Genomic DNA, 56,152 nt, shown 5'->3' with positions numbered 1-56,152 from the left:
GTGATCCAGCCGTAGGACAGCGTGCCGAGCAGCCCGCCGACGGCACCCACCGTCGTGACCAGGCCGAAGCCGACCGCGCCCAGCCCCAGCCGCTCGGTGGCGTAGAGCACCAGCACCGACCAGGCGGCGCCGAAGGTGACGTTGAAGGCGAAGATGGTCAGCACGAGGGTGCGCACGGCCGCGTGGTGGCGCACCCACCGGAAGCCCTCGCCCACCTCCGCCCGCAGCCGCCGGTCGGCGCGCGGCACGTCGGTCGGCGCCGGCCGGTGCGGCAGCACGAGGCGCGAGAGCAGCAGGGCCCCGAGGGCCACGAGCACCGCCTGCGCGGCGAACGGCCACGCCGCGCCCGCCGCGAAGAGCGCGGCGCCCAGCGGCGGGCCCGCGAGCTGGTTGACGGTGATGAAGCCGGTCTGCAGCCGGGCGTTGCCGACCGCGAGGTCGTCGCGGTCGACCAGCATCGGCAGGATCGTGCTCGAGGCGTTGTCGGCGAACATCTCCGCCGTGCCGAGCAGGAAGAGCGCGACGAGGACGAGACCGATCGAGACGGCGCCGGTGAGGACCGCCGTGGTCAGCAGGGCCAGGACGCCGCAGCGCACGAGGTCGACGGCGATCACCAGCCGCCGGCGGTCGACGCGGTCGGTCAGCGCCCCGGCGTAGAGACCGAGCAGCAGCGGCGGCAGCCACTGCACCAGCGCCGCCAGCGCGACCAGGAACTCCTGGTCGGTCTGCGAGGCGACCAGGAGCGGCCCGGCGGCCAGCACGATCCCGTCGCCCAGGTTGCTGGTCCACGAGGAGGCCAGGAGCCACCGGTAGCCCGGGCCCAGCCGACGGGGCACGACGATCTCGACCAGGCTGCTCACGGGGTCAGGACGCTAGCGCTCCGCCCCGCGGTCGGCACGCGGGTTTCCGGCCGGCGTGCGCCGACCGGTGCGGCGGGTCAGGCCGGCTGCATCTCCTGGGTGTGCGCGGCGTCGAGGATCTCGGCGGCGCGCGAGGCGACCAGGCGGTCGTTCTCCTCGCTGAGGCGGACGACGAGCGACTCCAGCTCGGCCACCCGCGCGCGCAGTCGCGCGTTGTCGGAGGCGAGGCGCGGGTCGCGCAGGTCGCTGCTCATGTAGCCGATCAGCGCCTTGGCCATGGCTTACCTTCCGGAGGTGGGTCTGGGTGCGTGCGATACGACCCTGAGAGGGCCGTCTACAAGAGTCCCACCGGTGCCCCGCAGGGTCAATCCGAGCGCACAGGCGGGCCCGGTCGGGCCTGGTCGGGTCGGGGTCGAGCTCAGTCGGGGGCGGGCAGCGCCGGCCCGGCGAGCGGCCCCGGCGCCCGCCGACGCCGCGGCGCCGGCTGGCAGACGGGGCAGAAGAACGAGGAGCGGTTGGTGAACGCCACGCGTCGGATCGGCGTGCCGCACCGCTCGCACGGCTCGCCCTCGCGTCCGTAGGCGTGCAGCGAGCGGTCGAAGTAGCCCGACTCGCCGTTGACGTTGACGTAGAGGGCGTCGAACGACGTGCCTCCCTGCGCGAGGGCGTCGCCCATGACCTCGCGGGCGTGCGCGAGCAGCTCGACGACCTGGCCGCGCGTGAGCCGCTCCCCCGGCCGCTCGCCGTGGATGCGCGCCCGCCACAGCGACTCGTCGGCGTAGATGTTGCCCACCCCGGAGACCAGCCCCTGGTCGAGCAGCAGCCGCTTGACCGCCGAGCGGCGGCGGCGCACCGCGGCGACGAAGGCGTCGTCGTCGAAGGCCGGGTCGAGCGGGTCGCGCGCGATGTGGGAGATCTCGGGCGGGAGGACGGCGCCGCCGACCGAGATCGACAGCCCGCCGAACATGCGCTGGTCGACGAAGCGCAGCTCACGGCCCTCGTCGGCCCCCGCGAGCCGCAGCCGCACGCGCAGGTGCCGCTCGGCCGGGGCCTGCGGCGGCTGCACCAGCATCTGGCCGCTCATGCCGAGGTGCGCCACCAGGGCGTCACCGGTGTCGGCGTCGTCGAGGGGGAGCCACAGGTACTTGCCGCGTCGGCGGGCGCCGACGATGCGGCGGCCGGTCAGGTCGGCGGCGAAGCCCGCGGGGCCGGCCGCGTGCCGGCGCACCGGGCGCGGGTGGAGCACCTCGACGTCGGTGACGGTGGCGCCCACGACGTGGCGCTCGAGGCCCGCGCGGACGACCTCGACCTCGGGCAGCTCCGGCACGGGTCAGGCGTCGGCGTCGGCGTCGGTGGGCGCGACGACCTCGCCGACGGCCTCGGTGACGGCGACGGTCGTGGGGTCGACGACGCCGAGGGCACTGGCGATCTCGCCGTACGCCGTCTCGGCGGCCGCCTGCTCGGCCTCCTTCTTCGACCGGCCGTTGCCGTTGCCGTAGAGCCGGTCGGCGACGCGCACCTGGGCGGTGAAGGTCTTCATGTGGTCGGGGCCGTCGTCCTCGATGACGTACTCCGGCACGCCGAGGGTGTGCTCGGCGGCGAGCTCCTGCAGCGAGGTCTTCCAGTCCAGCCCGGCACCCATCGCCGACGCCGCCTCGATGAGCGGGTCGAAGAGACGGTGCACGACGCGCGCCGAGGTCTCGAAGCCCCCGGGTGACATGTGCACCGCGCCGATGACCGCCTCGACGGTGTCGGAGAGGATCGAGGCCTTGTCGCGACCGCCGGTCGACTCCTCGCCCCGACCGAGCTTGACGTGCTCGCCCAGCCCGATCGCGCGCCCGACCTCGGCCAGGGCGCGTGCGTTGACCACCGCGGCCCGGAGCTTGGCCAGACGGCCCTCCGAGAGGTCGGGGTGGGTGACGTAGAGCTGCTCGGTCACGACCACGCCGAGCACCGAGTCGCCCAGGAACTCCAGGCGCTCGTTGGTCGGCAGGCCGCCGTTCTCGTACGCGTAGGACCGGTGGGTCAGGGCACGCTCGAGCAGCTCGGGGGCCAGCTCAGGGTCCCCGAGCGCTGCTCGGAGCTCGGCGTAGTCGTTCAGATCAGAGGACCTGACGACGCTCGGCGCGCGCGCCGTACTGACCGCAGGTGGCGCAGGCGCGGTGGGGCAGGTGCTTGGCACCGCAGGCCGGGTTGGCGCAGGTCACCAGGGTGGGGGCGACGGCCTTCCAGGCCGAGCGACGGTGACGCGTGTTGCTGCGCGACATCTTCCGCTTCGGGACAGCCACAGTTCTCTCCTCTACCAGGGCCGGCAGGTCCGGCTCGCTGTGGAGCACCCGGGATGGGCGCTCCGGTCGTTCGGTGGGTGGTGCGGGGTTGGTGCACGATCGGTGCACCGTACTGCCTCGGCGCCGGGTCAGTCGCCCCGGGGAGCCTCGTCCTGCTGGAGCGCGGCCAGGCCGGCCCAGCGGGGGTCGATCGGTTCCTCGTGCGAGTGGTCCGGATCGTCGGCGAGGCGGGCACCGCACTCGGTGCACAGCCCCGGACAGTCGTCGCGGCACAGCGGCTGGAACGGCAGTGCGAGCACCACCGCGTCCCTCAGCTGGGGCTCCAGGTCGACCAGGTCGTCCTCGAGCCGACTGACCTCGTCGTCCTCGTCGTGCGGGGTCTGGTGCTGCTCGTAGACGTACAGCTCCTGGAACGTCACCTCGATCTCGTCGGAGATCGGCTCCAGGCACCGCGCGCACTCGCCCTCGAGCGTGGCTCGCGCCTCGCCCGTCACCAGGACCCCCTCCATGACCGACTCGAGGCGCAGGTCGAGGTCGACCGGCGCACCCTCGGGGACATGGAGGACTTCGATGCCGAGATCTGCTGGGGCTGGGACCTGACGGGACACCTGACGCTGGGACCCCGGGCGGCGGCCGAGCTCGCGGGTGTCGAGCACGAGCGGCGCTCTCGGGTCCAGGCTCTTCAGGGTGTCACTTCCGGTTCCAGGCACAACAGATCGTCGGGAATCGTAACCGCCGCGGGGGTGGCGGACCAAAACGCAGCTCCGGCCCTCCCCCGCAGGTCACCAGGCAGGTCACCGGGCAGCGGCGTTCTCCGCGATCCGGGCCCGCAGCCGCTCGTCGACGAAGGCCGGCACCAGCGTGGAGACGTCGCCGCCGAAGGTCGCGACCTCCTTCACCAGGCTCGAGGCCAGGAAGGAGAACTCGGGGCTGGTCGGCACGAAGACGGTCTCGACGTCGCTGAGGGAGGCGTTCATCTGGGCCATCTGCAGCTCGTAGTCGAAGTCGCTCACCGCGCGCAGTCCCTTGACGATGGCGTGGACCCCGTGCTCGGAGCAGAAGGTCGTCAGCAGCCCGCTGAAGCCGTCGACGCGCACGTTGGGCCAGGGCGCGCAGGCCTCGCGCAGCATGTCCATGCGCTCCTCGGCGGTGAACATCCGGTTCTTCGAGGCGTTGACGCCGACGGCCACGACGACCTCGTCGAAGAGCGACGCGGCACGCCCCACGATGTCGAGATGGCCCAGGGTGACGGGGTCGAAGGATCCGGGACAGACGGCTCGGCGCACGCGCCACTCCTCGGGTCGGGGGTCGGGTCGTGGGGTCAGTCCGGCTCGGGGGCGTGGGCCGTCCACACGGTGGTCTCACCGTACGTGCGGCGCCGCACGTCGTCGAAGCCGTCGGGCCACGTCGGCTCGGGGCTGCGCGAGGAGCGCTCCACGAGCACGAGCGCGCCGGGCACCAGCCAGTCGTGCTCGACCAGCGCGGCCAGGTCGGCGGCCACGGCCTCGTCGGGCAGCGGGTAGGGCGGGTCGGCGAAGACCAGGTCGTAGGGCGCCACCGCGGGGCGGGCCAGCACGCTGGCCACGGGGGCGGCCCGCACGTCGGCGCGGGGGAATCCCAGCGTGCGCGCGTTGGCCGTCACCAGGGCCGCCGTGCGGCGGTCGGACTCGACCAGCGTGACGAAGCCGGCGCCGCGCGACCACGCCTCGAGCCCGACCGCGCCGGAGCCGGCGTAGAGGTCGAGGAAGCGCAGGCCGTGCAACGAGCCGCACCACGACTCCATGACCGAGAAGAGCGCCTCGCGGACCCGGTCGCTGGTGGGGCGGGTGGCGGCGCCGCGGGGCGTGGCCAGGCGACGACCACCCGCGCTGCCCCCGATGATCCGGGTCACGAGCGCTCCATCCAGTCGGCGCGCACCGAGTCCTCGAGCGCTCGCACGGCCGCGGCCACCTGCGGCACCCCGTTGAGGTCGGGGTCGTCGTCGAGCAGGCTCCCGGCCGCCGCGCGCGCGGCGACGATCGTCTCCTCGTCGCGCAGCACCCGCAGCGTCTCGAGGCTGGAGCGGCCACCCGACTGCGAGCGGCCCAGCACGTCGCCCTCGCGTCGGGTCTCCAGGTCGACCTGGCTCAGCTCGAAGCCGTCGGTGGTGGCGGCGACCGCGTCGAGCCGCTCGCGCGCCGGTCCGGGCAGCGTGTGGGTGACCAGCAGGCACAGCCCGGGCAGGCCGCCGCGCCCGACGCGCCCGCGCAGCTGGTGGAGCTGGGAGACCCCGAACCGGTCGGCGTCGAGCAGCACCATGGTGGTGGCGTTGGCGACGTCGACGCCGACCTCGATCACCGTCGTGGCGACGAGCACGTCGACCTCGCCGGCCGCGAAGGCCGTCATGGTGCGGTCCTTGTCCTCCGGGGTCATCCGGCCGTGCAGCGGCTCGACGCGCACGTCGGCGAGCGGCCCGGCCCGCAGCTCGGCCAGCACCTCCTCGACCGCGCTGAGCGACGGCGGGCGGGCCAGGGGCTGACCGTCCTCGTCGAGGTCGACGGCGTCGTGGCCGCCCTGCTCCACGACGTCGCCGCTGATGCGCGGGCACACGACGTAGACCTGGTGGCCGGCGGCGACCTCCTCGCGCACGCGCTGCCAGACCCGGTCGACCCAGTGGGGGGCCTCGGCCACCGGCACGACCGTGGTCTGGATGGCCGCGCGCCCGGCCGGCAGCTCGGCGAGCGTCGAGACCTCCAGGTCACCGAAGACGGTCATCGCCACGGTGCGCGGGATGGGGGTCGCGGTCATCACGAGCACGTGCGGCGGGCTGCCGGCCTTGTCGGTGAGCGCCGCGCGCTGCTCGACGCCGAAGCGGTGCTGCTCGTCGACGACGACGAGCCCGAGGTCGGCGAGCTGCACGGTGTCCTCGAGCAGTGCGTGGGTGCCGATGACGATGCCGCTCTCGCCGCTGGCCAGCCGCGAGAGCGGGGCGGTGCGCTGCCGCTTGGTCATCGAGCCGGTGAGCAGCTCGACGCCGGTGGCCTCGGCGGCACCGCCGAGCATGCCGCCGCCGGCGAGGTCGCCGAGCAGCGCGGTGATCGAGCGGTGGTGCTGCTGGGCCAGCACCTCGGTGGGCGCGAGCAGCGCCGCCTGGCCGCCGGAGTCGACCACCCGCAGCATCGCCCGCAGCGCGACCAGGGTCTTGCCCGAGCCGACCTCGCCCTGCAGGAGGCGGTGCATCGGCACGGGACGGGCCAGGTCGGCCTCCACCTCCGCACCCACGGCGCGCTGGCCCTCGGTGAGGGTGAAGGGGAGGCGGGCGTCGAAGGCGGCGAGCAGCCCTCCTCCACCGGCACGGACCTGCGCCCCCTGCGCCTGCAGCGCCCGGCGGCGACGGCCGAGCACCAGCTGGGTGACCAGGGCCTCCTCGAAGCGCAGGCGGTGCTGGGCGCGCGTGACCTGCCCCCAGTCGTCGGGCAGGTGGATCCAGCGCAGGGCGGTGGCGCGGTCCAGCACGCCGTGCTCCGCGCGCAACGGCTCGGGCAGCGCGTCGGGCGGGTCGTCGAGCACCGAGAGGGCGAAGGTGATCGCGCGCTGGAGGTCCCAGGAGTCCACGCCCTTGATCGCGGGGTAGAGCGGGTAGAGGGCACGCAGCGCCTCGAGCTCGAGGGGCTGGCGACCCTCCTGGCGCTTCCGCTCGAGGTCGCGCCCCTCCTCCTCGCTGAAGAGCACCATCTGCGGGTTGGTCAGCTGCCACTGCCGGTTGAAGATCGTGGCCTTGCCCTGGAAGATCCCCCGCCGTCCCACCTCGAGGCGATCGGCGTGCCACTGGGCGACGCCCTTGCGCTTGGAGAAGAACGTCATGCGCAGCGGCGGCCCGTCGGTCTCGACCGTCACCTCGACGCGGAAGGCCGGCTTGCCGGTGCGGCGGTCCTCGTAGGGGATGACCCTCGTGGCGACGACCCGGCCCACGACGACGAGCACCTGGCCCTCCTCGACGTCCTCGACGAGGGTGAGCTCGGCCGTGCGGAGGTAGCGCCGCGGCAGGTGGTGCACGAGGTCGCCGACGGTGCGCAGGCCCAGCTTGTCCACGACGAGGTCGCGCTTGGCCTTGTCGGCGTTGCCGAGCACCGTCTCGACCGGGGAGTCAGGACCGATCACGAGAACAGCCTCCTCGCCCTCACTCGACCGACACCAGGAGGGGGTAGCGGTCCTGGCCGCCGTCGTAGACGACGACCTCGACGGTGGGGTGCTGCTCCTCGAGCCACCCGGCCACCCGCGTGGCCAGGGATCCCTCGGGGTCGTCGACCCCCGCCACCACCGTGACCAGCTCGCCGCCGCTGGCCAGCAGCCGGTCGAGCACCTGCGTGGCGACGTCGAAGGCGTCGGAGCCGACGACCACGAAGTCGCCCGCGACGACGCCCAGCACGTCGCCGGGCTCGCAGGGCCCGGCCATGGTCATGGCCTGGCGCGCCGCCACCGTGACCGCACCCTGGCGCACGTGGCGCGCGGTCGCGGTCATCTCGCGCACGTCGCGGTCGAAGCCGCGCCCGGGCTCGTGGACCGCCAGGGCGGCCAGCCCCTCGACCTGGGCGATCGTGGGCACCACGGCGACCCGCAGACCGAGGTCCTGGGCGGCGGTGGAGGCCGCCACCTCGGCCACCCGCACCGACGCCTCGTCGTTGGGCAGCAGCACGACCTCGGCGGCGCCGCTGGCCTCGATCGCGGCGAGCACCTCGCCGGTGGAGGGCCGACGACCGGGCCCCCCGGCCACGACGACGGCCCCGGCCTCCTCGAAGAGCCGCGTCAGGCCCGCACCGGCCGAGACGGTCACGACCCGCCTGCCGCTGCGCGAGGCCGCGCCGACGGGGGTGGTCGCCGCGCCCGCGCGCTGCTCGGCGAAGTGGGTGACCCGGATCCGGTGGGGGCGACCGGCGTCGATGCCCGCCTCGATCGCCGCGCCGACGTCGTCGACGTGCACGTGGACGTTCCACAGGGGGTCGCCGCCCACGACGACCAGGGAGTCGCCCAGCCCGCCCAGCCGCGCCCGCAGCTCCGGCACACGCTCGGCCGTGGTCTCCAGGAGGTACATCACCTCGTAGGACGGCCCGTCGGCGGCCAGCGCGTGACCGCCCGGACCGAGGTGGGGCACCGGGATGGTGCGGGCGGCCCCCAGACCGCTCGCGACCGGCACCGGGCGCCGGCCGGTGAGGACGGTCTCGGCGGCGTCGAGCACGACGCTCAGACCACGACCGCCCGCGTCGACCACACCCGCCTCGCGCAGCAGCGGCAGCTGGTCGGGCGTGGCGGCCAGCGCTGCACGCGCCGCCGCCGCGGCCGCGGCGAAGACGTCGCGGGCACGGGCGCGGGGCTCCTCGGCCCGGAGCACCGCGGCGTCACCGGCGGCACGGGCGACGGTGAGCATCGTGCCCTCCACGGGCTCCCCCACGGCGGCGTAGCTCGCGGCCGCCGCACGGCGCAGGGCGTCGGCGACGACGCGGGCGTTGGTCTCCTCGGAGGTCGCGGCGAGCAGGCGCTCGACGATCGCGCGCAGCATCTCGCTGAGGATGACGCCCGAGTTGCCGCGGGCCCCCAGCAGCGCGCCGCGCCGCAGCGCCTCGAGGGCCTCCACCACGTCGGCGTCGGACCGGTCGGCCACCGCCTGCCGCACCGCCTCGCGCGCCGCGGAGACGGTGAGGTGCATGTTGGTGCCGGTGTCGCCGTCGGGCACGGGATAGACGTTGAGCGCGTCGACCTCCTCGCGCGCGGCCGCGAGGGCGTCGACCGCGACGTCGACGAAGCGCAGCACGACGGCCAGCTGCACGTGGCCGCTGCCGGGGACTTCCATCGACTCACCTCGGGTCGGGCTGCCGGGGCAGCGGACGGGGCACCCGGACCGGATCGTCGCCCGGGGGGTGCGGGGCTTAGGCTAGATCAACGCACCGACGCCGCTCGCGCGGCTCGGTCGGCTCGATTCGCCCGTGCCCGGAGACGTCGGATACTCTGGTGCGGTTGCCCGCTCGACCGGGCCCCTCGAACGTCGTTCGAACCTCATCTCTAGCAATCGATCTACAGGAGTTCACGGTGGCTGCCGTCTGCGACATCTGCGCCAAGAAGCCTGGCTTCGGCAACAACCGGCCGTGGTCGCGCAAGATCACGAAGCGACGCTTCGACCCCAACATCCAGCGCGTCCGTGCCAAGGTCAACGGCACCCCGAAGCGCCTCAACGTCTGCACCGGGTGCCTCAAGGCCGGCAAGGTCTCCCGCTGACCCAGCGCAGCACCCACGCCTCGACAGGGGCCGTCACCTCGCGGTGACGGCCCCTTCGTCGTTCACCGGGGCCTCAGAGGACCGGGGCCTCAGAAGTGGGTCCACCCGGTCGGCCCGTCGTAGGCGGCGCCATCGAGGGTGACGCCGGAGCCCTCCCCCACCGTGCCGATGGGCGTGAAGCCCTCCGGCAGGTCCGCCCCCGCCGGGAAGGTCGCCAGCAGCGCGTGGTCGTCACCGCCGCCGAGCACGAAGGAGAGCGGGTCGGCGCCCAGCGCGGCACCGACGGCCTGGAGCGGCTCGGCCAGGTCGAGCGCGGCGCGCTGCACGTCGACGGCCACCCCGGAGGCCCGGGCCAGGTGCCCGGCCTCGGCCAGCAGGCCGTCGGAGACGTCGATCATCGCCGTCGCCCCGGCGTCGGCGGCGGCCGGACCGGCGTCGTAGGGCGGCTCGGGGCGGCGGTAGGCCTCCACGAGCACCCGCGGCGAGCGGAAGCCGCGACCCAGCACCGCCAGGCCCCCCGCGGCCCAGCCCTGGCGTCCCGCGAGCGCCAGGACGTCGCCGGGACGGGCGCCGGAGCGCAGCACCGGCGCGACCGTGCAGACCCCCATGACGGTGACCGCCACGACGACCTGGTCGGCGCGGGTCAGGTCGCCGCCCACGACGCTGGCCCCGACCAGCGCGCACTCGTCGGCGAAGCCCTGGGCGAAGTCGAGCGCCCAGGCGACCTCCAGGTCGGCCGGGGCCGCCAGGCCGATCGTGAGCGAGGTGACGCGCCCGCCCATGGCGTTGACGTCGGAGATGTTCTGCGCCGCGGCGCGGTGGCCGATGTCGGCGGCCGAGGCCCACTCGCGGCGGAAGTGGCGCCCCTCGACCATGAGGTCGGTCGAGACCACGACGTGCCCGGTGCGCACCCGCAGCACGGCGGCGTCGTCGCCCGGGCCCACCAGGACGTGCTCGCCCTGCGGGAAGCGGCGTACGAGCTCCTCGATCAGGCCGAACTCGCCCGCGTCGGCCAGCGTGGCCCCGGGCGGGAACGACGGCTGGGACGACGGGCCGGACGGGGGGAGGGACGACGGGGGTGTCATGGCCCCATCCCAGCAGACGCGGGGACCGTGGCGCGGACCGGTGACGGTCGGGTACCCGGCGCGGCGGTGGGGGCGGTAGGTTGACCGCGAATCGTCTGCGTGAGCAGATCCACCGACCAGCAGAGTCGCTGTAGAGGGAGAACCACCATGGTCGTCCAGGCGTACATCCTCATCCAGACCGACGTCGGCAAGGCCGCCGAGGTGGCCACGGCCATCGCGCAGGTCAAGGGTGTGACCCTCGCCGAGGACGTCACCGGGCCCTACGACGTCATCGTCCGCGCCGAGGCGCGCAACGTCGACGAGCTCGGCAAGCTCGTGGTGGCCAAGGTGCAGACCCTCGAGGGGATCACCCGCACCCTCACCTGCCCCGTCGTGCACATCTGAGGCAGCCGCCTCCCGCCCCGCACCGACGGGGCACCGACCGCACGACCGACGCCCCGCGCCCCCGACGGCACGGGGCGTCCGTCGTGTCCGGGACGGCGGCACCCGCCGCCGGCGACCGGACGGTGTGGGACCCTCGTGCCATGAGCGAGGACTTCCCGGGCCCCGTCGCCGTCATCGCCGGCGGCCTCAGCCACGAGCGCGACGTCTCCCTGGCCAGCGGCCGCAACCTGGTGCGCGAGCTGCGCGCCCAGGGCGTCGAGGCGCACGCCTACGACTTCGACCGCAACCTGATGCACGCCCTGGAGCGCGACAAGGTCGCGGTCGCCTTCCCCGTGCTCCACGGGCAGTTCGGGGAGGACGGGGAGATCCAGACGCTGCTGGAGCTCCTCGGCCTGCCCTACGTCGGATCGTCCAGCAACGCCTGCCGCGTGGCCTGGGACAAGGGCACCGCCCGCGAGCTGATGCGCCGGGCCGGCATCCCGGTGCCGCAGAGCGTCGGCCTCTCGGCCCAGACCTTCCGCGACATCGGCGCCAACGCGCTCATGGAGCACGTCATGACCCGCCTCGGCGACCGTGTGGTGGTCAAGCCCACCCGCTGCGGCAGCGCGCTCGGCGTCACCGGCGTCGACGGCATGGGGGCGCTGCCCTCGGCCCTCGTGGGCAGCTACGCCTACTGCGACGACGCGCTCATCGAGCGCTTCCACCACGGCGTCGACGTGAGCGTCGTCTGCGTGGAGCGCCCCGGCGGTCTCGAGGCGCTCATGCCGGTGTGGGTGGAGTACGAGAAGGGCCACGAGTTCGACTTCAGCGCCCGCTACACCGCGGAGTACGTCTCGCTCTCCCGCGCGCCCTTCACCGACGAGCAGGTCGCCGAGATCGGCCGCACCGCCGTGGAGGCCCACCGCGTGCTCGGCCTCAGCGGCGTCTCCCGCTCCGACTTCATCGTCGAGCCCGACGGCTCCTTCGTCGTGCTCGAGACCGCGATCACCCCCGGCATGACCGAGACCTCGGTGATGCCCTACGCCTGCACCCACAGCGGCACCTCGCTGGGCGAGGTCGCCCGCGACCTGCTGCGCGGCGTCGTCGCGGGCTGAGCCCGGACGCCGGGCTCGAGCCTTGAGCCCCTGACGCCCGGGCCGGGCCTCAGCGCAGGCCGACCGGGCGCTCGAGGGCGAGCTGGATGAGCTCCCCGACGAGGTCGGTGTAGGCCAGGCCCGAGGCCTCCCACATCTTGGAGTACATCGAGATGGGGGTGAAGCCGGGCATCGTGTTGATCTCGTTGATCACGATGTCGCCGTCGGGGGCCACGAAGACGTCGACGCGCGAGAGCCCCTCGCCCCCGATGGCCTCGAAGGCCTGCACGGCCAGGGCGCGCACCCTCTCGGCGACGTCGTCGGGCAGGTCGGCCGGGGCCTGGGTGCGGGCCTGGGAGTCGGAGAGGTACTTGGCCTCGAAGTCGTAGAAGTCGGCGGCGTCGTGGTCGACCACGATCTCCCCCGGCACCGACGCGCGGGTCGGGCCCCCGGCGCGTCCGCCGAGCACCGCGCACTCGATCTCGCGACCGGCGAGCGCCTGCTCGACCAGGACCTTGGGGTCGTGGGCGCGCGCCTCCTCGATGGCGTCGGCCAGCCCGGTCAGGTCCTCGACGCGCGTCACGCCGAGCGAGGAGCCGGCCCGGGCGGGCTTGACGTAGACCGGGAACCGCAGCTCGGCCTGCACCCGGTCGACCACCGCGGAGGGGTCCTGCTCCCAGGCACGCGGCAGCACCACGACGTAGGGCCCCACGGGCAGGCCGTGGCCGGCAAAGACCAGCTTCATGTAGTGCTTGTCCATGCCCACCGCGGAGGCCAGCACACCGGCTCCGACGTAGCGCACGCCGGCGAGCTCGAGCAGGCCCTGGATGGTGCCGTCCTCGCCGTAGGGCCCGTGCAGCAGCGGGAACACCACGTCGACCGGGCCGGCCTCGCCGAGGCTGGCCAGCGCGGGCCCGGCGTCGGTGGTGACCTCGGGCAGCCGGTCGGCGGCCAGCTCCCAGCGGGCGGGGTCGTCGGGGGCCAGCACCCACTGCCCCTCGCGGGTGATCCCGACGGGCAGCACGTCGTAGGTGTCGCGGTCGATCGCCCTCATCACCCCGGCGGCGGTGGCCGCCGAGATCGCGTGCTCGCCGGAGCGGCCGCCGAAGACGAGGGCCACCCGGACCTTCCGGGAAGGGGTCTCGGTCATGGTCCGCGACCCTACTGAAGGCTCGCGGCCACCTCGTCGAGGCGCGCCCCGCGGGAGGCCTTGAGGAGAACGGCGTCACCTTCCGCGACGTGCTCGCGCAGCCACGCGACGGCCGCGGCGTTGTCGGGCAGCAGCACCGCGCGCTGCCCGGCGCCGGCGGCGATGCCCTGCGCGGCGGCACCCACCACGACCACGACGTCGACGCCGCGCTGCGCGGCGTAGGAGCCGACGGCGCGGTGCTCCTCGGGCGCGGCCTCCCCCAGCTCGCGCATCTCGCCCAGCACCGCGACGGTGCGCCGCACGGCCGGGTCGGCGCCGAGGGAGACCAGGGCGTCGACGGCGGCCCGCATCGACTCGGGGTTGGCGTTGTAGGAGTCGTTGAGCACCACGACGCCGTCGGCGCGCTCGGTGAGCTCCATGCGCCACTGCGAGAGGGCCTCGACGGCGTCGAGGGCCTCGCCGACCTGGGCGGGGGTGACGCCGGCCGCGAGCGCGGCCGCGGCCGCGGCGGCGGCGTTGAGCGCCTGGTGGGCGCCGACGAGCCGCAGCGTGACGGGCACGTCGCCCTGCGCGGTGGCCAGGGTGAAGGAGGGCCGGCCGAGACGGTCGAGCCGCAGCCCCCCGACCCGTACGTCGGCGCCCTCGGCCTCGCCGAAGCTCACCACCGCGCCCCGCGTGCGGGAGGCCATCGCGGCGACGCGGTGGTCGTCGGCGTTGAGCACGGCGGTGCCCTCGGCGGTGAGGGCCTCGGCCAGCTCGCCCTTGGCCTCGGCGATGGCCTCGCGCGAGCCGAACTCGCCGAGGTGGGCCTGGCCGACGTTGAGCACGACGGCGACGTCGGGGCGCACCAGGGCGGTGAGCTCGGCGATGTGGCCGCGCCCGCGGGCGCCGAGCTCGAGCACCAGGTAGCGGGTGTCGGGCTCGACGCGCAGCGCGGTGAGGGGCATGCCGAGCTCGTTGTTGAAGGACCCGCGCGTGGCCACCGTCGGGGCGGCGTGGGCCAGCACGGCGCCGAGCAGGTCCTTGGTCGAGGTCTTGCCCTGCGAGCCGGTGATGCCGACGACGGTGAGACCGCCCGCGCGGCGGACCTGCTCCACGACGTGGGAGGCGAGGCGCTGCAGCGCCGCGCGCGCATCGGGCACGACCACGGTCGGCAGCGGGGTCGGACGGCTGCCCAGCACCGCCACGGCGCCGGCCTCGCCGGCCTGCGCGGCGTGGTCGTGGCCGTCGGAGCGCTCGCCCACGAAGGCGACGAAGAGGCTGCCCGGACCGGCCTCGCGCCCGTCGATGACCACGGGGCCGGTCACGGTGGTCCCCGCCCCGGCCACCGCCCCCGGCTCGGCGCCGGTCGTGCCGCCGGCGCCGGCGGGGAGCACGACCTCCCCGCCGACCACCGCGGCCACCTCGGCCAGCGACAGGGCGATCACAGGGCTGCTCCGGGCGCGGTCCCGACCTTCGACGTCATGTCGCGTGACCCTAGTCTGGACGTCATGGCCGACCACCCCCAGCCCGCCGAGCTCCGCCCCTCCACCGTCGCCGTGACGGCCGGTCGCCCGCCGCGGGAGGCCGACCAGCCGCTCAACACCCCGATCACGATGGCGTCGACCTTCGTCGCCGGCGGGGACCGGGAGTACGGCCGCTGGGGCAACCCGACCTGGCAGGCCTTCGAGGAGGCCCTGGGCGCGCTCGAGGGCGGCCGGGCGCTGTCGTTCTCCTCGGGCCTGGCCGCGGTCGCCACCGTGCTCGACCTGGTCGGGCAGGGCGCGAAGGTCGTGGCCCCCCGCACCGCCTACAACGGCACGATCCTCCAGCTGGCCGACCTCGAGGCGCGCGGTCGCGTGGTCACCGACCTGGTCGCCGTCACCGACACCGCGGCCTGCGTGGCCGCCTGCGACGACGCGGCACTGGTGTGGCTGGAGTCGCCGACCAACCCCTCGCTCGAGGTCGCCGACATCGAGACGATCGCCGCAGCGGCCCACGAGGCCGGCGCCTACGTCGTCGTCGACAACACCTTCGCCACTCCTCTGCTGCAGCGGCCGCTGAGCCTGGGCGCCGACCTGGTGGTCCACTCGGCGACCAAGTACCTCGCCGGGCACAGCGACGCGCTCATGGGGGCGATCGTCACCGCCGACGACGAGCTCCTCAGCGTGCTCAAGGGCCGTCGCGACCTGCTCGGCGCCGTGCCCGGCACCCTCGAGGCCTACCTCGCTCTGCGCGGCCTGCGCACCCTGCACCTGCGCGTGGAGCGGGCCCAGGCCAACGCCGGGGAGCTGGCTCGACGGCTGCGCGAGCACCCCGCGGTCGGCGAGGTGCGCTACCCCGGCTTCGGCGGCATCGTGTCCATCGTGCTCGCCCAGGGAGCCCTCGCCGCCGACCTGCTGACCCGCAAGACCTCGCTGTGGGTCCACACCACCAGCCTCGGCGGTGTGGAGTCGACCTTCGAGCGCCGTCGTCGCTGGAAGTCGGAGCCCGCCAGCGTGCCCGACGCCCTGGTGCGGCTCTCCGTCGGCATCGAGGACGTCGATGACCTCTGGGCCGACCTGCGCCGGGCCCTGGACGACCTGGGCTGAGACCTGGCCAGGGCCGGGGACCGGGCCAGGACCGCCCGCGACGGGCGGGTCAGTCGGTCTCGGCCTTGGTGTCGCGGGCGATGAAGGAGTTCATCATCTCCTGCGTGGTCAGCCGGCCGGCCACGACGTCGTCGACGTGCTCGGCGATCGGGGCGTCGACGCCGTGGCTGGCCGCCAGCGCGCGCAGCGAGGAGCAGGACTTCGCGCCCTCGGCGACCTGGCGGGTGGAGGCGTAGATCTCCTCCACCGTCATGCCCTGGCCGAGCTTCTCCCCGAAGGTGCGGTTGCGCGAGAGCGGCGAGGAGCAGGTGGCGACGAGGTCGCCCAGGCCGGCCAGCCCCATGAGCGTGAGCGGGTTGGCGCCCAGGCGCGTGGCCAGGCGCGCGGTCTCGGCCAGCCCGCGCGTGATGAGGGACGCCGTGGTGTTGTCGCCGAAGCCCAGGCCGACCGCCATCCCGACGGCCAGGCCGATCACGTTCTTGTAGGCCCCGCCCAGCTCGCAGCCGACGACGTCGACCGAGGTGTAGGGGCGGAAGGCCGGTGAGTGGCAGCGCTGCTGCAGCCGCTTGGCCACCGACTCGTCGGCGCAGGCCACCACGGAGGCGGCCGGCTCGCGCCGCGCGATCTCCTTGGCCAGGTTGGGCCCGCTGATCACCGCGATCCGCTCGGGGCCGGCGCCGGTCTCCTGCGCGATCACCTCGCTCATCCGGTTGAGGGTGCCGAGCTCGACGCCCTTCATCAGCGACACCAGCACCGCGTCGTCCTCGACGTAGGGCGCCCAGGTCGCGAGGTTGGCCCGCAGGGTCTGCGAGGGCGTGGCCAGCACGACCACGTCCGCGCCGTGCAGCGCCTTCTCGACGTCGTGGGTCGCGCCGATGCCCGCGGGCAGCTCCACACCAGGGAGGTAGTCGACGTTCTCCCGGCTCTCGTTGATCGACTCCGCGACCTCCTCGCGACGCGCCCACACCGTCACGTCGTTGCCGGCGTCGGCGAGGACGATGGAGAACGACGTGCCCCACGAGCCGGCGCCGAGCACGGCGACCTTGCCGGAGCTGGAGCCGAGGGTCATGCGGAGTCCTTCCGGTGGGGGTGGTCCGCGCGGGCGCGGCGCAGGTCGAACCGTACGTCGGGGGCCCGCTCGCCGCGGACCTCCTCCACGAGGTGGGTGAGGGCGTCCATGATCCGCTCGGTCGCGCGGGCGACGGCCTCGGGGGTCGCGCCCTGGGCGACGAGGTCGGCGAGGTCGACCGGCTCCCCCACGAGCATCGTGACCCGCTTGCGCGGCACGAGGTGGGGCCGGTGGGAGTAGGGCGCCAGGATCTCCTGGGCCCCCCACTGGCCCACGGGCACGACCGGGCACCCGGTGGCCAGCGCGATCCGGGCCGCGCCGGTCTTGCCGGTCATCGGCCACAGCCCGGGGTCGCGGGTGATCGTGCCCTCGGGGTAGACGACCACGACCTCGCCCTGCTCGACCGCGCGCACGGCCGCGGCGTAGGCGCCGACGGCCTCCCGGCTGAGCCGCTCGACGGGGATCTGGCCCGTGGCCCGCATGATCCGACCCACGAAGCGGACGCGGAACAGGCCCGACTTGGCGAGGTAGCGCGGGACCCGGCCGTGGTCGTGCACCAGGTGGGCCGCGGTCAGCGGGTCGACGTGGGAGATGTGGTTGAGCACCAGCAGGCAGCCGCCCTCGGCGGGGATCCGCTCACCGCCGCGCCAGTCGCGGCGGGTCGTGGCGAGCAGGGCCGGCTTCACGACGGCCACCGCGAACCTCCAGGCTCCCCCCGGCGGACGGGCGTGCTTGCGGACGACACTCACAGGCGCACATTACTCGCCGGTGACCTCGGCCACACCGCAGGTGGGCCCCGGACGCGCCGTGGCTGCTGGGAGGATGGGGGCGATGTCCGTCCCTCCTGCGGTCCACGCCGTCCTGCTGCCCGTGAAGCCCCCGGCCGTGGGCAAGTCGCGCCTGCTCGGCGTCAGCGACGAGGGCCGCCGCGAGCTGGCGGAGGCCTTCGCGCTCGACACCGCCCGCGCGTGCGTGGCGGCGGCGCGGGTCGCGAGGGTGCTCGTGGCCACCGACGACGTCCGGCTCTCCCACGCGCTGGCGCGGTTGGGCTGCGCGGCGATCCCCGACGGCACCACCAGCGACCTCAACGCCACGCTGCGCCTCACGGCGGCCGAGGCGCGCCGTCGCTGGCCCGACCTCGAGCCCGTGGCGCTGTGTGCCGACCTGCCCGCCCTGCGACCCGGCGACCTCGACGCCGCGCTGGGAGCGCTCGTGCCCGGCGGGGCGTCGTTCGTGGCCGACGCCGACGGCGTCGGCACCACCCTCTACACCGCCCCCCACGCCGACTTCGCCCCGTCCTACGGCGAGGGGTCGCGCGAGGCCCACCTCGCGGCGGGCGCGCTGGCGGTGGGCGGCGACCTGGTCACCCTGCGCCGCGACGTCGACGACCTCGACGACCTCGCCGTCGCGCTCGGCCTCGGCGTCGGCCCGGCGACCTCGGTCGCGGCCCACCGGTGGGGCCTCGCCGCCGGCTGAGCCGCGCGGCCGCCGTCGGCGCCCGCGACGACGGCCCTCCCGCGGCTGCGGGAGGGCCGTCGTGGTGCGGGCAGGCTCAGCGGGCCAGGAAGTCCAGCACGGCCTTGTTGAACTCGGCGGCGTGGCTGACGTTGAAGCCGTGCGGGGCGTCGTCGACGACGACCAGCTCGGCGCCGTCGACGGCCTCGGCGGTGCGCTTGCCGGAGACCTCGAAGGGCACGGTGGCGTCACCGGAGCCGTGGATGACCAGGGTCGGCACCTTCACCTTGGCCAGGTCGGCGCGGAAATCGGTGCGGCCGAAGGCGCCGATGCAGTCGACCAGCGCCTTGTCCTCGGCCTTGGTCTCGAGGGCGAGCGCCTCCTGGCGCTGCTCCTCGGTCACCTTGAGGGTGCCGTCGACGGAGAAGAAGTCGGTGGTGAAGCCGTCGAGGAAGTTCTCCCGGTCGTCGCGGGCCCCCTGCTGCATCTCCTGCACGGCCTCCTCGGGCAGGCCGCCGTCGGGGTTGTCGTCGGTCTTGAGCAGGTAGGGCGGGACCGCGGCGGCGAAGACGGCCGAGTGGACGCGCTCGTCGCCGTAGGTGCCGAGGTAGCGGGCGATCTCGCCGCCGCCCATCGAGAAGCCGACGAGGGTGACGTCGGAGAGGTCGAGGCCGTCGAGCAGGCCCTTGAGGTCGGCGGCGAAGGTGTCGTAGTCGTAGCCCTCGCCGGGCTTGTCGGAGTCGCCGAAGCCGCGCCGGTCGTAGGTGACGACGCGGTAACCCGCGTCGGTGAGCGCGGGCAGCTGCTCCGACCACGAGGCGCCGCTGAGGGGCCACCCGTGGATGAGGACGACCGGGCGGCCGGTGCCGCCGGTGTCGGTGTACTCGAGGGTGATGCCGTTGCTGGGGATCGTGGTCACGACGTGTGCCTTTCGTGGGTGACGTCTGTCTCCCCTCCATGGTTCGTCGCGACCCGGACGAATGGTCCCGCTCACTGGGGTGAGTGACCGCTGCCTAGGGTGAGGCGGGTGCACCCCGCCACCGCCGCCGCCGTCGACCGCTCCTACGCCCGCGTCTTCGGCGTCGACGAGGAGGACCTCTGGTGCGACCTCACGGTGCGCACGCACCGCCGGCTCGGCGACTACCCGGGCTGGTACGTCGCCTGGCGCGGCGAGGGCGTCCACGTCTCCTCCCCCGTCGACGCCCCGGCCGTCGACGCCGGCATGCTCGCCGGCTGCGAGATCCCCGAGCTGCAGGACGTCGCCTTCTGGCGCCGCTTCGCCGACGAGCGTGGTCTGCGGCTGGTGGGGCCCGCGACCCACACCTACCTCGACGCCGACCCCCTCGCCCGGGGTGGGCGGGTCGGCGACGGACCCGCGGACGGGGACGGGGCTGGAGACGGGGACGGGGTCGTGGCGCTGGACGCCGCGCAGCGCGAGCAGCTGCGCACCACGGTGCCGGCCGCCGACTGGGAGGAGGCCGGCTGGGCCGACCGCCCCGCCCTGGCGTGGGGTCTCGTCGTCGAGGGCCGGGTCGTCGCCGCGGCCAACCTCCGGCCCGTGGACGGCGCACCGCTCGACGTCGGCGTGCTGGTGGCGCCGGCGCACCGCGGGCGCGGTCTCGCCGAGCGGGTCGGGCGCCACGCCGCGTCGTGGGCGGTGCGCCACCACGGCCACGCCCGGTGGAGCAGCCGCGACGACAACGCCGCCTCGCTGGCGACGGCCCGCCGGATCGGCTTCGAGACCTGGTGCGCGCAGGTCGCCGTACGCCCCTGACGCGCGCGACCCCGCCCGCGGGTGCGGACGGGGTCGCGGCGGTGGTGCGTGGGTGGTGCCCGGTCGGGCTCAGGCGTGGAGGGTGGCGGGCTTCCAGCGGGGGCGGGTCTGCTCGTAGGCCGTGATGTCGTCGGCGTGCCCGAGGGTGATGCCGATGTCGTCGAGGCCCTCGAGCAGGCGCCAGCGGGTGTAGTCGTCGATGTCGAAGGAGTCCTCGATCGCGTCGGGGCCCTCGCCGGCGCGCACGGTGCGCGACTCGAGGTCGACGGTGACGGTGGCGCCGGGCTGGGCCTCGAGCAGGTCCCAGAGCTTCTGGACGACCTTCTCGTCGACCTGGGCGGCCAGCAGGCCCGCCTTGCCGGAGTTGCCGCGGAAGATGTCGGCGAAACGGGAGGAGACCACGGCCTTGAAGCCGTAGTTCTGCAGCGCCCAGACGGCGTGCTCGCGCGAGGAGCCGGTGCCGAAGTCGGGGCCGGCGACGAGCACCGAGCAGCCGGCGTAGGCCGGGTCGTTGAGCACGAAGTCGGGGTCGTTGCGCCACGCGGAGAACAGCCCGTCCTCGAAGCCCGAGCGCGTCACGCGCTTGAGGTAGACCGCGGGGATGATCTGGTCGGTGTCGACGTTGCTGCGGCGCAGCGGCACGCCGACGCCGGTGTGCTGGGTGAACTTGTCCATCGGAGGCCTTTCAGGTCGGGCGAGGTCGGCGTCAGGCGAGGTCGGCGGGCGAGGACAGGGTGCCGCGCACCGCGGTCGCGGCGGCGACGGGGACCGACACCAGGTGGGTGCGCCCGCCCTTGCCCTGCCGGCCCTCGAAGTTGCGGTTGGAGGTCGACGCGCTGCGCTCGCCGGGCTGCAGGGTGTCGGGGTTCATGCCCAGGCACATCGAGCAGCCTGCGCCGCGCCACTCGGCGCCGGCGTCCTTGAAGACGACGTCGAGGCCCTCCTGCTCGGCCTGCAGGCGCACCCGCACCGAGCCCGGCACGACCAGCAGCCGGGTGTCGGGGTCGACCGTGCGGCCCTTGATGATCTCGGCGGCCAGGCGCAGGTCCTCGATGCGGCCGTTGGTGCAGGAGCCGACGAAGACGGTGTCCACCTTGACCTCGCGCATCGGGGTGCCGGCCTCGAGGCCCATGTACTCCAGGGCCTTCTGGGCCGCGACGCGGTCGGACTCGTCGTCGTAGGACGCCGGGTCGGGCACCGCCGAGCCGAGCGGGACGCCCTGGCCGGGGTTGGTGCCCCAGGTGACGAAGGGCGTCATCTCCGCGGCGTCGAGGACGATCTCCTTGTCGTACTCCGCGTCGTCGTCGGTGACGAGGGTCTTCCAGTGGGCGACCGCGGCGTCCCAGTCCTCGCCCTTCGGCGCCTCGGGACGGCCCTCGATGTAGTCGAACGTGGTCTGGTCGGGTGCGATGAGACCGGCCTTGGCGCCCCACTCGATGCTCATGTTGCACACCGTCATCCGGCCCTCCATCGAGAGCTCCTCGATGGCCTGGCCGCGGTACTCCACGATGTAGCCCTGGCCGCCGCCGGTGCCGGTGTGCGCGATGAGGGTCAGCACCATGTCCTTGGCGGTGACGCCCGCGGGGAGGCTGCCGTTGATCGTGACCGCCATGGTCTTGGGCTTGGCCTGCATGAGCGTCTGGGTGGCCAGCACGTGCTCGACCTCCGAGGTGCCGATGCCGAAGGCGATCGCTCCGAAGGCGCCGTGGGTGCTGGTGTGGGAGTCGCCGCACACGATGGTCATGCCGGGCTGGGTCAGGCCCAGCTGCGGGCCCACGACGTGCACGATGCCCTGCTCGATGTCACCGAGGGGGTGCAGCCGCACCCCGAACTCCTCGGCGTTGCGGCGCAGCGTGTCGACCTGGGTCTTGGAGACCGGGTCGGCGATCGGCTTGTCCCAGTCGACGGTCGGGACGTTGTGGTCCTCGGTGGCCAGGGTCAGGTCGGGGCGACGCACCTGGCGACCGGCGAGGCGGAGCCCGTCGAAGGCCTGCGGGGAGGTCACCTCGTGGATGAGGTGGAGGTCGATGAAGAGGAGGTCGGGCTCCCCCTCGGTCGAGCGGACGACGTGCTCGTCCCAGACCTTCTCGGCCAACGTCCTGGCGGTGCGGGTGGCACCCATGGCTCACTCCCTCGTGACGACTGCAGTGCGGTGCGGCACGGCGACAGGCGTCGCCGGCGGGAGGACCAGCGTACGACGCCCGTCCCATTGTGTGAGACTCGGGTCTTGGCATCCGAGACGCAGGCGGCGTCGGGTCCGCCGGGGCGCGGCACGCCCACCCACGGTGTAGGCCAGGTCACAGCACCGACTTGGCGCCGGGAGGTTGCATCCCATGATCTGAGACGCGAGTATTGCCATATGGACACCAGCGGAGTGGGCGTGCTCGACAAGGCCGCCATCGTCCTGACCGCTCTCGAGGCCGGGCCGGCCACCCTGGCCGGCCTCGTCACCGCCACAGGACTGGCCCGGCCCACGGCGCACCGCCTCGCCGTGGCGCTCGAGCACCACCGGCTGGTGGCCCGCGACATGCAGGGCCGCTTCGTGCTGGGACCGCGTCTGGCCGAGCTCTCGGCCGCCGCCGGCGAGGACCGCCTGCTGGCCACCGCGGGCCCCGTGCTCGCGCGGCTGCGCGACATCACCGGGGAGTCGGCCCAGCTGTGGCGCCGCCAGGGCGAGCACCGCGTGTGCGTGGCCGCCGCCGAGCGACCCTCCGGCCTGCGCGACACCATCCCCGTCGGCTCGCAGCTCACGATGCGCGCCGGCTCGGCCGCCCAGGTGCTGCTGGCCTGGGAGGACCCCGAGCGGATGCACCGCGGCCTGCAGAACGCCGCCTACTCCGCCGCCGCTCTCTCCGGCATCCGCCGCCGCGGCTGGGCCCAGTCGGTCGGCGAGCGCGAGCAGGGCGTCGCCTCGGTCTCCGCGCCGGTGCGCTCCCCCAGCGGCAAGATCATCGCCGCCGTCTCCGTCTCCGGCCCCCTCGAGCGGCTCTCCCGCCAGCCCGGCCGCATGCACGCCCCCGCCGTCCTCGCCGCCGCCGAGCGGCTCTCCGAGTCGCTGCGGCGGGCTGCGGCCGAGTCGGCCTGACCCGCTGCGGGTTTCGCCAGCCGGCTGGCGAAACCCGCACCTGTCGGCCCGCGCGTGGGCCGACAAGTGCGGGTCCGGGCCGACAGGTGTGACGCATGGGGTATGCGGGGCGTGCCGCGCCGCTCCCCGCGCCGCTCGCGGGTTTCACCGGCCGGCTGGCGAAACCCGCACCTGTCGGCCCGCGCGTGGGCTGATGAGTGCGGGTCCGGGCCGACAGGTGTGACGGGTGGGGCGTGTGGGACGGGCGCGAGCGGCTCAGAACAGGCCGGGCCGCTCGAGGCCCAGGAGGAGCTGCTTGCGCTCGAGGCCGCCGGCGTAGCCGGTGAGGCTGCCGTCGGCGCCGATCACGCGGTGGCACGGGATGACGATCGGGATCGGGTTGCGCCCGTTGGCCAGTCCGACGGCGCGCGAGGCGGCGTTCGTCATGCCCAGCCGGTGGGCGACCTGACCGTACGACGCGGTCTCGCCGAAGCCGATCTCGCGCAGCGCGGCCCACACCCGCTGCTGGAAGTCGCTGCCCACCGGGGCGAGCGGGAGGTCGAAGGCGGTCAGCCGGCCGGCGAAGTACGCCGAGAGCTGCGCGACGGTCGCGGCGAGGACCGGGTGGTCGTCGTCGCGCTCCCCGCGGTCGTGACCGGTGGCGTCGCTCCACGGGGCGAACTCGATCGCGCTCAGCGCGCCCCCGGTCTCGACCAGGCGCAGCGGCCCGACCGGGGTGTCGGTCTCGGTCCACATCTCAGGGCTCCTCGGTGGTCGTGGCGGTGCTCGTGGCGGTGCTCGTGGCGGTGCTCGTGGCGGTGCTCGTGGGGGTGGTCGTGGGGGTGGTCGCGGCGGCGCTCCTGGCGCGACTCGCGGCCGGGCTCGCGGCGGGGCTCGCGGCGGGGCTCGCGGCGGGGCTCGCGGCCCGGCTCGCGGCCCGGCTCGCGGCGCCCGTGGTGACGGCGGCGGCGCGGGCGTCCGCCGGAGGGGCGGGTGCGGCCGGCGTTATGAGGGTGTCCCACAGGTACATCAGCGCGTAGGAGCGCCAGGGCCGCCACCGCTCGGCCGCCTCGATCGTGGCGACCGGGTCGTGGCCCAGACGCCGCAGCGCGTTGCGGACGCCGAGGTCGGTGGGCAGGAAGACGTCGGGGTCGCCCAGGGCGCGCATGGCGACGTAGTCGGCGGTCCAGGGACCGATGCCGGGCAGCGCCACCATCGCCTTCCAGACCTCGGCCCGCGCGGTGCCGCGGTCGAGCGCGAGGTGGCCCGGGGCCAGGGCGCCGGCGAGGGCGACGAGGGCCCGGCCGCGGGCGCGCGGCATCGGGAGCGTCTCGGGGTCGGCGGCGGCGAGCGCCGCGGAGCTGGGGAAGAGGTGGGTCAGCCCCGGGGTCGAGGTGCGCACGACGCGTCCGTGCTCGGCCACAACGCGGCCGGTGACGGTGCGCGCGCCGGTCACGCTGACCTGCTGGCCGATCACGGTGCGGATCGCGGTCTCCGGGCCGTCCACCTGCCCGGGCACCCGCAGACCCGGCGTGGCCCGCACCAGGGGGCCCAGCACGGGGTCCTCGGCCAGGTGCTCGGCGACCGGCAGCGGGTCGCAGTCGGCGTCGACGAGCCGGCGGGCCCGCTCGAGGGCGGCGGTCGTGTCGCGCAGGTCGCTGAGGGCGAGGGTCACCGGCACGAGCACGGTCTCCCCCGCCGGCGCGGCGTCGAGGGCCGGGTCGAGGTCGAGGCGCAGCGTGCCGTGCCCGTGGGGCAGGTCGAGCGTGCGGGCGTACCACCCCGGCCCGGAGACCTCGACGCCCGGCACGAGGTGGTAGGCCAGGAAGGCCAGCAGCGCCTGGCCCGCGAAGGGCGTGCGTACGGCGAGCCGCAGCCCCACGACCGCGAGGGCCACCGGGCCCTCCGCGCCCCGCGAGCCGGACGGGTCCCCGCCCTCCACGCCGCCCGCCCCGCCCACGTCTCCCGCACGGCCCGCACCGCCCGCGCCGCCCGCGCCGCCGGCACGTCGGCCCGCACCGCGCAGCTGCGACGGGGTCGCGGCGTAGACCGCGCGCACCGTGTCGTTGAACTGCCGCACGCTGGAGAAGCCGGCGGCGAAGGCGACGTCGGCCAGCCCGAGGTCGGTGGTCTCCACCAGCACCCGCGCGGTCTGCGCCCGCCGTGCCCGGGCGAGGGCCAGCGGGCCGGCGCCGAGCTCGGCGGTGAGCAGACGGGTCAGGTGGCGCGGGGTGTAGCCCAGGCGGGCGGCGAGACCATCGACGCCCTCCCTGTCGACGACACCGTCGGAGATCAGCCGCATGGCCCGCCCGGCGACGTCGGCGGCGACGTCCCACTGCGGGCTGCCCGGCACGGCGTCGGGCAGGCACCGCTTGCAGGCGCGGTAGCCGGCGGCCTGGGCCGAGGCCGCACTGCGGTGGAAGGTGACGTTGCCGGGCGCCGGGGTGCGGGCGGGGCAGGAGGGACGACAGTAGATGCCGGTGGTGCGCACCGCGGTCCAGAACATCCCGTCGAAGCGGCGGTCGCGTGACTTCACCGCGCCGTAGCAGGACGCGGGGTCGAGGTCGCTGGGCGGGGTCACGTGCTCATCATGGCCGATGCCCGGTGGCCGGACCGGCGGGAATCGGACACGGCGGGAGCCCGCCCGTGCAGGGGCCTGCGACGATGGTGGGGTGAATCACGACACGACACCGCCCGCGGGCTCCGACCCCGCGGCCGAGGCGCCCTCCCAAACGGCGCCGCATCGCGGGCGGCGTCGCCGCCCGGGCCGCACCCGCACCGGCGCCGCAGCCGCTGGAGGAGGCCACCGCACGATGGCGCGTCGCCACCGGCGCACGGTCCTGCGGGTCGTGCTGACCACCCAGCTGTGCCTGGCCCTGCTGACCGCCGCCGCGGTGACCCTGGCCTACCAGCGCCTCGACGACAACATCGCGGCCGGCAGCGCCATCCCCCACGTCGTGGAGAAGGAGGACGTCGCCGACGACGCCCCGCTGGAGCCGCTCAACATCCTGGTGATGGGCTCCGACAACCGCGACGGCGAGGGCAACGACATCGACGGGCTCACCGGCGGCGGCCAGCGCGCCGACACCACGATCCTGGTGCACGTCTCGGCCGACCGCCAGGAGGCCTACGGCGTGAGCCTGCCCCGCGACGCGATCGTGGACCGCCCCGCGTGCCGCGTCGACGGAGAGGAGATCCCCGGCGCCGAGGCGGCGATGTTCAACACCGCCTTCGCCGTGGGCGGCCCGCTGTGCACCGTGCAGACCGTCGAGCAGCTCACGGGCATCTACATCGACCACTTCGTGGTCCTCGACTTCAACGGCTTCAAGGACATGGTCGACGCCGTCGACGGGGTGGAGGTCTGCATCCCCAAGGACGTCGACGACCCCGAGCACGACATCTACTTCAACGCCGGCGTCCAGGAGCTCGAGGGCCAGCAGGCCCTCAACTACGTGCGTGAGCGCACGGTGCTGTCGTCGACCGGCGACATCGGCCGGATGAAGCGCCAGCAGGCCTTCATCGCCTCCATGGTCAACAAGGTCTTCTCCGCCGGCACCCTCACCCGCGTCGACCGCGTCTACCAGTTCCTCAAGGCCGCCACCGACTCCATCGAGGTCGACGACCAGATCGACAGCCTGCGCGACCTGACCCAGCTGGCTCGCCAGTTCCGCGACACCGGCCTGACCAAGATCCGCTTCATCAGCGTGCCGTTCGAGGCCTACGAGCCCGATCCCAACCGTCTGGTCTGGACCGCGGAGGCCGACGCGCTGTGGAAGCGGATCAAGGCCGACGAGTCGCTGGGCCGCGAGTTCCGCGGGGGCGCCATCTCCGCCGCCGACCCGGTCGACGGCGCCGGGGGCTCGGAGCAGGACGCCGAGGAGGCCGCGGCCGCCGGGCTCTGCGCCTGAGGGCACCTCGGACGGACCCGTCCGAGAACGACGAAGGCCCGGCTCCGAGGAGCCGGGCCTTCGTCTGCTTGTACCCCCGACCGGATTCGAACCGGCGCTACCGCCGTGAGAGGGCGGCGTGCTAGGCCGCTACACAACGGGGGCCTTGCGGTGCTGCTGGGATCTGCCTCGCGGCGTCTCCCTGACAACTCGCGGAACGTTAGCCGAAGCTCCCGTCTCGCACAAAATCGCGGCCTCGCGGCCGCGATCCTGCCGGTTGTCAGCTGGGATACTAGGACTCGAACCTAGAATAACTGGACCAGAACCAGTCGTGTTGCCAATTACACCATATCCCAATCGCAGTCGACCCGAGCTCGTCGGACCTGCTGCTCGGCCCGTCTCCGGGCCGGACAAAACATTACACGGGACGTCTGGAGCCGACCAAGTCGAGGCGCGCGGAGACCCGCTCGACGCCCTGACGGCGGGCCGCGGCGAGGGTCAGCGCGAGGAAGACCAGCGACTGCGTGAGCGTCACGGGGATGCTCCACCAGCTCCCACCGGTGGGGTTGAGCGCGGAGGTCATGTCACCGAAGGCCAGGGCCAGGCCATAGGCGAAGAAGTTGTTGAGCACGTGCATCGCGATGCCCGCCTCGAGCCCGCCGGTGAGCACCACCAGGGCGCCCGCGACCAGGCCGAAGGCGAAGCGGTCGAAGAAGATCGGCAGGTCCTGGCCCAGCCCGTGGGCCAGGGCGAACAGCAGCGCCGGCACGACGACGGCGACCCAGCGCTGGCGCACGAGCCCGCCGCAGACCTGGGTGAGGTAGCCGCGGAACGCGTACTCCTCCCCCGCCGCCTGCAGCGGGGTCAGCAGCACGATCACCAGCAGGAAGTCGCGGGTGGTGCGCGAGAAGTCGTTGACCTGCCCGCTGACCTGCGTGCTCTCGCCCTGGGCGGGCAGCACGGCCGAGACCACCAGGGTCGCCACCAGTGCCAGCAGCGCCAGCCCCAGGCAGGTGGCGAACCAGCGCCACCGGATGCGCGGACGCACCGAGGCCAGCCAGCCCGGCCGCAGCCGGTGCACGCTCCACAGCACCAGCCACGTCGCCGGGATCGCCGCGGCCCACCCGAGGTTGACCACGGCGAGGAAGACCGGGGTGACCTCGTCGGCGCCCGACAGCCGTCTCGAGGCCTCGGCGCCGTCGACGCCGGTGAGCAGCAGGTAGACGCTGAGCACCGAGACGACGACCACCTGGGCCAGCAGCACGAGGGCCACCAGGGCCACCACGCCGACGAGGGGGCGCCACGCCCCCGGCCGACCGGCGCGCAGCAGCCGCTGGTACTCCAGCGGCTCCGGCGTACGGGCGGGGGCGAGGTCGCTCACGCGCCCAGCGCCCCCTCCAGGCGGGCCAGGCCGCGCTCGCGACCGAGCAGCTCGAGGCTCTCGAAGAGCGGCGGGGAGACCCTGCGGCCGGTCACCGCGACGCGCACCGGCCCGAAGGCGTGGCGGGGCTTGAGACCCATCTGGTCGACCAGGCGCGTCTGCAGCGCCTCCTGGATGGCGGCCGTCGACCACTGCTCCAGACCGGCCAGGGCGTCGTGGGAGGCCTGCACGACCGCGCGGCCGTCGTCGGTGGCCACCAGCTTCTCGACGTCGGCGGGGTCGCGGGTGAAGTCGGCCTCCTCGACGAAGAGGAAGCCGAGCATGTCGACGGCCTCGGTGAGCTTGTTGATCCGCTCGGCGACCAGCGGCATCGCCAGCTCGAGCAGCTGCGCGTCGGCGTCGCCCACCGGGTCGGACACGACGCCGGCGGCCTTGAGGAAGGGCAGCGCGCGGTGGGCGATGTCCTCGGTGGAGAGCAGCCGCATGTGGGAGCTGTTGATCGCGTCGGCCTTCTTGAGGTCGAAGCGGGCGGGGTTGGGGTTGACGTCGCCGATCTCGAAGGCCTCGACCATCTCCTCCAGCGTGAAGACGTCACGGTCGGCGGCGATCGCCCAGCCGAGGAGGGCGACGTAGTTGAGCAGGCCCTCGGGCAGGAACCCGGCCTCGCGGTAGCCCAGGGCGTTGGCCTCGGGGTCGCGCTTGCTGAGCTTCTTGTTGCCCTGGCCCATGACGTAGGGCAGGTGGCCGAAGTACGGCGCGCCCGTGCCGATGCCGACGTCGGCCAGGGCGGCGTAGAGCGCGATCTGGCGCGGGGTGCTGGAGAGCAGGTCCTCGCCGCGCAGCACGTGGGTGATCTCCATGAGCGCGTCGTCGACGGGGTTGACCAGCGTGTAGAGCGGGTCGCCGTTGGCGCGGGCCAGCGCGTAGTCGGGCACGTGGTCGGAGTGGAAGGTGATCGTGCCGCGCACGAGGTCGTCGAAGGCGATCTCGCCGTCGGGCATCTTGAAGCGCACGACGGCCGAGCGGCCCTCGGCCTCGAAGGCCGCGACCTGCTCGGCGGTCAGGTCGCGGCAGAAGCGGTCGTAGCCCAGGATCTTCGAGCCCGACGCCTTGCGGCGCGCGTCGATCTCCTCGGTGGTGCAGAAGCAGCGGTAGGTGTGCCCGGCCTCGGCCAGGCGGGCCAGGGCGTCGACGTAGAGGTGACCGCGCTGCGACTGCAGGTAGGGCCCGTGGTCGCCGCCGACCTCGGGCCCCTCGTCCCAGCCCAGGCCGAGCCAATGGAAGAGGTCCACGAGGGCGTCGTAGGACTCCTGGGTGTTACGGGCGGTGTCGGTGTCCTCGATGCGGAAGACGAACGTGCCGCCGTGGTGGCGCGCGAAGGCCCAGTTGTAGAGCGCGGTGCGGACCAGGCCGACGTGCGGGCTGCCGGTGGGGCTCGGGGCCATCCGCACGCGGACGGGACGGTCGGTGCCGGGGGTCGTGGTGCTCAACGCTGTGCCACCTTGTTCGTGAGGGTGCCGAGGCCGGCGATCGAGATCTCCACCTCGTCGCCCACCTCCATCGGACCGACGCCCTCGGGGGTGCCGGTGAGGATGACGTCGCCCGGGAGCAGCGTCATGACGCTGGAGACGTGGGCCACCAGCGCGGGGATGTCGAAGATCATGTCGGCGGTCGAGCCGTCCTGGACGGTCTCGCCGTTGAGGAAGGTCTGCACCGACACCCCGTCCTTGAAGTGCTGCGGGTCGAGGTCGGTCTCGATCCACGGCCCCAGCGGGCAGAAGGAGTCGAAGCCCTTCGCGCGGGTGAACTGCACGTCGGAGCGCTGCAGGTCGCGCGCGGTCACGTCGTTGGCGATGGTGTAGCCGTGGATGACGTCGGTGGCCTGCTCGGGCGGCACGTCGCGGCAGATGCGGCCGATGACCACGGCCAGCTCGCCCTCGTAGTGCAGCTCACGGGTCTGGCGGGGGTAGAAGATCGGGTCGCCCGGGCCCACCACGCTGGTGTTGGGCTTGAGGAACATCAGCGGCTCCTCGGGCAGGTCGTGGCCCAGCTCGGCGGCGTGGGCGGCGTAGTTGCGCCCGATGCCGACGACCTTGCTGCGCGGCAGCACCGGCGCGAGCAGGCGCACGTCGGAGAGCCTGTGCTCCTGGTCGAGCAGCTTGACGCCGACGTAGAGCGGGTCGCCGGCCAGGGCCACGACGACGCTGTCCTCGTCGGGCTGACCGAACTCGTCCACCTCCCCCGTCACGACGCCGTAGAGAGGGTCTTCGCCGGTGGTGAATCTCGCGATGCGCACCCCTCGACCCTAGCGAGGCGGGCCGTGCGGGGCCGAACCCGAGGCGCCCCTTCGACCGGCCTCCTCGACTGGCCTCCTCGACTGGGCCCTCGACGACGAGCCGCGGATAATCGGCACGGTGACCCCGACCGCGCAGCCGCTCGTGCTCGACGAGGACACCTGGCGCGCACGGGCCGCCGCCCACGCCGAGCGGGTCGACGCCTTCCTCGCCCCTCACCTCGCGCGGCGCGGGGCCAGCGTCAAGCACCCCGTGCACGACTTCCTCTTCACCTACTACTCCCAGCGCCCGGCCCAGCTGCGCCGCTGGCACCCCGGCTTCGGAGCCGCGCTCGGGGGCGACGCCACGGCGTACGCCGGGCTCAAGGGGTACGCCGGGGACCCGCCGGCCGTCGGCGTGGAGCACGTGGCGGCCCAGCGCCCGCTGCTCGCGGCGCTGCGCCGCCTGCTGGCCGCGACCGCGGCGCGGCCGGCCGCCTTCGGCTGCTTCGGGCTGCACGAGTGGGCGATGGTGCACCGCGCCGACGAGACCCGCCACGACTGGCCGCTGCGGCTGGGCCGCGAGGGCACCGACGCGGTGGTGGAGTCGCACCGCATCACCTGCACCCACTTCGACGCCTTCCGCTTCTTCACCCCCACCGCGACCCCGCTCAACACCCTCGCGCCGAGCGCCGCCGACCGGCCCGACTTCGAGCAGCCCGGCTGCCTGCACGCCGGGATGGACCTCTACAAGCACGCCTTCCGGCTCACGCCGATGATCTGCTCCGACCTCGTCGCCGACTGCTTCGAGCTGGCCCGCGACATCCGCGAGCTCGACATGCGGGCCGCGCCCTACGACCTGGCCGACCTCGGCTTCGAGCCCGTGCGCATCGAGACCGCCGAGGGCAAGGCCGCCTACGTCGCCGCGCAGCGCAGCTTCAGCGAGCGCGGTGCGCCGCTGCGGGCGCGACTGCTCGGCGAGGTCGAGCGACTCCTGGCCGTCGGGGACTGAGGTCCCCGACGGTCGCCGGGTCGGCGTGGGCGGCGGTGGTCGAGCAGGGAGGAGCGTCAGCGACGACCGTCTCGCGCGGGAGGCGGTGCACGGCCCCGGTGCACCGGGGTTCCCGACCCTGCGACCGGCCCGGTGACCAGCCCGGTGACCGGCCCGGTGACCGGCGCGTGGGTCGGCCCGGTGGTCGGCGTCGGTGAGTGGCGGGAGACGACACCTGCGGCGGTCCTCGACCCGTCGTACGCCGCCACTTCTCGGGCGACCCGGCCGGCGACGCGAAGCGCCCCCGCGTCGTGGGGTCGACAGCGCTCGCGGTGACCGATCGCGCGCAGTGGCGGGAGACGATACCTGCGGCTGCTGTCGACACGGTCGCTGACGTGGTTCCTGCGGAGCAGGCGTCTCGAGGGCCTCCCTCCTCGACCACCGCGTGCGTGGGTGGTTTCGAGACGGTCGCTGGCGCTCCCTCCTCAACCACCGTGACGGGTCGCTGGCGTGGCTCCTGCGGAGCGAGCGTCTCGAGGGCCTCCCTCCTCGACCACCGCGTGCGTGGGTGATTTCGAGACGGTCGCTGGCGCTCCCTCCTCAACCACCGTGACGGGTCGCTGACGTGGTTCCTGCGGAGCAGGCGTCTCGAGGGCCTCCCTCCTTTACCACCGCGCGGGTGGGTGGTTTCGAGACGGTCGCTGGCGCTCCCTCCTCAACCACCGTGACGGGTCGCTGGCGTGGCTCCTGCGGAGCGAGCGTCTCGAGGGGCTCCCTCCTCAACCACCGTGACGGCCCGCAGGGGCGTCGGTCGCCGGCGTGGTCCCTGGGGAACGAGCGCAGCGAGCGTCTCGAAGGGCTCCTTCCCCACCACCGGGCCACGGTGTGACGTTCGTCCTCCGAGACCACGGATGCAGACTTAGGCAAACCTAACTAAGGTGAGCCTTACCTGACCTGATCTCGGAAGGATCTCCGGTGCCCCCCTCCCCTCGCGCCCTGGCGCACCTGTTCCACCCCGACCACGCCGACGCCTACGTCGCCTCGATGCGCCTCGGCGTCGACCACCTCGCCGACGCCCTGACCCGGGTGTCCGGCCCGGCGACCGGGGTCGGCCCGGCGCAGGCGGCCAAGCCGGTGCTCGACGTCGACCTCGACGCCCCCCTCGAGGACCCGGCGGCGGCGCTGGAGGAGATGGGTCGGCTGTGGCTCGACGACACGGTGTGGTTCCACGAGCCGACCTACGCCGCCCACCTCAACTGCCCCGTCGTGATCCCCGCCCTGCTGGCCGAGGTCTTCGTCTCCGGGGTCAACGCCAGTCTCGACACCTTCGACCAGAGCGTCGCCGGCACCTTCGTCGAGCGCCACCTGGTGGCGTGGACCGCGGGGCGCATCGGCTGGGCCACCGGCCCCGGCGCCGGCACGGTCGCCGACGGGATCTTCACCAGCGGCGGCTCGCAGTCCAACCTCCAGGCCCTGCACCTGGCCCGCGACCGCGCCCTCGCCGCCGGGGCGGCGCTCGCCGACCTGCGGGTCCTGGCCTCGGTCGACGCGCACTTCAGCGTGCAGAAGTCGGCCCGTCTGCTCGGCCTGCCCGCCGAGGCGGTCGTGGCCGTCGGGGTCGACGCCCGGCGTCGGCTCGACCCCGCCCGTCTGACGCGCGCCCTCGACGCCGTCGCGGCCGAGGGCCGCACCGCGATGGCGGTCGTCGCCACCGCCGGCACGACCGACTTCGGCGCCATCGACCCGCTGGCGCAGGTGGCCGACCTGACCGAGCGGCACGGCTGCTGGCTGCACGTGGACGCGGCGTACGGCGGGGGGCTGCTGGTCTCCCCCACCCAGCGCGGGCGCCTCGACGGGATCGAGCGGGCCGACTCGGTGACCGTCGACTTCCACAAGACGTGGTTCCAGCCCGTCTCCTCCAGCGCCGTGCTCGTGCGCGACGCGCGCACGCTGGGCCACGTGGCGTGGCACGCCGACTACCTCAACCCCCGCGACCCCGGCGGCGCGGCGAGCCCGAACCAGGTCGACAAGAGCCTGCAGACCACCCGGCGCTTCGACGCGCTGAAGCTGTGGCTGACGTTGCGCGTGATGGGCCCGGAGGTCATCGGGGAGTACGTCGACACCGTCACCCGCCTGGCCCGCGAGGTCGGTGAGCACCTGGCCGCCGACCGCCGCGTCGAGCTCGCGGCCGTGCCGGAGCTGAGCACGGTGGTCTTCCGCTACCGCCCGCCGGGGCTCGGCGAGGACTCCGCCGACCGGCTGGTGCCGCTGGTGCGCTCGGCGCTCTACGAGCGCGGCCTCGGCATGGTCGCGGCCACCACCCTGGAGGGCCGGCGCTGGCTCAAGCTGACCCTGCTCAACCCGATGGCCACCACCGAGGACCTGCTCGGCGTCGTGGACCACTGCGTCGCCCTGGCCGAGGAGCTGCTCGCGGAGGTGGCCGCGTGAGCGCCTCCACCTCCGCCTCCGCCACCGCCGCCGCCGCCCCCTCGACCGGCCGGGTGCACGACCTGGTCGGCATCGGCCTGGGCCCCTTCAACCTCGGCCTCGCCTGCCTCGCCGACCCCCTCGACGACCTTGACGCGGTCTTCCTCGAGGCCCGCGACGGGCTGGCCTGGCACCCGGGCATGATGCTCGACGACGCGACCCTCCAGGTGCCGTTCCTGGCCGACCTGGTCACCATGGCCGACCCGACGTCGCGGTGGTCCTTCCTCAACTTCCTCAAGCAGACCGGGCACCTCTACCCCTTCTACGTGCGCGAGTCGTTCTACCCGCTGCGCCGCGAGTACGACGACTACTGCCGCTGGGCCGCCGAGGGTCTCGCCTCGGTGCGCTTCGGCTGCCCCGTCGTGCGCGTCGAGCACACCGACGACCTCGACCTCGACGCCCACCCGGGGCTGAGGGACCGGCTGCACGAGGGGCTCGACCCCCACGGGGCCGCGGGCGCGGCGTACGTCGTGACGACGGCCTCGGGCGAGACCGTGCTGGGGCGCCGCCTCGTGCTCGGGGTCGGCACCCGCCCGCGCGTGCCCGACAGCGTGCGCGCGGCCGGCGGGCCCGCCCTGCACTCCGCCGACTACCTGTCGCACAAGCGGCGGCTGCAGCAGCAGCGCTCGATCACCGTGGTCGGGAGCGGGCAGAGCGCTGCCGAGATCTATCGCGACCTGCTGGCCGAGTCGCCCGGGCACGACTACGAGCTGACCTGGCTGACCCGCAGCCCGCGCTTCTTCCCCATGGAGTACACCAAGCTCACCCTCGAGCTGACCTCGCCGGAGTACTCCGCCTACTTCCAGGGCCTCGACGCCGGCACCCGCGAGCGGCTGCTGCGCGAGCAGCGCTCGCTCTACAAGGGCATCAGCGGCGACCTGGTCGACGAGATCTCCGACCTGCACTACCGGCTGCGGGTGCAGGGCGCCGGACCGCGGACCACGCTGGTGAGCGCCACCACCCTCACCGGCGCCCGCTGGGACGGCGAGGCCTACGACCTCGACCTGCACCACGACGAGACCGGCGAGGACTTCGGGCTGCGCACCGAGGTCCTCGTGCTCGCCACCGGCTACGAGGCCTCGGTGCCGGACTTCCTCGACCCCGTGCGCCACCGGCTGCGTCTCGACGAGCGCGGCCGCTACCTCGCCGACTCCCGCTACGCCGTCGACCGGACCGGCCGCGAGGTCTTCGTGCAGAACGGCGAGGAGCACACCCACGGGTTCGTCGCCCCCGACCTCGGCATGGGCGCCTACCGCAGCTCCGCGATCCTCGCCGCCGTCACCGGCCGTGAGGTCTACCCCCTGGAGAAGCGGGTGGCCGTGCAGAGCTTCGGCGTGCCCGAGCACCTGCGCCGGGCCCCCGCCGGGCAGGGGGCGACGCGGTGAGGGCGACCCTGGGCCCGCTGCCCCTCGACCCCGCCACCCTGCGGCTGCTCCACGCCTGGGTCACCCACCCGCGCTCGGCCTTCTGGCAGATGCAGGGCGCCACCTACGACGACGTGGCCGTCGAGTACGTCGGCATCGCCGCCTCCCCCACCCACGACGCCTGGCTGGGCCGCGTCGACGGGGAGCCGACCTTCCTCGCCGAGACCTACGACCCCGCCGCCGACCCGCACCTGCGCGACCTGCCCGAGCTCGAGCCCGGCGACCTGGGCATGCACGTGCTCGTCGCCCCGCCCACCGGGTCACCGCGCCCCGGGCTGACCCGCGCGGTCCTCGCCGCGGTGATGGCCCACTGCCTCGCCGACCCCGCGGTGCGCCGCGTCGTGGTGGAGCCCGACGTGCGCAACGACGCCATCGCCGCGCTCAACGCCGAGGCCGGCTTCGTCGTGGCCCGCCACGTCGCCCTGCCCGGCAAGACCGCCGCCCTGTCCTTCTGCACCCGCGAGGCCCACGCCGCCTCCCGCCTCTCCCGACTGGAGACCACCCGATGACGCTGACCCACCCCACCGAGCACCCGTCCGAGCGTCCGAGCCAGCACCCCACCGGGCACGCCGCCGACCCGACGGGCCCGGCCCCGCGGGCCGTCGACCCCGCCGACCACCTCGCCCCGGAGCACCTCGCCGTCGCACAGCGACACCTGGTGGCCAAGGCGATCGCGGAGTACGCCCACGAGCGGATCATCGCCCCCGTGCCCGACCCCGGGGCCGGGCCCGGGGCCGGGCCCGGCGTCGCGCCGGAAGCGGCCGCGGCGACCGACCCGGCGGCCTGGCTGCTGGAGACCGGGCGCGGGGCGGCGTACCGCTTCCGGGCGCGGCGGCTGGCCCTGGAGCACTGGGCGATCGAGGAGGAGAGCCTCGAGCGGCGCGTGGACGGCGAGCCCGCGCCCCTCGACGCCCAGGAGCTCGTGGTCGAGCTCGCCCCCGTGCTCGGCATCCCCGACGCGCTGGTGCCGACCTACCTCGAGGAGGTCGCCAGCACCCTGGCCGCGGCCTGCTGGAAGCTCGCGCACCGCCGGGTGCCGGTGGCCGAGCTGCTCGGGGCCGACTACCAGGAGGTCGAGGCGGCGATGACCGAGGGCCACCCCGGCTTCGTGGCCAACAACGGGCGCATCGGCTTCGACCTCGACGACTACACCGCCTACGCCCCCGAGGCCGGGCGAGCGGTGCGGCTGGTGTGGCTGGCCGCCCGGCGCAGCGTCACCCGGCTCTCGCTGGGCGCCGGGCTCAGCGAGGAGCGGCTGTGGGCCGGCGAGCTCGACCCCGAGGTGCGGGCGGGCTTCGCGGCGCGGCTGCTCGCGCTGGGCCTGGACCCCGACGACTACACCTACCTGCCGCTGCACCCCTGGCAGTGGCGCAGCAAGGTCGCGGTCACCTTCGCCCCCGACCTCGCCCGCCGCGACCTCGTGCACCTCGGCGAGGGCCCCGACGCCTACCGGGCCCAGCAGTCGATCCGCACCTTCTTCAACACCGACCGCCCCGAGCGGCACTACGTCAAGACCGCCCTGGCCATCCAGAACATGGGCTTCGTGCGGGGCCTCTCCCCCGCCTACATGGCCGTCACCCCCGCCGTCAACGACTGGGTGGCCGACCTCGTCGCCGGCGACCCCACGCTGGCCGGCTGCGGCTTCACGGTGCTGCGCGAGCGCGCGGCGGTCGGCTACACCGGCGACGCCTTCCACAGGCACACCGCCACCTCGCCCTACCGCAAGATGCTCGCGGCGCTGTGGCGCGAGAGCCCGCTGCCGCGGACCGGCCCCGGTGAGCGGCTGGCCACCATGGCCTCGCTGCTGCACCGCGACGCCGAGGGGCGGGCGCTGGCCACCGCGATGGTCGAGGCCTCGTCGCTGGACGCGCGGGAGTGGCTGCGCAGCTACCTGCACGCCTACGTGCGCCCGCTCGTGCACTGCCTGCTCGCCCACGACCTGGCCTTCATGCCCCACGGGGAGAACCTCGTGCTCGTGCTGCGCGACCACGTGCCGGTGCGGGCGCTGATGAAGGACGTCGGCGAGGAGGTCGCGGTCATGCACCCCGACCGTCCGCTGCCGGCCGAGGTGGAGCGGGTGCGCGCCGACGTCGAGCCCGACGTCAAGGCGCTCGCGCTGCACACCGACGTCCTCGACGGCGTGCTGCGCCACCTCGCCGCGATCCTGCACGTCGACGGCGTGCTCGACCAGGACGACTTCTGGGCCGAGGTCGCGCGCTGCCTCGACCAGCACGCCGAGGAGCACCCGGAGCTCGCCGACGCCGTGGCGGCCTACGACCTGCGTCGCCCCGCCTTCCGCCACTCCTGCCTCAACCGGCTCCAGCTGCGCAACACGCTGCAGATGGTCGACCTCGCCGACCAGTCCTCCTCGCTGCTCTACGCCGGGGAGCTGGTCAACCCGGTGGCCCGCTGAGGGCGGGCCCCGCCCCGACGGGGAGGATGGCGCGGTGGGGTGGCCGGGACACAGCGTGCTGCAGGTGCCGGTGGCGCCGCTGGACGGGTTCGTGCGCGGGCTCACCGGCCGGCAGGACGCGGCGTACCTGTCGCGCGACCCGGGCTTCACCCACGCCCACGTCACCGTGCTCGGGCCGTTCCTGGCCTCCCCCGACGCCGCCGAGACCGAGCGGGTGCGGCGCGTGGTGGCCTCGGTGGCGGCCTTCGAGGTGGTGCTGGAGCGGGTGGCGCGCTTCCCCGACGGCACGCTCCACCTCGTGCCGGAGCCCGACGGGCCCTTCCGCGAGCTCACCGCGCGACTGGCCGAGGCCTTCCCGCAGTGCCCGCCCTACGAGGGGCGGTACGCCGAGCTGCACCCGCACCTCACCCTCGACCTGGCCGGCCCCGGCGTCGACGAGGACTCGCTGCGCCGCGACCTCGGCGACCTGCTGCCGGCCCGCTGCCGCGCCGAGCGGGTCGACCTCGCGTGGTGGGAGCAGGGCGCGACCCGGCGGTTGGCCTGGTGGCCGCTCGGCTGACCCTGCCGTCGGGGCCGCCGTCGGCGCCCCTGGCTACGGTGAGCCCCGTGAACCCGATGACCCCTGTGACCCCGGTGACCCAGCCACCCGGGACCTCTCGTGGGTGAGGCGCCCGACGGCGCGGAGGGGCGGACCTTCCGCGGCGAGGACTGGTACGCCGAGGACCTCGCCGCCGCCCGCTTCGTCGACTGCGCCTTCGTCGGCGTCGACCTCTCCGAGGTCACGACGAGGGGCGCGCTCTTCGAGCGCTGCCGCTTCGACTCCTGCCGACTCAACTCCTCGGTGCACGTGGCCACGGCCTTCGTGGGCTGCGAGCTGCGCGGCTGCAACCTCTTCGACGCGACCTTCGAGGGCTGCAAGACGACGGGCTCGACCTTCGCCTCGTGCACGACCCGGCCGATGCGGGTCGTCGGCGGGCAGTGGCGCGCCGTCGGTCTGCGGGGCGCCCGGCTCGCCGGGCTCGACCTCACCGGGCTCGACCTGCGCGAGAGCGACCTCGCGCTGGCCGACCTCACCGGCACGGTCCTGCGCGAGGCGCGGCTGGGCGGGGCGAGCCTGCGCGAGGCCGACCTCGCGGGCGCCGACCTGCGCGGGGCCGACCTCGCGGGCGTCGACCTGGCCTCGGCGAGACTCGACGGCACGCGGCTCGACCTCGCCGGCGCCGTGCTGCTCGCCGAGCAGCACGGCGCCACCGTCGACATCGGTCGACGCGAGACCGCCGGCTGAGGCGACCCCGGCGAGCGGTGGTCGAGTCGGGAGCCTCAGCGGGCGTCGCGCGAGCATCCGCACCGAGCGCCGCCGACGGGTCAGACCACGTCGCCGCCGGCCTCGTCGCCCTCGTCCGACGACGGCGCGTCGTCGACCGACCAGGTCAGCTGGAACTCGACCTCCTCCTCGCCGTCACCGCGCTCGTGCTCGATGGAGAACTGCGCGCGCTGCGGCACCCGGAAGCGCTCCCCGGCGATCTGGATCCGGAACGACTCGCCCTTCTCCAGCGCGTCGGCGAGCCGGCGCAGCTTGGCGACCACCTCGTCGGTGGCGTAGATCTGCTCGATGTCTCGGTCCTGCTTGGCCACGGCGTCTCCCGGTCGTCACTCGGCGGCCGCCGGCGGCGACCATGTGCCCCGAACCTAGGCGGACGGTGGTCGCCGCCGACTCCTCAGACCGCGGCCGGCTCCGCGCGACGGCGCCCCGGGGTCCCACCGGTGGCGTCCACCCCGGGCTCCCCCGAGGCCGCTGCGGGCCCCGCGGGCCCCGTGGGCTCCGTGGGCTGCGAGGTGGACGCCGCCGTGTCGGCCAGGTCGACCCGCGAGAGCGGCACGAGCGCGAGCGCCGTGACGGCGATCGAGGCGAGCACGGCCCAGGTCGGCACCCGCCCCCACTCGCCGAGCAGGAGCAGGAAGCCCGGCACCGTGCAGGTGGTGAAGGCCAGGATGAGGGTGAACCAACCCGTGAGGGCGGTGAGCCGCTCGCGGCCGAGGGCCAGGACGAGGAAGAACAGCGTCCACAGCACCGACCACTGCAGCCAGAGCAGGCCGGTCGGGGTGTCGTCGAAGCGGACGATGTTGACGACGCCGAAGCCGAGGGCCATGACGGCGACCCACAGCGAGTACCACCCGACGCCGGTGCTGGCGTAGCCGGCCAGGTTGCAGATGCCGACGTAGAGGTAGGTGAACCCGAACAGGAAGATCCCGGCGGCGCCGAGGATCTCGTCGGGGGTGTCGGCGGTGGCGATGAGGAAGAACGGGATCGCCGTCTGCAGCGCTCCCACGAAGAGGTTGAAGACGCCGGCGCCCTTCGCGTCGATCCTGCCGAGGAGCAGCAGGCCGTTGACGAAGAGGGCGGCGCCGACGAAGGTCAGTCCGACCGAGGACATGGCGGGGCCTTTCTCGAGGGGTGTCCTGAGGAGGACGGTGCGGGGTCCGGTGCGGGGTCCGGTGCCGGGTCCGGCGCCGGGGTCGGTCGGGTCAGAAGTAGGCGTTGCCCGGGAAGCCGCTGCCGTTGACCTCGTGGTCGCCGATCGCGGAGGCCTTGAGGTAGGTCGGGTTGTGGGTCGCGATGGTGCGCACGTTGCGCCAGTGGCGGTCGAGGTTGTGCACCCGCTGGGTCGCCGAGGCGCCGCCGACGTCGAAGATGCGGGCGGCGGTGGCGTAGGAGAACCGGTCGACGGCGACCTTGGCCTGGGCGGCGGCCAGCTGCGCGGCCTCGGCGGCCTCGGGGGTCGGCAGCCCGTCGACGACCGAGTCGACCGCGTCCTGGAGCCGGTCGGCGGCTGCGAGCACGATGGCCTCCGCGGCGAACACGTCGGCCGAGATCTCCCCCACCACCTGCAGCACCTGGGCGTCGTGGCGGGGCTGCTGGGGCACGTGGGCGTGGCTGAAGCCGCGGGTGCGGCTGCGCACCCGCTCCACCGCGTCGTTGCGCACGCTGCGGAGCACGCCGGCGGTGACGGCCTGCAGGTAGAGCTGGAGGAAGGCGCCCTGGTAGCTGGGGGCCTGGGGCCCGTCGGGCTCGCCGAGGTCGAAGAACTCACCGGGCTCGACCCGCACGTCGTCGAGGATGGTGGTCCCGGTGCCGGTCATGCGCTGGCCGAAGCCGTCCCAGTCGTCGGCGATCGTCACCCCGGCGCGGTCGACCGGGATGACGGCGCCGGCGATGCGGCCCTCGGGCGCTGCGGCCCAGATCTGGGTGTAGTCGGAGTAGATGCTCCCGGTGGAGTAGAACTTGGTGCCGTCGAGCCGGAAGCCGCCGTCACCGGAGGGGTCGGGGGTGATCGTGGTGTCGAAGTGCAGCCCCACCGGCTTGGCGCTCTGCTCGCTGAAGCCGTTGCCGACGAGCGCCCCGGACGTGATGAGGTCGATGCCGTGCGCCCGCGCGGCGGCGTCGTCGGTCTGGAGCTGCTGCTCGACGAACCAGTAGTGGGCCCGCACGATGTGGGCCAGGTTGGAGTCGGCCTCGGCCAGTGCGATGAGCGTGGCGAAGAACTCCCGCATCGTGGCGCCGCCGCCGCCCTCGGCGACCGGCACCCGCAGGCCGCCGAGGCCGGCCTCCTTGAACCACGCCAGCGGCTCGTGGGGCGGGTCGACCTCGAGCTCGCGCTCGGCCGCGCCGGCCCGGATGCGGTGGAGGAGCTCGCGCAGCTCGGGCGACCCCGGGCGTACGGCGGGGCCGCGCCGCGCGCTCCTCGGGCCGGCGGCGGCCGGGGCGGCGGTGTCGCTCGACGAGCGGGCGGTGGTGGGGTGGGTGGGTGCGCTCATGACGGGCCTTCCTGGTCGGTGCGGTGGTCGCCCGAGGACCGACCCGCAAACAGACGTAACTCGACCAAGTTACTTCTATTTGGCCCTCGCCGCGCACCCGTCCCACCACTGACGTGCGTGGTTCTGCCGACACGGCGCACTGCGGAACCGTGCACCGGGCACGCGCCGCGACGGGCCCCGCGGCCCACCGCGGACCGGGATCAGTCCCCCGGGCGCTGCGCCGGCTCGTAGGTGAGCGAGGCCACCCAGTAGCGCTCGACGTCCTGGAGTCGGTCGAGGTCCGCCACGGTCAGCGCGACCCCGGTGACCTGCTCGACCATGGCCAGGGCGACCGCCAGCGCGTCGGGCGGTCCGGTCGGCCCCTCGTCCTCCTCACCCTCCGCGCCGGCGACAGGCGCGGCCGGGACGGCCGGAGCCGGATCCTCGGCGTCGAGGTCGATCCAGGCCTGGTCGAAGAGGGGCCGCAGCTCGGCCGGCACCGTGGAGGGGTCCTCGAGGAAGACGTACTCGTCGGCGTCCAAGACCACCCGCCCGTCGCGGGCGAAGCCGAAGCGGTCGTGGGCCTGCACGTTGGAGCGCGCGACCGCGGCGGTGCGCCCTCCGGCCGAGAGCCGTCGCAGCGCCTCGAGGCTCGGGTCGGCGTAGCCGGTGGGCTCGGCGGCCAGCACGCCACCGGCGACCTCGAGGAGGGCGTAGGCGGAGTGGTCCTCCTCGAAGGCGTCACCCAGCGCGACCCGGCGCCCCAGGTCGACCCCCAGCACCTCGGCCACCTCCTCGCGCGTCGCGCCGGTCACCACGACGAACGTGGCCTCCGTGTCGAGCCCGACCTCCTCGAGGACCTCCGCGTAGTGCTCCGCCGTCGCCGCCATGCGATCACCCTAGGGCGGACCGAGCCCGGCGCCCGAGCCGGCGCCTCAGCCCCGCGGGGGCGGTGCGACGCGACAGCGCAGCCGGATGCCGTCGAGGACGATGCCCAGGCCCGCGGCGAAGTCGGAGCGCTCCCGCGGCTGGTCCTCGATGGCGCCGGCGCTGCCGGCCTGCAGGTGGGTCTGCTCGTCGAGGGTGTGGCCGAAGACGAAGTGCAGCAGGGTCCGCGTCGCCGTGCCGGCCAGGGCCGGGTCGAGGCCGCTGTCGGCCAGCGCGGCGGCCAGGTCGCGCCCGGGGGCGGCGGCGCCGAGGCCGAAGGCGTGCACGGTGGCCACGAGCTCGGCCCCGTCGCGGTAGGCCAGCATCGCCTCGCGCAGCTCGGTGCAGACCGCGACGACACGGTCGTCCCAGGAGCCGTCGCGCACGGTGTCAGGCGGGGTGTCGCGCGGGGCCCGTCCGCGGGCGAGCACCTCGTCGGCCACGGCGGCGAGCAGGGTCTGCTTGCTGGCGAAGTGGTGGTAGAGCGCGCTGGGGCGCACCCCGAGCTCGCCGCCGAGCCGGCGCATCGTGAGGTCGGCGAGGCCGTAGGTGTCGAGCACCTCGACGGCACGGGCCACGATGTCGGGGCGGCGGTAGGACATCTCACTCCTCGGTCGGCCGGCGCACGCGTTGACCACGGACGCCGCACCACCCTAACCTGAACGCCGTTCAGCCGGCGACCGTCCGGCGTGGCCCACCCGCACGACGAGGACCCCATGACGACGCAGCAGCCGGCTCCCGCCTCCGACCACACCACCACCGGCCACCCGGCCGACCACCCCGGCGCCGACCCGGCGTACGACGGACGCGGCGGCTCGACCTCCTCGCGGCTGCGCTCGACGACCACCGGCATCGCGCTGGTCGCCGCCTTCGCGGCGCTCATCTCGGCCTGCGCCTACGTCGGGGCGATCCCCGTGGGCGGCGCCAGCGTGCCGATCACGCTGCAGACCTTCGGCGTGATGCTGGCCGGTTGCCTGCTCGGACCGGTGCGCGGCTTCCTGGCCGTCACCCTCTACCTCGTGCTCGGCGCCGTGGGCCTGCCCGTCTTCGCCGAGCACTCCTCGGGCCTCGGCGTCTTCACCGGCCCCAGCGCCGGCTACCTCGTCGGCTTCCCGCTCGCCGCGCTCGCCGCCGGCGTGCTGGTCACGTACGTCGCCGGGCGCCGCGGCAAGACCCGCGCCCTCGTCGTCTTCGCCTGCTCCTTCGTCGCCAGCGCGCTCGTGCTGCACACCGCCGGCATCGTCGGCATGAAGCTCTACTTCGACGTGTCGTGGCGCGAGGCGATCAGCTACGACGCCCCCTTCTGGATCGGCGACGTCGTCAAGACCTCGCTGGTCGCCCTGGTGGCCGCCGAGGTGCACCGCGCCTTCCCCCAGCTGCTGCACGGCCGTCGCTGACCTCGCGCCGCCCCGCCCCGTGCCCGTCCTCGAGCTCCACGCCGCCGCGGTCACCGTCGACACCACCGACGGCGAGCGCGTGGTGCTGCACCCCACCACCCTGCGGCTGACCGAGCGCCGCGTGGCCGTGATCGGCGCCAACGGCTCCGGCAAGTCGACCCTGGCCCGGCTCTTCAACGGCCTGGTCGAGCCCACCTCCGGCCGCGTGGTCGTCGACGGTCTCGACGTGGCCCGTGAGGCCGGGGCCGTGCGCCGCAGGGTCGGCTTCTGCTTCACCGACCCCGCCGCCCAGCTGGTGATGCCGACCTGCGTCGAGGACGTCGAGCTGTCGCTGCGCCGCCACGAGCGCAACGGCGCACGGCGCCGCGACCGGGCCCTGGAGGTGCTCGAGCGCTACGGCCTCGGCCAGCACGCCGACGTGTCGGTCCACGCCCTGTCGGGGGGCCAGAAGCAGCTGCTGGCCCTGGCCGGGGTGCTGGCCGCGGATCCGGCCGTGCTGGTGGCCGACGAGCCGACGACCCTGCTCGACCTGGCCAACACCCGCCGCGTCGGCGACCTGCTCCTCGGCCTCGACCAGCAGCTGGTGCTCGTGACCCACGACCTCGACCTGGCCGCCCGCTGCGACCGCGTGCTCGTCGTGGAGGACGCCCGCGTGCGCTACGACGGGCCGGCCGCGGCCGGGGTCGCCGACTACGTCGCCTCGGTGGCGGAGCGCTCGTGAGCCAACCGTCGATGGTGGCGATCCACCAGCCCGGCGACACGCTGCTGCACCGTCTGCCCGTGGGCCCCAAGCTGGCCGGCCTCGGCGCGCTCAGCCTCACCATCGTGCTGGTGCGCAGCGCCCCCGCCTCGCTGCTGTTCCTCGCCGTGGCGCTCGGCCTGGCCCTGCTCGCGCGGGTGCGGCTGCCACTGCTGCTCACCGCCGCGCGCGGCGTGCTGCTCATCGCGCTGGTCGCCTCCCTCGTGCAGGGCCTCTTCTACGGCGCTGGCAAGGCCGTCGAGACCTTCGTCGACCTCCTCGCCCTCACCCTCGCCGCGGTCGTGGTCACCGCCACGACGCCGGTCAACGCCATGCTCGACGCGCTCGTGCGCTGGTCGGGCCCGCTGCGCCACGTCGGGGTGCCGCCCGAGCGGGTCGCCCTCACCGTCGGTCTTGCCGTGCAGGCCCTGCCCGGCACCGTCGCCCTGGCGCTGGAGACCCGTGACGCCGCCCGCGCCCGCGGCCTGGGCCGGCACCCCCGCGCCTACCTCACGCCCTTCGTGGTGCGGGTGGTGGCCCGCGCCCACGAGACCGGTGACGCGCTCGCGGCCCGCGGGCTCGGCGACGACTGAGCCGGGCGGTGCGCGGCGGCGCCGTAGGATCGGGGGGTGCTGACCCTCGACCCGCAGACCGCCGACGAGGTCTACCGCGTCGCGCTGGCCGGCGACCGGCGCCCGCCGCTGCGGCGGGCCCTGGTGGTGGCGCTCGACGTCTGGTTCGCCCTGAGCGGCGGCACCCTGGAGTGCTCCTCGGCCGGCACGGTGGAGGTGCACGAGCGACACACCGGGCGCCGGGTGCTGGCCATCGACGTGGAGAACCCCGAGGTCGCCAGCCACACCCTGCACCACCTGCGCACGGAGCTCGCCGAGCTCAGCCCCGAGGAGTTCCGCGAGCAGTGGGGCGTCGACGAGCGGGCGGTCTGAACCCGGCCCGACCTGCCCGACCCATCCGCTCCTGTCTCACCAGCCCGGCGGGCGCCGGTGGTGCCACGGCGCGGCCGCCTCGACCTGCGCGGCCAGCGACAGCAGCAGCTCGTCCTCGGCCGGGCGCCCGGCCAGCATGACGCCGACCGGCAGACCCTCGGCGGTCCAGTGCAGCGGCAGCGAGACCGCCGGCATGCCGGTGACGTTCCACGCCGAGGTCCAGGGCGTGAACGCCTTCTGCGCGGCGAAGTCGGCGGCGGGGTCGGCGTCGTCGCGGATCGCGCCGACCGCCAGCGGCGGGCTCGCCAGGGTCGGGGTGAGCACGGCGTCGTAGGGGGCCAGGGCGGCGAGGGCGTTGGCGGCGTAGCGGCGCATCGCGCCGATCGCCAGGCCGAGCTGGGGGCCGCTGACCGCGTGGCCGCGCTCGGTGAGCCACCGGGTCAGCGGACGCAGCAGCGCCTCGCGGCCGGCCGGTGCGGCCGACAGCGCGGTGAGCACGGCCCAGCAGGTCTCGAAGACCGGCACCGCCTCGGGAGGCAGCGGCACGGGCACGTCGACGACGTCGTGGCCCAGTGACTCCAGCAGCCGCGAGGCGTCCTCCCAGGCGCTCACGCTGGAGGCGTCGACCGGCACGTCGGCGATCACCGGCGCCACGAAGCGGGCGATGCGCAGCCGCCCCGGCTGACGGTCGCAGGCCTCCAGGAAGGTCGTCTGCGGGGGCGCCGCCCAGAAGGGGTCGCCCACCCGGTGCCCCTCGAGCACGTCGAGCAGCGCGGCGGCGTCGCGCACCGTGCGCGCCAGCGGGCCGGCCACCGCGAGGCCCACGGGGTCGCCGTACAGCGGGAAGCCGCTCACGCGACCCCGCGAGGGCTTGAGGCCCACCAGGCCGCAGCAGGAGGCCGGGATGCGGATCGAGCCGCCGCCGTCGGAGCCCTGCGCCACCGGCACCAGACCGGCCGCGACGGCCGCGCCCGCGCCGCCGGAGGAGCCGCCGGCCATGCGGGTGCGGTCCCACGGGGTGACGGCCGCCGGTCGACCCTCGGGCTCGGTGTAGCAGGGCGACCCGAACTCCGGGGTGCTGGTCTTGCCCAGGCTGACCAGGCCACCGTCGTCCACGGCCAGGGCGACAGCGTCGGAGACCTCGGGCACGAAGTCGTCGAAGGCGGCCGAGCCGAAGGTCGTGGGCACGCCGGCGGTGAGGTTGAGGTCCTTGATCGCCGTCGGCACCCCCCACAGCCGCGAGACCGACCCCGACGGCCCCGCCTCGCCCGGGGCGCAGCGCCCCAGGGAGGCGGCGCGCTCGAGGGCGCGCTCGGCGGTCACGGTGACGAAGGCCCCGACGTCGTCGAGGCGCGCCACGCGGTCGAGGTAGTGCTCGGTGAGCTCCAGCGGGGAGACCTCCCCGCGCCGGACCAGGTCGCCCTGCTCGAGGGCGGTGAGCTCGTGGATGTCGTGCAGGTCGACCATGCGCCGACGCTAGCGCCTCGGGGTCGTCCTCAGGACGGCACGCCGCTGAAGGCCAGGGCGACACCCAGCGCGAGGAGACCGGCCCAGACCGGGACCGCCAGCAGCGGCACCCAGAAGGCCACGCGCCGCCGGACCATCCGCACGGTGGACCAGCAGGTCGCGATGAGCAGCACGACCCACGGCGAGCCGGCGGCGACGAGGACCCCGGCGCCGATGCGGCCCGTGTCGCACTGCACCGAGCCGCCGCACCCGTCGGAGACCATCCCGAGGAAGAGGCCGAAGAACGACGCGACGAGCGCGCCCATGGCCAGCACCAGCAGCAGGAGGATCGTGACGGTGACGTCGAGCGGGCGCGAGCGCGGCGCCGCAGGGCGCTCCGGCGGCGGCACCGCCGGCCCGTACGGCGCGTAGGGCACCGATGCGGCGGGGTCGGGCCGGGGGTCGCTCACGCACCGCATGTTACTGACCGTTGCGACCACTACCTGACCGTCACGACTGTCAGCCAGTGGTCTCAACGGTCAGTAAGACGTGTCCCCCCGCGTGTGTCAGGCCGCGGAGGTGGCGGGCTGGTAGGCGGCGAGGGTCTGCACGGCGCCGGTGAGGCGGCCGAGCACCTCGGCGTCGGTGAGCACGTCGACCTCGAGGGCCGACTGCGAGACGAGGACGTCCTCGACGACGGTGGCGCCGGCGATGCCCGCGGAGCGCACGGTGTCGGCGTGGGCCCACTTGCCGCCGTAGGGGGTGGGGGTGGCACCGACGACGCCGAAGGGCTTGCCCACGATGGCGCCGGCGCCGTAGGGGCGCGAGAGCCAGTCGATGGCGTTGTTGAGCACGGCCGGCATCGTGCCGTTGTACTCGGGGGTCACGGCGAGGACCCGGTCGGCCGCGGCGACGCGCTCGCGCAGGGCGACCGCGGCGGCGGGGGCGTCGCCGGCGTCGAGGTCCTCGTTGTAGAACGGCAGGTCGGCGAGGCCGTCGACGATGTCGAGCACGACGCCCTCGGGGGCCTGGTCGCGCAGGACCTCGGCGAGGCGACGGTTGAGGGAGTCGGCGCGCAGGCTGCCGACCAGGACGGCGACGGTGGTGGTCTCGACGGTGGTGGTCTCGGACATGGGGTGCTCCTCGGAGGACGGTCGGCCCCGCCGTCGGGCGGGTCGTGGGGTGCCGGCGGCGGGCCGGCGGGTCTGCGGTCCGGTGGTGCCGGACGGTCCCGATCTTAAACGGACCACAGTCCGTTTCTATTCCCGCACTGCTGTGGAACCGGTCACCCGGCTGGTCCGGCTCCCTAGACTGGGCGCACCATGACCGAGCGGCCCCTCCTCCCCCTCCTCCACGACGCCCCGGTCGAGCGCGCCGACGCGGCCCGCAACCGCGCGGCCCTGCTGGAGGCCGCGGGCCGGCTGATCGGGCGGTGCGGCGGACTGGAGCGGGTCACGATGGAGGCGGTCGCCGCCGAGGCGGGCGTCGGCAAGGGCACCGTCTTCCGCCGCTTCGACTCCCGCGAGGGTCTGATGGCGGCCCTGCTCGACCACTCCGAGACCGCCTGGCAGGCCTCGGTCATCTCCGGCCCGCCGCCGCTCGGGCCCGGCGCTCCCCCGCTCGACCGGCTGCTGGCCTTCGGCCGCTCGCGGATCGAGGCCACGCTGCTCAGCGCCGATCTCATCCGCGCCGCCGGGCGGGCGGGCACGCGGTCCTACGCGGCGTACTCCTTCGTCGCCATGCACGTGCGCCACCTGCTCACCGAGCTCGAGGTGGGCGGCGACCTGCCCCTGCTGGCCACCGCCCTGCTCGCCCCGCTCGAGGTGCCGGTGCTGGAGCAGCAGGTGCGCGTCGAGGGCTTCGCCGTCGAGCGGGTGTACGCCGCCTGGGCCGACCTGGTCCGCCGCGTCGTGGCCTGAGCGGCCGGCCCGGGGCTCAGCCCGCGTGGCGGCGCAGGCCGAAGGTGACGCCGTCGACGAGGGCACCCCAGGAGGCCTCGATGACGTTGGCGCCGACCCCGACGGTGACCCACGACGACTCCCCGTCGGTGGTCTCGATGAGCACCCGGGTGATGGCGTCGGTGCCGTGCCCCTGGTCGAGGATGCGCACCTTGTAGTCGATCAGCTCGAAGCGGGCGACCTCGGGATAGGCCTGCCCGATAGCGGCGCGCAGGGCCTGGTCGAGGGCGTTGACGGGACCGTTGCCCTCGCCGGTCACGACGTAGCGCACGTCGGCGGCACGCAGCTTCACCGTGGCCTCCGACAGCGCCTCCACCCCCACGGGCACCCCCGCGCGGGTCTCGGTGATGACGCGCCAGGACTCGACGTCGAAGTACGACGGGCGGCGGCCCTCGACCTCCTCGACGAGCAGCAGCTCGAAGGAGGCGTCGGCGGCCTCGAAGGTGTAGCCGCGCGACTCCAGCACCTTGACCCGGTCGGTGATGCGGCCCACGAGCTCCTTGCGCGACTCCCCGGAGAGGTCGAAGCCCAGCTCGCGGCCCTTGAGCTCGATCGAGGCGCGACCGGCCATGTCGGAGACCAGCAGCCGCATGTCGTTGCCGACGCCGACGGGGTCCATGTGCTGGTAGAGGTTCGGGTCGACCTTGATCGCACTGGCGTGCAGCCCCGCCTTGTGGGCGAAGGCGGAGGTGCCCACGTAGGGCTGGCGGGAGGCGGGCGGGACGTTGGTCACCTCGGCGACCGCGTGGGCGATGCGGGTGGCCTCGCGCAGGCGTCCCTCGGGCAGCAGGGCGCGACCGGTCTTGAGCTCGAGGTTGGCCACGACGGTGACCAGGTCGGCGTTGCCGGTGCGCTCGCCGTAGCCGTTGATGCAGCCCTGCACGTGGGTCGCCCCGGCCTCGACGGCCGCCAGCGAGCTGGCCACCGCGCAGCCGGTGTCGTTGTGGGCGTGGATGCCCACGTGGAGACCGCCCGACCCGGCGCCGGACCCGCGGGCGCCGAGGGACTCCACGACGTCGTGCACGGTGTCGGCCACCCAGGGCGGCAGCATCCCGCCGTTGGTGTCGCACAGCGCGACGACCTCCGCCCCGGCCTCGGCCGCGGTGCGCAGGACCTCGAGGGCGTAGGCGCGGTCGAGGCGGTAGCCGTCGAAGAAGTGCTCGGCGTCGACGAAGACCTGCTGGCCCTCCTCGCGCAGGTGGGTGACGGTGTCGCGCACCATCGCGAGGTTCTCCTCCAGCGTGGTGCGCAGCGCCAGCTCCACGTGGCGGGTGTGCGCCTTGGCCACCAGGGTCACGGTGCCGGCGCCGCTGTCGCGCAGGGCGGCCGTGCCCGGGTCGTCGGCGGCACGCACGCCGGCCCGGCGGGTCGCCCCGAACGCCGCGAGCCGGGCGTGGCGCAGGTCGAGCTCGGTGGCGGCACGACGGAAGAACTCGGTGTCCTTGGGGTTAGCTCCCGGCCAGCCGCCCTCGATGTAGCCGACGCCGAGGCCGTCGAGGAGCGTGGCGATGGTCAGCTTGTCGGCGACGGAGAGGTTGAGCCCCTCCTGCTGGGCGCCGTCGCGCATGGTGGTGTCGTAGACGTGGAAGTCGCCGTGCAGGTCCATGGTCTCGGTGGTCTCCGTCGTGGTCCGGGCACAAAAAAACCTCTCGCGTGCGAGAGGTGGCGCGTCGGGGGCCCGGGTGGGCGCTCGACGCGCTAGCGAATGATGACGTGGTGCTGCATGCCGCTCATGCTGCCACGCGCGGCCGGCCCCCGACAGGGAGTCCCACGATGCGGCCCGGCGAGAGGCCCCGGCGACCGTACGGTGCCGGGCGGCGGCCCAGGAGGATGCACCTCGCGGCTGCTAGGGGGAGGGGCACGGTCGTGCCCCTCCCCCTAGCAGCGGCGGGCGGTGGTCCGGCGATGGCCCGGCAGCGGCCCGGCAGCGGCCCGACGGCACCGTCGCGGATCGCGGCCGCGCCACCGGGGCCGGCACGTCTCGGGTCCTCAGAACCGTGGGGTCGGGCGGCCGCGCGGTGCGGACCGGCCGCTCCGGGCGCCCGTCGCTCAGCCGGCCGCCCACCAGGAGGGCAGGCTGACGTCGGCCAGGGGCGGGCTGTCGTCGGGGGTCCAGCGGGTGCCGCCCTGGGCCTGGGCGAAGGCGCCGGCGGCCGCGAGGAGGACCAGCACGACGAGCGACACCACCCAGCGCGCGCCCGAGCGTGCGGCCGGCTCGACCACGCGGGCCAGGGGGCTGCGGACCCGCCAGCCGCCCGGCCCGGCCCACAGCGACACCGCGACGGTGGCGCCCGAGACGAGGAGGATGGTCGGGGTGGTGGCGGCGACGGCGTAGCACAGCAGCGCCACGGCCAGGCCGAGGCCGACGCTCCACAGGGTGAGCACCGCCGTCGCCGGCAACGAACGGGTCAGCGTCCAGGGGGCGGCCAGCAGCAGGCGGGGGCCGTCGTACCACTTCGGCCCGCGGGCCCGTCGCCGGTCGGCGGCGACGCTGCCGGCCAGCGACCCGCCCCGCAGGGCGGTGACGAGGACCAGCAGCACGGCGAGGGTCACCCACGGCGCGGCGGCCGTCGCGGTGCCGACCGCGCCCGCCGCGGCGAGCAGCAGCGTCGCCCGTCGCGCCCGCTCGGCCAGCGGGGCCCGGGCCACCTCGACCGGTGCGCCCCAGGGCTCGTGGGCCCAGGGGTCCCCGGAGCCCTCAGGACCGTCGGGGTCGTGCCCCTCCGGGCGCACGCCGGGATGTCCGCCCGGAGGCTCACCGGGACCGGCCTCGGGCCGGGGGGCCGACCAGGGGTCGGGGTCGCCGAGGCGGCGGGTGGGGTCCTCCTCGTAGACGCGGGTCGGCGGGTGGTCGCGCTCCACGAGCGTGCCGTCGGGTCCCCGCCCGTCGTACGCCGCACCCTGCCGGTCGCCCGGGGGGCCGGCCCAGGGGTCGGCCCAGGGGTCGGCCGCGGCCGGGTCGTCGCGCACGGACGCGGGGTCGGCGAGCACGTCGGTGGCCGGATCGGCAGCGGCGTCGGCGTCCGCAGCGCGGTCGGCACCGGCGTCGGCGCCCGGCCCGGCGGGGTGGCCGAGGCGCTGGGCGACGGCCTCGGCGGCCAGCGCCAGCGGCAGCGTGAACGGGTCCTCGCGGGCGGGGGCCGGCAGTGGGGCGGGCGCGGCCTCGGGTCGGGTGGTCTGCGGGCGCAGCCACGCCAGCAGCTCGGCCAGGGTGGGCCGGCGCGCCGGGTCGGGGTGGAGGGCCGCGGCCACGACCTGGGCGAGGTCGCCGTCCAGCCCCGACAGGTCGTGCTCGCCGCGGCGCACGCGGTCCATGATCGCCATCGACGGGCCGCGACCGAAGGGCGCGCGGCCCAGCCCGGCGTAGGCCACGGTGGCGCCCCAGCTGTGCACGTCGGAGGCCGTGGTGGCGTCGTCGCCGTAGAGGATCTCGGGGGCGAGGTAGCCGGGGGTGCCGAGCAGCCACCCGGTGTGGGTGAGCTTGGGGTCGTCGGCCACGCGCGCCAGACCGAAGTCGATGAGGATCGGGGTGCGCCCCTCCATCAGCACGTTGGACGGCTTGACGTCGCGGTGGAGGACTCCCACGGCGTGGACCGAGTCGAGCCCCTCGGCCAGGCAGGCGGCGAACCACACGAGGTCCTCGCCCTCGATGCGTCCCTCCTCCACGACGTGGTCGTGCAGCGAGAGGCCGGGCACGTAGCGGGTGGCGACGTAGGGCACGACGGCCCACGGGTCGGCGTCCTTGATCTCGGCGACCCAGCGGCTGCGGATGCGCGAGAGCGACCCGACCTCGCGGGCCAGCCGGGCGCGGGCCTCGTCGTCGCCCACGATGTGGGGGCGCAGCACCTTGAGCGCGACCCGCTCGCCGTGGGGCGCACGGGCGAGGTGGACCACGCCCATGCCGCCCTCGCCGATCTTGGTCAGCAGCGTGTAGGGGCCGACCGTGACCGCCTGCTGGGGCGGGCGGGGCGAGGTCGCGTGCTCGCCGGAGCGCCCGTGGGAGAAGGTCGTCACCGTGGCAATCTACCGTCGCGAGCCGCCGAAACCGCGACAGCCGCGGCCGGCGTGCGGGGTCGTGCGGTCAGCCCGCGGCCTGGACGGCCGGCTCGAGGGAGGCGACGAACTCGTCGAGACCCCAGGTGAGCGACAGCGCGGTCGGCGGCGAGACCGCCGAGATGTAGGACTCCCCCACCACCGAGGCGACGGTGTCGTCCTGGAACTGCTCCATGGCCTGGTAGGCCGGGTCGGCGGCGAGCTCGTCGCGCGTCGCCTCGTCGGCGACGTAGGACAGCAGGACGTCGGAGGTGAGCTTGTCGACCTCCTCGGTGCTGATCGTGTAGTAGAACGACGACTCGTCGGTGCTCAGCTCGTCGACGCTGGGCGCGAGCTCGAAGCCGAGGTCCTCGAGGAACTGCACGCGCGGGTCTGCGCCCTTGTAGACGTAGAAGGCGGTCGGGTCGATGGCGACCGCGGCGATGGTCTTGCCCTCGAACTCGGGGTGCTCCTCGGCGGCGGTGGCCACCTCGCCGTCGATGTCCTCTAGCAGCTGCTCGGCCTCGTCGGACTGGCCGAGGGCCTCGCCGACGGTGGTGATGACGTCGCGCCACGGGGTGGTCCACGGCTCGTCGGGGTAGGCGACGGTGTCGGCGATCTGCGAGAGCTTCTCGTAGTCGGCCTCGGTGATGCCGGAGTAGTTGGCCAGGATCAGGTCGGGGCCGGCCGCGGCGATCTCCTCGAAGGGCACCTCGGTGCCCTCGGTCAGCAGGGTCGGCGTCTCGGCGCCGGCGGCCGTGAGGGCCTCCTCCTGCCACGGCATGAGGCCCTCCTCGGTCGCGCCGTAGGAGTTCTTGGGCATGGCGACCGGGATCGTGCCCAGGGCGATGGCGGCGTCGGAGCTGCCCCAGCCCCAGGTGACGACGCGCTGGGGCTGCTCGTCGATCTCGGTCTCGCCGAAGGCGTGCTCGATGGTGACGGGCTCGAAGCTCTCGCCACCGGCCGACTCGCTGTCGGAGGCGCTGCCGCCGGACTCCTCGGAGCCGCAGGCCGCGAGCGGGAGGGCCAGCAGGAGGGCGCCGAGCGGCAGGCCGACCCGGCGGGCCAGGCCCCGGCGGGAGCCGCGGCGGTTCAGGGGACGAAGGGACGTCACGTCCGCTCCTCAGGTGTGCGGGACCGGCCGAGCCCGGTCGTTGAGTTAGGTAAGGCTCACCTTACATGATCGGAGCTGCGGTGCGTCACGCCCGGTCCGTGGCTCGGACCTCGGACCGCTCGCCCGGGTGGATCGCGGGGCGCGCGGCCTGAGCGGCCGCGCGCCGGCCGACCGGCACGACCATCGGCGAGCCCGTGATCGGGTCGGGCACCACCTGCGCGCGCAGCCCGAAGGCTCGCTCGACGCAGTCGGCGTCGAGCACCTCGGCGGGGCTCCCCTCGCACAGCAGCCGCCCCTCGTGCATGACCACCAGGTGATCGGCGTAGCGGGCCGCCAGGTTGAGCTCGTGCAGCACCATGACCACCGTCGTGCCGCGCTGCTCGTTGAGCTCGGCGAGCAGGTCGAGCACGTCGACCTGGTGGGCGATGTCGAGGTAGGTGGTGGGCTCGTCGAGCAGCATGATGCGGGGGTCCTGGGCCAGCATCATCGCCACCCACACGCGCTGGCGCTGCCCGCCCGAGAGCTCCTCGACCCGGCGGGCGGCCAGCTCGTGGGTGTCGGTGAGGGCGAGCGCCTCGGCCACCGCGTCGGAGTCGGCGGCGCTCCAGCGTCGGAAGGCGCCCTGGTGGGGGTGGCGACCGCGGCCGACGAGGTCGGCGACCGTGATCCCCTCCGGTGCCAGGGGCTGCTGCGGCAGCAGCCCCAGCACGGCGGCGACCTCGCGCGGGCGCACCGAGCGCAGGTCGCGCCCGTCGAGCTCGACCCGGCCGGCCGCGGGGGTCAGCAGCCGGCCGAGGCCGCGCAGCAGGGTCGACTTGCCGCAGCCGTTGGCCCCGACGATCACGGTGACCCGGCCGGGCGGCACGGCGAGGTCGACGCCGTGCACCACCGTGCGCTGGTCGTAGGCCAGCTCGAGCCCGCGGGCCACGAGCCGGACCGGCGCGTGGAAGGCACCGCTCGCCGGGCCCGGGCCGGCGTCGGAGGCCTCGTCGGGTCGGGCGGGACCCGCGGGACCACCGCCGAGCGGGCGGTCGAGGGGGGATGCGGTGGTGGCGGTCATGCGGGATCTCCTTCTCACGACGTCCGGCTCACGCGGTCCGGGTGCGTCCGCTGGCCATCAGCCAGATCAGGTAGGGGCCGCCGACGGCGCCGGTGACGACACCGACGGGGACGGCGAGGTCGGCGGGCAGGAGGTGCTGGGCCACGACGTCGGCGCCGACGACGAGCACGACCCCGACGAGGGCCGCCTGGAGCAGGGCCAGCGAGCCGTCGCCGAGGAGGCGACGCGCGACGGGGGCGGCGGTGAAGGCGACGAAGGCCACGGGGCCGGCGGCGGCGGTCGCCACGCAGGCCAGGGCCACCCCCAGGGCGATGACCAGGGCGCGCACCACCTCGGGGCGGATGCCGAGCCCGGCGGCCTGCTCGTCGCCGAGCAGCAGCAGGTCGAGGCCCCGGGCCACCAGCACGACGAGCGGCACCAGCACCGCGAGCGCCACCCCCAGGGTCATGACGAGGCCCCAGGTGGCCTGGGCCAGGCTGCCGGTCATCCACAGCAGCGCGGCCTGCGCCTCGTTGACCTCGCTGCGCGTCAGCAGGTAGCCCACCACGCTGCTGCAGACGTAGGCCACGCCGATGCCGGCGAGCACGAAGCGGTGGCCGGTCATGCCCTGCCGCCACGCCACGGCGTAGAGCAGGAGGCCGACGAGGGCACCGCCCACCAGCGCGGAGGCGGAGACCGCGGCGCCGGTGGCGCCACCGAGCAGCAGCGCGGCCACGGCGCCGGCGCTGGCGCCCTGGGAGATGCCGATGACGTCGGGGCTGGCCAGCGGGTTGCGCAGCACCGACTGGAAGAGCGCCCCGGCCAGGCCGAAGGCCAGCCCGACCAGCACCCCGAGCACGAGGCGGGGGGCGCGCAGGTCGACCA

56 protein-coding genes and 2 tRNA genes (2 of these 58 only partly in view) are annotated in these 56,152 nt (G+C 74.7%); 20 read left to right on the top strand and 38 right to left on the bottom strand.

Going from position 1 to position 56,152, the window contains the following annotated elements; genetic code table 11:
* The 10 genes from ASF47_RS02170 to ASF47_RS02125 all read right to left on the bottom strand — a co-directional run.
* A protein-coding gene (locus tag ASF47_RS02170) for an MFS transporter (protein WP_056862356.1) crosses the window boundary here: on the bottom strand, positions 1–860 show its 5' portion. Its footprint begins 400 nt before the window's first position; only the first 860 of its 1,260 coding nucleotides appear in the window; its start codon is at positions 858–860; its stop codon lies beyond the left edge, outside the window.
* Between the two features lie 77 nt (positions 861–937).
* Positions 938–1,138 (bottom strand): hypothetical protein, encoded by a 201-nt coding sequence (locus ASF47_RS02165; RefSeq protein ID WP_056862355.1) that lies wholly within the window; start codon positions 1,136–1,138, stop codon positions 938–940.
* Between the two features lie 140 nt (positions 1,139–1,278).
* A complete protein-coding gene (gene mutM / locus ASF47_RS02160; RefSeq protein WP_056862354.1) occupies positions 1,279–2,187 on the bottom strand; it encodes a bifunctional DNA-formamidopyrimidine glycosylase/DNA-(apurinic or apyrimidinic site) lyase in 909 nt (302 codons plus the stop codon).
* 3 nt (positions 2,188–2,190) lie between these two features.
* Positions 2,191–3,042 (bottom strand): ribonuclease III, encoded by an 852-nt coding sequence (gene rnc, locus ASF47_RS02155; RefSeq protein ID WP_156697688.1) that lies wholly within the window; start codon positions 3,040–3,042, stop codon positions 2,191–2,193.
* Positions 2,963–3,148, bottom strand: a complete 186-nt coding sequence (gene rpmF, locus ASF47_RS02150) for a 50S ribosomal protein L32 (RefSeq protein ID WP_056862353.1) — start codon at positions 3,146–3,148, stop codon at positions 2,963–2,965. Before rpmF ends, rnc begins: the two co-directional genes overlap by 80 nt.
* Positions 3,149–3,276: 128 nt before the next feature.
* Positions 3,277–3,834, bottom strand: coding sequence for a YceD family protein (locus tag ASF47_RS02145; protein WP_056862897.1), 558 nt, complete (start codon positions 3,832–3,834; stop codon positions 3,277–3,279).
* Between the two features lie 108 nt (positions 3,835–3,942).
* Complete coding sequence (coaD, locus tag ASF47_RS02140; RefSeq protein WP_056862352.1) at positions 3,943–4,434, bottom strand: pantetheine-phosphate adenylyltransferase; 492 nt, start codon at positions 4,432–4,434, stop codon at positions 3,943–3,945.
* A 35-nt stretch (positions 4,435–4,469) separates the two neighbouring features.
* Positions 4,470–5,039 carry a 16S rRNA (guanine(966)-N(2))-methyltransferase RsmD gene (rsmD, locus tag ASF47_RS02135; RefSeq protein ID WP_056862351.1) on the bottom strand — a complete coding sequence of 190 codons (570 nt, stop codon included), beginning with the start codon at positions 5,037–5,039 and terminating at the stop codon, positions 4,470–4,472.
* A complete protein-coding gene (locus tag ASF47_RS02130) occupies positions 5,036–7,288 on the bottom strand; it encodes an ATP-dependent DNA helicase RecG (protein WP_056862350.1) in 2,253 nt (750 codons plus the stop codon). Before ASF47_RS02130 ends, rsmD begins: the two co-directional genes overlap by 4 nt.
* Before the next feature lie 19 nt (positions 7,289–7,307).
* On the bottom strand, positions 7,308–8,975 hold the full coding sequence (locus ASF47_RS02125; RefSeq protein WP_056862349.1) for a DAK2 domain-containing protein: 1,668 nt from the start codon (positions 8,973–8,975) through the stop codon (positions 7,308–7,310).
* 236 nt (positions 8,976–9,211) lie between these two features.
* On the opposite strand from ASF47_RS02125, the gene rpmB reads away from it, so the two are divergent.
* Positions 9,212–9,397, top strand: coding sequence for a 50S ribosomal protein L28 (gene rpmB / locus ASF47_RS02120; RefSeq protein ID WP_056862348.1), 186 nt, complete (start codon positions 9,212–9,214; stop codon positions 9,395–9,397).
* An 89-nt stretch (positions 9,398–9,486) separates the two neighbouring features.
* On the opposite strand, the gene ASF47_RS02115 is transcribed toward rpmB, so the two are convergent.
* Complete coding sequence (locus tag ASF47_RS02115) at positions 9,487–10,482, bottom strand: thiamine-phosphate kinase (RefSeq protein WP_056862347.1); 996 nt, start codon at positions 10,480–10,482, stop codon at positions 9,487–9,489.
* A gap of 147 nt (positions 10,483–10,629) precedes the next feature.
* On the opposite strand from ASF47_RS02115, the gene ASF47_RS02110 reads away from it, so the two are divergent.
* On the top strand, positions 10,630–10,866 hold the full coding sequence (locus ASF47_RS02110; protein WP_056862346.1) for an Lrp/AsnC family transcriptional regulator: 237 nt from the start codon (positions 10,630–10,632) through the stop codon (positions 10,864–10,866).
* A gap of 140 nt (positions 10,867–11,006) precedes the next feature.
* The gene (locus ASF47_RS02105; RefSeq protein ID WP_056862345.1) at positions 11,007–11,960 is read left to right on the top strand and encodes a D-alanine--D-alanine ligase family protein; all 954 of its coding nucleotides are present in this window, start codon (positions 11,007–11,009) and stop codon (positions 11,958–11,960) included.
* A 49-nt stretch (positions 11,961–12,009) separates the two neighbouring features.
* Here the strand turns inward: ASF47_RS02105 and ASF47_RS02100 are convergent, their stop codons facing one another.
* On the bottom strand, positions 12,010–13,089 hold the full coding sequence (locus ASF47_RS02100) for a D-alanine--D-alanine ligase family protein (RefSeq protein ID WP_056862344.1): 1,080 nt from the start codon (positions 13,087–13,089) through the stop codon (positions 12,010–12,012).
* An 11-nt stretch (positions 13,090–13,100) separates the two neighbouring features.
* The gene (locus ASF47_RS02095; RefSeq protein WP_056862343.1) at positions 13,101–14,516 is read right to left on the bottom strand and encodes a UDP-N-acetylmuramoyl-tripeptide--D-alanyl-D-alanine ligase; all 1,416 of its coding nucleotides are present in this window, start codon (positions 14,514–14,516) and stop codon (positions 13,101–13,103) included.
* A 63-nt stretch (positions 14,517–14,579) separates the two neighbouring features.
* Here ASF47_RS02095 and ASF47_RS02090 point away from each other — a divergent pair, with 63 nt between their 5' ends.
* Positions 14,580–15,659 carry a trans-sulfuration enzyme family protein gene (locus ASF47_RS02090; protein ID WP_056862342.1) on the top strand — a complete coding sequence of 360 codons (1,080 nt, stop codon included), beginning with the start codon at positions 14,580–14,582 and terminating at the stop codon, positions 15,657–15,659.
* A 49-nt stretch (positions 15,660–15,708) separates the two neighbouring features.
* Here the strand turns inward: ASF47_RS02090 and ASF47_RS02085 are convergent, their stop codons facing one another.
* Positions 15,709–16,728 carry an NAD(P)H-dependent glycerol-3-phosphate dehydrogenase gene (locus tag ASF47_RS02085; protein WP_056862341.1) on the bottom strand — a complete coding sequence of 340 codons (1,020 nt, stop codon included), beginning with the start codon at positions 16,726–16,728 and terminating at the stop codon, positions 15,709–15,711.
* A complete protein-coding gene (locus ASF47_RS02080; protein WP_056862340.1) occupies positions 16,725–17,477 on the bottom strand; it encodes a lysophospholipid acyltransferase family protein in 753 nt (250 codons plus the stop codon). The genes ASF47_RS02085 and ASF47_RS02080 overlap by 4 nt, the downstream gene beginning before the upstream one ends.
* A gap of 82 nt (positions 17,478–17,559) precedes the next feature.
* On the opposite strand from ASF47_RS02080, the gene cofC reads away from it, so the two are divergent.
* Entirely contained in the window at positions 17,560–18,204 is a 645-nt protein-coding gene (gene cofC / locus ASF47_RS02075; RefSeq protein ID WP_056862339.1) for a 2-phospho-L-lactate guanylyltransferase, read from the top strand.
* Between the two features lie 76 nt (positions 18,205–18,280).
* On the opposite strand, the gene ASF47_RS02070 is transcribed toward cofC, so the two are convergent.
* Positions 18,281–19,102, bottom strand: a complete 822-nt coding sequence (locus ASF47_RS02070) for an alpha/beta fold hydrolase (protein ID WP_200918919.1) — start codon at positions 19,100–19,102, stop codon at positions 18,281–18,283.
* 108 nt (positions 19,103–19,210) lie between these two features.
* Between ASF47_RS02070 and ASF47_RS02065 the strand changes: the two genes are divergently transcribed.
* A complete protein-coding gene (locus tag ASF47_RS02065; RefSeq protein WP_056862338.1) occupies positions 19,211–19,957 on the top strand; it encodes a GNAT family N-acetyltransferase in 747 nt (248 codons plus the stop codon).
* 69 nt (positions 19,958–20,026) lie between these two features.
* Here ASF47_RS02065 and leuD read toward each other — a convergent pair whose 3' ends face one another.
* Positions 20,027–20,632 (bottom strand): 3-isopropylmalate dehydratase small subunit, encoded by a 606-nt coding sequence (leuD, locus tag ASF47_RS02060; protein ID WP_056862337.1) that lies wholly within the window; start codon positions 20,630–20,632, stop codon positions 20,027–20,029.
* A gap of 31 nt (positions 20,633–20,663) precedes the next feature.
* Positions 20,664–22,079, bottom strand: a complete 1,416-nt coding sequence (gene leuC / locus ASF47_RS02055) for a 3-isopropylmalate dehydratase large subunit (protein ID WP_056862336.1) — start codon at positions 22,077–22,079, stop codon at positions 20,664–20,666.
* 237 nt (positions 22,080–22,316) lie between these two features.
* Between leuC and ASF47_RS02050 the strand changes: the two genes are divergently transcribed.
* Positions 22,317–23,042 (top strand): IclR family transcriptional regulator, encoded by a 726-nt coding sequence (locus ASF47_RS02050; protein WP_056862335.1) that lies wholly within the window; start codon positions 22,317–22,319, stop codon positions 23,040–23,042.
* 255 nt (positions 23,043–23,297) lie between these two features.
* Here ASF47_RS02050 and ASF47_RS02045 read toward each other — a convergent pair whose 3' ends face one another.
* Together ASF47_RS02045 and ASF47_RS02040 are read right to left on the bottom strand one after the other, a co-directional pair.
* Positions 23,298–23,777, bottom strand: coding sequence for a methylated-DNA--[protein]-cysteine S-methyltransferase (locus ASF47_RS02045; protein WP_056862334.1), 480 nt, complete (start codon positions 23,775–23,777; stop codon positions 23,298–23,300).
* A 1-nt stretch (position 23,778) separates the two neighbouring features.
* Positions 23,779–25,602 (bottom strand): AlkA N-terminal domain-containing protein, encoded by a 1,824-nt coding sequence (locus ASF47_RS02040; protein ID WP_235558581.1) that lies wholly within the window; start codon positions 25,600–25,602, stop codon positions 23,779–23,781.
* Positions 25,603–25,834: 232 nt separating this feature from the next.
* Here ASF47_RS02040 and ASF47_RS02035 point away from each other — a divergent pair, with 232 nt between their 5' ends.
* Positions 25,835–26,929: an LCP family protein gene (locus ASF47_RS02035; RefSeq protein WP_056862333.1), complete on the top strand. Its 1,095-nt coding sequence runs from the start codon at positions 25,835–25,837 to the stop codon at positions 26,927–26,929.
* A gap of 71 nt (positions 26,930–27,000) precedes the next feature.
* On the opposite strand, the gene ASF47_RS02030 is transcribed toward ASF47_RS02035, so the two are convergent.
* From ASF47_RS02030 to ASF47_RS02010, 5 genes are all read right to left on the bottom strand, one after another.
* A tRNA-Glu gene (locus ASF47_RS02030) sits at positions 27,001–27,073 on the bottom strand.
* 119 nt (positions 27,074–27,192) lie between these two features.
* A tRNA-Gln gene (locus ASF47_RS02025) sits at positions 27,193–27,264 on the bottom strand.
* Between the two features lie 62 nt (positions 27,265–27,326).
* The gene (locus ASF47_RS02020; RefSeq protein ID WP_056862332.1) at positions 27,327–28,289 is read right to left on the bottom strand and encodes a CPBP family intramembrane glutamic endopeptidase; all 963 of its coding nucleotides are present in this window, start codon (positions 28,287–28,289) and stop codon (positions 27,327–27,329) included.
* The gene (gene gltX / locus ASF47_RS02015) at positions 28,286–29,734 is read right to left on the bottom strand and encodes a glutamate--tRNA ligase (RefSeq protein WP_056862895.1); all 1,449 of its coding nucleotides are present in this window, start codon (positions 29,732–29,734) and stop codon (positions 28,286–28,288) included. Before gltX ends, ASF47_RS02020 begins: the two co-directional genes overlap by 4 nt.
* A gap of 41 nt (positions 29,735–29,775) precedes the next feature.
* The gene (locus ASF47_RS02010) at positions 29,776–30,585 is read right to left on the bottom strand and encodes a fumarylacetoacetate hydrolase family protein (RefSeq protein ID WP_056862331.1); all 810 of its coding nucleotides are present in this window, start codon (positions 30,583–30,585) and stop codon (positions 29,776–29,778) included.
* A gap of 118 nt (positions 30,586–30,703) precedes the next feature.
* Between ASF47_RS02010 and ASF47_RS02005 the strand changes: the two genes are divergently transcribed.
* The 7 genes from ASF47_RS02005 (at position 30,704) to ASF47_RS01975 (ending at position 39,161) form a co-directional block, all read left to right on the top strand.
* Entirely contained in the window at positions 30,704–31,573 is an 870-nt protein-coding gene (locus ASF47_RS02005; RefSeq protein WP_056862330.1) for a hypothetical protein, read from the top strand.
* A gap of 954 nt (positions 31,574–32,527) precedes the next feature.
* Complete coding sequence (locus ASF47_RS02000; RefSeq protein WP_235558580.1) at positions 32,528–34,000, top strand: pyridoxal phosphate-dependent decarboxylase family protein; 1,473 nt, start codon at positions 32,528–32,530, stop codon at positions 33,998–34,000.
* Positions 33,997–35,424: a lysine N(6)-hydroxylase/L-ornithine N(5)-oxygenase family protein gene (locus ASF47_RS01995; RefSeq protein WP_235558579.1), complete on the top strand. Its 1,428-nt coding sequence runs from the start codon at positions 33,997–33,999 to the stop codon at positions 35,422–35,424. The genes ASF47_RS02000 and ASF47_RS01995 overlap by 4 nt, the downstream gene beginning before the upstream one ends.
* Positions 35,421–35,972, top strand: coding sequence for a GNAT family N-acetyltransferase (locus ASF47_RS01990; protein ID WP_082499909.1), 552 nt, complete (start codon positions 35,421–35,423; stop codon positions 35,970–35,972). Before ASF47_RS01995 ends, ASF47_RS01990 begins: the two co-directional genes overlap by 4 nt.
* Complete coding sequence (locus ASF47_RS01985; RefSeq protein WP_082499908.1) at positions 35,969–37,876, top strand: IucA/IucC family protein; 1,908 nt, start codon at positions 35,969–35,971, stop codon at positions 37,874–37,876. The genes ASF47_RS01990 and ASF47_RS01985 overlap by 4 nt, the downstream gene beginning before the upstream one ends.
* Positions 37,877–37,910: 34 nt before the next feature.
* Positions 37,911–38,435, top strand: a complete 525-nt coding sequence (locus ASF47_RS01980) for a 2'-5' RNA ligase family protein (protein WP_056862328.1) — start codon at positions 37,911–37,913, stop codon at positions 38,433–38,435.
* Between the two features lie 99 nt (positions 38,436–38,534).
* Positions 38,535–39,161 carry a pentapeptide repeat-containing protein gene (locus ASF47_RS01975; RefSeq protein ID WP_056862327.1) on the top strand — a complete coding sequence of 209 codons (627 nt, stop codon included), beginning with the start codon at positions 38,535–38,537 and terminating at the stop codon, positions 39,159–39,161.
* Between the two features lie 80 nt (positions 39,162–39,241).
* Here ASF47_RS01975 and ASF47_RS01970 read toward each other — a convergent pair whose 3' ends face one another.
* From ASF47_RS01970 to ASF47_RS01950, 5 genes are all read right to left on the bottom strand, one after another.
* Entirely contained in the window at positions 39,242–39,511 is a 270-nt protein-coding gene (locus ASF47_RS01970; RefSeq protein WP_056862326.1) for an amphi-Trp domain-containing protein, read from the bottom strand.
* A gap of 83 nt (positions 39,512–39,594) precedes the next feature.
* Positions 39,595–40,311 (bottom strand): AmiS/UreI family transporter, encoded by a 717-nt coding sequence (locus tag ASF47_RS01965; RefSeq protein ID WP_082499907.1) that lies wholly within the window; start codon positions 40,309–40,311, stop codon positions 39,595–39,597.
* Between the two features lie 91 nt (positions 40,312–40,402).
* Positions 40,403–41,692, bottom strand: coding sequence for a hypothetical protein (locus ASF47_RS01960; RefSeq protein WP_056862325.1), 1,290 nt, complete (start codon positions 41,690–41,692; stop codon positions 40,403–40,405).
* A 200-nt stretch (positions 41,693–41,892) separates the two neighbouring features.
* Entirely contained in the window at positions 41,893–42,561 is a 669-nt protein-coding gene (locus ASF47_RS01955) for a DUF6461 domain-containing protein (protein WP_056862324.1), read from the bottom strand.
* Between the two features lie 45 nt (positions 42,562–42,606).
* On the bottom strand, positions 42,607–43,200 hold the full coding sequence (locus ASF47_RS01950; protein ID WP_056862323.1) for a TetR/AcrR family transcriptional regulator C-terminal domain-containing protein: 594 nt from the start codon (positions 43,198–43,200) through the stop codon (positions 42,607–42,609).
* A 114-nt stretch (positions 43,201–43,314) separates the two neighbouring features.
* Between ASF47_RS01950 and ASF47_RS01945 the strand changes: the two genes are divergently transcribed.
* The 4 genes from ASF47_RS01945 to ASF47_RS01930 are packed head-to-tail and all read left to right on the top strand — an operon-like array spanning position 43,315 to position 45,678.
* Positions 43,315–43,995, top strand: a complete 681-nt coding sequence (locus tag ASF47_RS01945) for a biotin transporter BioY (RefSeq protein ID WP_082500011.1) — start codon at positions 43,315–43,317, stop codon at positions 43,993–43,995.
* 19 nt (positions 43,996–44,014) lie between these two features.
* Complete coding sequence (locus ASF47_RS01940) at positions 44,015–44,716, top strand: energy-coupling factor ABC transporter ATP-binding protein (RefSeq protein ID WP_056862322.1); 702 nt, start codon at positions 44,015–44,017, stop codon at positions 44,714–44,716.
* Complete coding sequence (locus ASF47_RS01935; protein WP_082499906.1) at positions 44,713–45,327, top strand: energy-coupling factor transporter transmembrane component T family protein; 615 nt, start codon at positions 44,713–44,715, stop codon at positions 45,325–45,327. The genes ASF47_RS01940 and ASF47_RS01935 overlap by 4 nt, the downstream gene beginning before the upstream one ends.
* A gap of 36 nt (positions 45,328–45,363) precedes the next feature.
* Entirely contained in the window at positions 45,364–45,678 is a 315-nt protein-coding gene (locus tag ASF47_RS01930) for a hypothetical protein (RefSeq protein ID WP_056862320.1), read from the top strand.
* A gap of 36 nt (positions 45,679–45,714) precedes the next feature.
* On the opposite strand, the gene ASF47_RS01925 is transcribed toward ASF47_RS01930, so the two are convergent.
* From ASF47_RS01925 to ASF47_RS01915, 3 genes are all read right to left on the bottom strand, one after another.
* Positions 45,715–47,145 carry an amidase gene (locus ASF47_RS01925; RefSeq protein WP_056862319.1) on the bottom strand — a complete coding sequence of 477 codons (1,431 nt, stop codon included), beginning with the start codon at positions 47,143–47,145 and terminating at the stop codon, positions 45,715–45,717.
* Positions 47,146–47,174: 29 nt separating this feature from the next.
* A complete protein-coding gene (locus tag ASF47_RS20485; protein WP_156697686.1) occupies positions 47,175–47,594 on the bottom strand; it encodes a DUF6264 family protein in 420 nt (139 codons plus the stop codon).
* Positions 47,595–47,690: 96 nt separating this feature from the next.
* Entirely contained in the window at positions 47,691–48,257 is a 567-nt protein-coding gene (locus ASF47_RS01915; RefSeq protein ID WP_056862318.1) for an NAD(P)H-dependent oxidoreductase, read from the bottom strand.
* Between the two features lie 189 nt (positions 48,258–48,446).
* On the opposite strand from ASF47_RS01915, the gene ASF47_RS01910 reads away from it, so the two are divergent.
* The gene (locus ASF47_RS01910) at positions 48,447–49,043 is read left to right on the top strand and encodes a TetR/AcrR family transcriptional regulator (RefSeq protein WP_056862317.1); all 597 of its coding nucleotides are present in this window, start codon (positions 48,447–48,449) and stop codon (positions 49,041–49,043) included.
* 16 nt (positions 49,044–49,059) lie between these two features.
* On the opposite strand, the gene cimA is transcribed toward ASF47_RS01910, so the two are convergent.
* The 5 genes from cimA to ASF47_RS01885 form a co-directional block, all read right to left on the bottom strand.
* Positions 49,060–50,688 carry a citramalate synthase gene (cimA, locus tag ASF47_RS01905; protein WP_056862316.1) on the bottom strand — a complete coding sequence of 543 codons (1,629 nt, stop codon included), beginning with the start codon at positions 50,686–50,688 and terminating at the stop codon, positions 49,060–49,062.
* Between the two features lie 443 nt (positions 50,689–51,131).
* Positions 51,132–53,096 carry a serine/threonine-protein kinase gene (locus ASF47_RS01900; protein WP_056862315.1) on the bottom strand — a complete coding sequence of 655 codons (1,965 nt, stop codon included), beginning with the start codon at positions 53,094–53,096 and terminating at the stop codon, positions 51,132–51,134.
* A gap of 67 nt (positions 53,097–53,163) precedes the next feature.
* Positions 53,164–54,228, bottom strand: coding sequence for an iron-siderophore ABC transporter substrate-binding protein (locus ASF47_RS01895; RefSeq protein ID WP_200918918.1), 1,065 nt, complete (start codon positions 54,226–54,228; stop codon positions 53,164–53,166).
* An 85-nt stretch (positions 54,229–54,313) separates the two neighbouring features.
* A complete protein-coding gene (locus ASF47_RS01890; protein WP_082499904.1) occupies positions 54,314–55,288 on the bottom strand; it encodes an ABC transporter ATP-binding protein in 975 nt (324 codons plus the stop codon).
* 28 nt (positions 55,289–55,316) lie between these two features.
* A protein-coding gene (locus ASF47_RS01885) for a FecCD family ABC transporter permease (RefSeq protein ID WP_082499903.1) crosses the window boundary here: on the bottom strand, positions 55,317–56,152 show its 3' portion. Its footprint extends 310 nt past the window's final position; only the last 836 of its 1,146 coding nucleotides appear in the window; the start codon falls outside the window, past its right edge — the gene reads right to left on this strand; it ends in the stop codon at positions 55,317–55,319.

It is taken from the genome of Nocardioides sp. Leaf285 (assembly GCF_001422955.1).
Lineage (GTDB): Bacteria > Actinomycetota > Actinomycetes > Propionibacteriales > Nocardioidaceae > Nocardioides > Nocardioides kribbensis.
The sequence above is the reverse complement of the archived record's forward strand: the minus strand, read 5'-3'. Positions and strand labels throughout refer to the sequence as shown.

Excerpts from the sequence above, each read along its gene's own strand:
- ASF47_RS02165 (WP_056862355.1), bottom strand. The coding sequence starts at position 1,138 with ATGGCCAAGGCGCTGATCGGCTACATGAGCAGCGACCTGCGCGACCCG.
- ASF47_RS02125 (WP_056862349.1), bottom strand. The coding sequence starts at position 8,975 with ATGGAAGTCCCCGGCAGCGGCCACGTGCAGCTGGCCGTCGTGCTGCGC.
- ASF47_RS02115 (WP_056862347.1), bottom strand. The coding sequence starts at position 10,482 with ATGACACCCCCGTCGTCCCTCCCCCCGTCCGGCCCGTCGTCCCAGCCG.
- ASF47_RS02110 (WP_056862346.1), top strand. The coding sequence starts at position 10,630 with ATGGTCGTCCAGGCGTACATCCTCATCCAGACCGACGTCGGCAAGGCC.
- ASF47_RS02105 (WP_056862345.1), top strand. The coding sequence starts at position 11,007 with ATGAGCGAGGACTTCCCGGGCCCCGTCGCCGTCATCGCCGGCGGCCTC.
- ASF47_RS02100 (WP_056862344.1), bottom strand. The coding sequence starts at position 13,089 with ATGACCGAGACCCCTTCCCGGAAGGTCCGGGTGGCCCTCGTCTTCGGC.
- ASF47_RS02090 (WP_056862342.1), top strand. The coding sequence starts at position 14,580 with ATGGCCGACCACCCCCAGCCCGCCGAGCTCCGCCCCTCCACCGTCGCC.
- ASF47_RS02085 (WP_056862341.1), bottom strand. The coding sequence starts at position 16,728 with ATGACCCTCGGCTCCAGCTCCGGCAAGGTCGCCGTGCTCGGCGCCGGC.
- cofC (WP_056862339.1), top strand. The coding sequence starts at position 17,560 with ATGTCCGTCCCTCCTGCGGTCCACGCCGTCCTGCTGCCCGTGAAGCCC.
- leuD (WP_056862337.1), bottom strand. The coding sequence starts at position 20,632 with ATGGACAAGTTCACCCAGCACACCGGCGTCGGCGTGCCGCTGCGCCGC.
- leuC (WP_056862336.1), bottom strand. The coding sequence starts at position 22,079 with ATGGGTGCCACCCGCACCGCCAGGACGTTGGCCGAGAAGGTCTGGGAC.
- ASF47_RS02050 (WP_056862335.1), top strand. The coding sequence starts at position 22,317 with ATGGACACCAGCGGAGTGGGCGTGCTCGACAAGGCCGCCATCGTCCTG.
- ASF47_RS02045 (WP_056862334.1), bottom strand. The coding sequence starts at position 23,777 with ATGTGGACCGAGACCGACACCCCGGTCGGGCCGCTGCGCCTGGTCGAG.
- ASF47_RS02035 (WP_056862333.1), top strand. The coding sequence starts at position 25,835 with ATGGCGCGTCGCCACCGGCGCACGGTCCTGCGGGTCGTGCTGACCACC.
- gltX (WP_056862895.1), bottom strand. The coding sequence starts at position 29,734 with ATGGCCCCGAGCCCCACCGGCAGCCCGCACGTCGGCCTGGTCCGCACC.
- ASF47_RS01985 (WP_082499908.1), top strand. The coding sequence starts at position 35,969 with ATGACGCTGACCCACCCCACCGAGCACCCGTCCGAGCGTCCGAGCCAG.
- ASF47_RS01965 (WP_082499907.1), bottom strand. The coding sequence starts at position 40,311 with ATGTCCTCGGTCGGACTGACCTTCGTCGGCGCCGCCCTCTTCGTCAAC.
- ASF47_RS01960 (WP_056862325.1), bottom strand. The coding sequence starts at position 41,692 with ATGAGCGCACCCACCCACCCCACCACCGCCCGCTCGTCGAGCGACACC.
- ASF47_RS01955 (WP_056862324.1), bottom strand. The coding sequence starts at position 42,561 with ATGGCGGCGACGGCGGAGCACTACGCGGAGGTCCTCGAGGAGGTCGGG.
- ASF47_RS01950 (WP_056862323.1), bottom strand. The coding sequence starts at position 43,200 with ATGTCCTACCGCCGCCCCGACATCGTGGCCCGTGCCGTCGAGGTGCTC.
- ASF47_RS01945 (WP_082500011.1), top strand. The coding sequence starts at position 43,315 with ATGACGACGCAGCAGCCGGCTCCCGCCTCCGACCACACCACCACCGGC.
- ASF47_RS01925 (WP_056862319.1), bottom strand. The coding sequence starts at position 47,145 with ATGGTCGACCTGCACGACATCCACGAGCTCACCGCCCTCGAGCAGGGC.
- ASF47_RS01915 (WP_056862318.1), bottom strand. The coding sequence starts at position 48,257 with ATGTCCGAGACCACCACCGTCGAGACCACCACCGTCGCCGTCCTGGTC.
- ASF47_RS01910 (WP_056862317.1), top strand. The coding sequence starts at position 48,447 with ATGACCGAGCGGCCCCTCCTCCCCCTCCTCCACGACGCCCCGGTCGAG.
- cimA (WP_056862316.1), bottom strand. The coding sequence starts at position 50,688 with ATGGACCTGCACGGCGACTTCCACGTCTACGACACCACCATGCGCGAC.
- ASF47_RS01890 (WP_082499904.1), bottom strand. The coding sequence starts at position 55,288 with ATGACCGCCACCACCGCATCCCCCCTCGACCGCCCGCTCGGCGGTGGT.